At 62.1% G+C, this 57,671-nt stretch carries 48 protein-coding genes, 1 tRNA gene and 1 riboswitch (1 of these 50 running past the window's edge); of the genes, 24 read left to right on the forward strand and 25 right to left on the reverse strand.

All coding sequences use genetic code 11. The features are described 5' to 3' along the window. Positions 1–304: 304 nt before the first annotated feature. From NE547_RS10515 to NE547_RS10540, 7 genes are all read right to left on the reverse strand, one after another. The gene (locus tag NE547_RS10515) at positions 305–1,132 is read right to left on the reverse strand and encodes a response regulator (RefSeq protein WP_186909070.1); all 828 of its coding nucleotides are present in this window, start codon (positions 1,130–1,132) and stop codon (positions 305–307) included. 5 nt (positions 1,133–1,137) lie between these two features. Continuing rightward, on the reverse strand, positions 1,138–2,997 hold the full coding sequence (locus NE547_RS10520) for a sensor histidine kinase (protein ID WP_256175855.1): 1,860 nt from the start codon (positions 2,995–2,997) through the stop codon (positions 1,138–1,140). 152 nt (positions 2,998–3,149) lie between these two features. Further along, positions 3,150–3,434, reverse strand: a complete 285-nt coding sequence (locus NE547_RS18635) for an IS30 family transposase (RefSeq protein ID WP_370866843.1) — start codon at positions 3,432–3,434, stop codon at positions 3,150–3,152. 526 nt (positions 3,435–3,960) lie between these two features. Continuing rightward, positions 3,961–5,340, reverse strand: coding sequence for a radical SAM protein (locus NE547_RS10525; RefSeq protein WP_256175856.1), 1,380 nt, complete (start codon positions 5,338–5,340; stop codon positions 3,961–3,963). 196 nt (positions 5,341–5,536) lie between these two features. Then, positions 5,537–8,734 (reverse strand): M56 family metallopeptidase, encoded by a 3,198-nt coding sequence (locus tag NE547_RS10530; protein WP_256175857.1) that lies wholly within the window; start codon positions 8,732–8,734, stop codon positions 5,537–5,539. 2 nt (positions 8,735–8,736) lie between these two features. Next, entirely contained in the window at positions 8,737–9,111 is a 375-nt protein-coding gene (locus tag NE547_RS10535) for a BlaI/MecI/CopY family transcriptional regulator (protein WP_186907788.1), read from the reverse strand. 122 nt (positions 9,112–9,233) lie between these two features. After that, complete coding sequence (locus tag NE547_RS10540) at positions 9,234–9,737, reverse strand: SLOG family protein (protein WP_186907789.1); 504 nt, start codon at positions 9,735–9,737, stop codon at positions 9,234–9,236. A gap of 145 nt (positions 9,738–9,882) precedes the next feature. Continuing rightward, positions 9,883–10,017: riboswitch (FMN riboswitch) on the forward strand. Between the two features lie 87 nt (positions 10,018–10,104). Between NE547_RS10540 and NE547_RS10545 the strand changes: the two genes are divergently transcribed. The 5 genes from NE547_RS10545 (at position 10,105) to dinB (ending at position 14,370) form a co-directional block, all read left to right on the forward strand. After that, positions 10,105–10,731 (forward strand): ECF transporter S component, encoded by a 627-nt coding sequence (locus tag NE547_RS10545; protein WP_186907790.1) that lies wholly within the window; start codon positions 10,105–10,107, stop codon positions 10,729–10,731. Positions 10,732–10,750: 19 nt separating this feature from the next. Beyond that, positions 10,751–11,374 carry an ECF transporter S component gene (locus NE547_RS10550; RefSeq protein WP_186907791.1) on the forward strand — a complete coding sequence of 208 codons (624 nt, stop codon included), beginning with the start codon at positions 10,751–10,753 and terminating at the stop codon, positions 11,372–11,374. Positions 11,375–11,602: 228 nt separating this feature from the next. After that, positions 11,603–11,917, forward strand: coding sequence for a PadR family transcriptional regulator (locus tag NE547_RS10555; RefSeq protein WP_256175858.1), 315 nt, complete (start codon positions 11,603–11,605; stop codon positions 11,915–11,917). Further along, on the forward strand, positions 11,914–13,104 hold the full coding sequence (locus NE547_RS10560; protein ID WP_256175859.1) for a DUF2812 domain-containing protein: 1,191 nt from the start codon (positions 11,914–11,916) through the stop codon (positions 13,102–13,104). The genes NE547_RS10555 and NE547_RS10560 overlap by 4 nt, the downstream gene beginning before the upstream one ends. A gap of 27 nt (positions 13,105–13,131) precedes the next feature. Further along, positions 13,132–14,370 carry a DNA polymerase IV gene (gene dinB, locus NE547_RS10565; protein ID WP_256175860.1) on the forward strand — a complete coding sequence of 413 codons (1,239 nt, stop codon included), beginning with the start codon at positions 13,132–13,134 and terminating at the stop codon, positions 14,368–14,370. 310 nt (positions 14,371–14,680) lie between these two features. Here the strand turns inward: dinB and lgt are convergent, their stop codons facing one another. Genes lgt through yfmF form a run of 3 tightly spaced genes read right to left on the reverse strand, consistent with a single transcriptional unit; the run spans position 14,681 to position 18,292 of the window. Beyond that, complete coding sequence (lgt, locus tag NE547_RS10570) at positions 14,681–15,736, reverse strand: prolipoprotein diacylglyceryl transferase (RefSeq protein WP_186907795.1); 1,056 nt, start codon at positions 15,734–15,736, stop codon at positions 14,681–14,683. Further along, positions 15,733–17,010: an EF-P 5-aminopentanol modification-associated protein YfmH gene (yfmH, locus tag NE547_RS10575; protein WP_256175861.1), complete on the reverse strand. Its 1,278-nt coding sequence runs from the start codon at positions 17,008–17,010 to the stop codon at positions 15,733–15,735. The genes lgt and yfmH overlap by 4 nt, the downstream gene beginning before the upstream one ends. Positions 17,011–17,014: 4 nt before the next feature. Then, the gene (gene yfmF, locus NE547_RS10580; RefSeq protein WP_256175862.1) at positions 17,015–18,292 is read right to left on the reverse strand and encodes an EF-P 5-aminopentanol modification-associated protein YfmF; all 1,278 of its coding nucleotides are present in this window, start codon (positions 18,290–18,292) and stop codon (positions 17,015–17,017) included. A 161-nt stretch (positions 18,293–18,453) separates the two neighbouring features. On the opposite strand from yfmF, the gene NE547_RS10585 reads away from it, so the two are divergent. Beyond that, positions 18,454–19,230: a formate/nitrite transporter family protein gene (locus tag NE547_RS10585; RefSeq protein ID WP_186907798.1), complete on the forward strand. Its 777-nt coding sequence runs from the start codon at positions 18,454–18,456 to the stop codon at positions 19,228–19,230. 34 nt (positions 19,231–19,264) lie between these two features. Here NE547_RS10585 and NE547_RS18405 read toward each other — a convergent pair whose 3' ends face one another. Continuing rightward, positions 19,265–26,335, reverse strand: a complete 7,071-nt coding sequence (locus tag NE547_RS18405; protein WP_305148503.1) for a GH36-type glycosyl hydrolase domain-containing protein — start codon at positions 26,333–26,335, stop codon at positions 19,265–19,267. Positions 26,336–26,524: 189 nt separating this feature from the next. Between NE547_RS18405 and ylxM the strand changes: the two genes are divergently transcribed. The 12 genes from ylxM (at position 26,525) to NE547_RS10655 (ending at position 36,668) form a co-directional block, all read left to right on the forward strand. After that, the gene (gene ylxM / locus NE547_RS10600) at positions 26,525–26,893 is read left to right on the forward strand and encodes a YlxM family DNA-binding protein (protein ID WP_186907800.1); all 369 of its coding nucleotides are present in this window, start codon (positions 26,525–26,527) and stop codon (positions 26,891–26,893) included. A 3-nt stretch (positions 26,894–26,896) separates the two neighbouring features. Continuing rightward, a complete protein-coding gene (gene ffh / locus NE547_RS10605) occupies positions 26,897–28,249 on the forward strand; it encodes a signal recognition particle protein (protein WP_256175864.1) in 1,353 nt (450 codons plus the stop codon). Positions 28,250–28,315: 66 nt separating this feature from the next. Continuing rightward, positions 28,316–28,555 carry a 30S ribosomal protein S16 gene (gene rpsP / locus NE547_RS10610; protein ID WP_186907802.1) on the forward strand — a complete coding sequence of 80 codons (240 nt, stop codon included), beginning with the start codon at positions 28,316–28,318 and terminating at the stop codon, positions 28,553–28,555. Positions 28,556–28,572: 17 nt separating this feature from the next. Further along, on the forward strand, positions 28,573–28,803 hold the full coding sequence (locus tag NE547_RS10615; protein WP_256175866.1) for a KH domain-containing protein: 231 nt from the start codon (positions 28,573–28,575) through the stop codon (positions 28,801–28,803). Between the two features lie 185 nt (positions 28,804–28,988). Further along, positions 28,989–29,489, forward strand: coding sequence for a ribosome maturation factor RimM (rimM, locus tag NE547_RS10620; RefSeq protein WP_186907804.1), 501 nt, complete (start codon positions 28,989–28,991; stop codon positions 29,487–29,489). Then, a complete protein-coding gene (gene trmD, locus NE547_RS10625) occupies positions 29,482–30,234 on the forward strand; it encodes a tRNA (guanosine(37)-N1)-methyltransferase TrmD (RefSeq protein WP_186907805.1) in 753 nt (250 codons plus the stop codon). The genes rimM and trmD overlap by 8 nt, the downstream gene beginning before the upstream one ends. A gap of 126 nt (positions 30,235–30,360) precedes the next feature. Beyond that, positions 30,361–31,197 (forward strand): DegV family protein, encoded by an 837-nt coding sequence (locus NE547_RS10630; protein WP_256175869.1) that lies wholly within the window; start codon positions 30,361–30,363, stop codon positions 31,195–31,197. 234 nt (positions 31,198–31,431) lie between these two features. Continuing rightward, positions 31,432–31,956, forward strand: a complete 525-nt coding sequence (locus tag NE547_RS10635; RefSeq protein WP_186907807.1) for a GNAT family N-acetyltransferase — start codon at positions 31,432–31,434, stop codon at positions 31,954–31,956. Then, entirely contained in the window at positions 31,934–33,160 is a 1,227-nt protein-coding gene (locus tag NE547_RS10640; protein WP_186907808.1) for a WYL domain-containing protein, read from the forward strand. The genes NE547_RS10635 and NE547_RS10640 overlap by 23 nt, the downstream gene beginning before the upstream one ends. A gap of 17 nt (positions 33,161–33,177) precedes the next feature. Continuing rightward, complete coding sequence (locus NE547_RS10645; RefSeq protein WP_186907809.1) at positions 33,178–33,615, forward strand: DUF3788 domain-containing protein; 438 nt, start codon at positions 33,178–33,180, stop codon at positions 33,613–33,615. Positions 33,616–33,866: 251 nt separating this feature from the next. Then, a complete protein-coding gene (gene rsmA / locus NE547_RS10650; RefSeq protein ID WP_186907810.1) occupies positions 33,867–34,724 on the forward strand; it encodes a 16S rRNA (adenine(1518)-N(6)/adenine(1519)-N(6))-dimethyltransferase RsmA in 858 nt (285 codons plus the stop codon). Between the two features lie 174 nt (positions 34,725–34,898). Then, the gene (locus NE547_RS10655; protein WP_370866844.1) at positions 34,899–36,668 is read left to right on the forward strand and encodes a phosphoenolpyruvate carboxykinase (GTP); all 1,770 of its coding nucleotides are present in this window, start codon (positions 34,899–34,901) and stop codon (positions 36,666–36,668) included. Between the two features lie 63 nt (positions 36,669–36,731). On the opposite strand, the gene NE547_RS10660 is transcribed toward NE547_RS10655, so the two are convergent. Both NE547_RS10660 and NE547_RS10665 read right to left on the reverse strand, forming a co-directional pair. Then, entirely contained in the window at positions 36,732–37,367 is a 636-nt protein-coding gene (locus NE547_RS10660) for a TetR/AcrR family transcriptional regulator (RefSeq protein WP_256175872.1), read from the reverse strand. Positions 37,368–37,812: 445 nt separating this feature from the next. After that, positions 37,813–37,886 (reverse strand) — tRNA-Gly (locus NE547_RS10665). Positions 37,887–38,305: 419 nt separating this feature from the next. Here NE547_RS10665 and NE547_RS10670 point away from each other — a divergent pair. Further along, positions 38,306–38,983, forward strand: coding sequence for a TVP38/TMEM64 family protein (locus NE547_RS10670; protein WP_256175874.1), 678 nt, complete (start codon positions 38,306–38,308; stop codon positions 38,981–38,983). A 363-nt stretch (positions 38,984–39,346) separates the two neighbouring features. On the opposite strand, the gene tnpA is transcribed toward NE547_RS10670, so the two are convergent. After that, entirely contained in the window at positions 39,347–39,802 is a 456-nt protein-coding gene (tnpA, locus tag NE547_RS10675; RefSeq protein ID WP_256175875.1) for an IS200/IS605 family transposase, read from the reverse strand. Positions 39,803–40,039: 237 nt separating this feature from the next. On the opposite strand from tnpA, the gene NE547_RS10680 reads away from it, so the two are divergent. The 3 genes from NE547_RS10680 (at position 40,040) to NE547_RS10690 (ending at position 42,352) form a co-directional block, all read left to right on the forward strand. Further along, positions 40,040–40,696: a lysoplasmalogenase family protein gene (locus NE547_RS10680; RefSeq protein WP_256175877.1), complete on the forward strand. Its 657-nt coding sequence runs from the start codon at positions 40,040–40,042 to the stop codon at positions 40,694–40,696. Between the two features lie 4 nt (positions 40,697–40,700). Continuing rightward, entirely contained in the window at positions 40,701–41,375 is a 675-nt protein-coding gene (locus NE547_RS10685; RefSeq protein ID WP_186907816.1) for a TIGR01906 family membrane protein, read from the forward strand. A 140-nt stretch (positions 41,376–41,515) separates the two neighbouring features. Continuing rightward, a complete protein-coding gene (locus tag NE547_RS10690) occupies positions 41,516–42,352 on the forward strand; it encodes a hypothetical protein (RefSeq protein ID WP_256175879.1) in 837 nt (278 codons plus the stop codon). Between the two features lie 53 nt (positions 42,353–42,405). On the opposite strand, the gene NE547_RS10695 is transcribed toward NE547_RS10690, so the two are convergent. After that, positions 42,406–43,506: a DUF3048 domain-containing protein gene (locus NE547_RS10695; protein WP_186907863.1), complete on the reverse strand. Its 1,101-nt coding sequence runs from the start codon at positions 43,504–43,506 to the stop codon at positions 42,406–42,408. 177 nt (positions 43,507–43,683) lie between these two features. On the opposite strand from NE547_RS10695, the gene NE547_RS10700 reads away from it, so the two are divergent. After that, complete coding sequence (locus NE547_RS10700; RefSeq protein ID WP_186907864.1) at positions 43,684–44,217, forward strand: DUF4364 family protein; 534 nt, start codon at positions 43,684–43,686, stop codon at positions 44,215–44,217. Further along, positions 44,214–45,212, forward strand: coding sequence for an MBL fold metallo-hydrolase (locus NE547_RS10705; protein WP_186907865.1), 999 nt, complete (start codon positions 44,214–44,216; stop codon positions 45,210–45,212). Before NE547_RS10700 ends, NE547_RS10705 begins: the two co-directional genes overlap by 4 nt. A gap of 147 nt (positions 45,213–45,359) precedes the next feature. Here NE547_RS10705 and cls read toward each other — a convergent pair whose 3' ends face one another. The 10 genes from cls to gltB form a co-directional block, all read right to left on the reverse strand. Beyond that, entirely contained in the window at positions 45,360–46,898 is a 1,539-nt protein-coding gene (gene cls, locus NE547_RS10710; protein WP_369807610.1) for a cardiolipin synthase, read from the reverse strand. A gap of 18 nt (positions 46,899–46,916) precedes the next feature. After that, on the reverse strand, positions 46,917–50,390 hold the full coding sequence (locus tag NE547_RS10715) for a DNA polymerase III subunit alpha (RefSeq protein WP_256175884.1): 3,474 nt from the start codon (positions 50,388–50,390) through the stop codon (positions 46,917–46,919). Between the two features lie 57 nt (positions 50,391–50,447). Then, positions 50,448–50,714: a hypothetical protein gene (locus tag NE547_RS10720; RefSeq protein WP_186907867.1), complete on the reverse strand. Its 267-nt coding sequence runs from the start codon at positions 50,712–50,714 to the stop codon at positions 50,448–50,450. Between the two features lie 41 nt (positions 50,715–50,755). Then, the gene (whiA, locus tag NE547_RS10725) at positions 50,756–51,649 is read right to left on the reverse strand and encodes a DNA-binding protein WhiA (RefSeq protein ID WP_256175886.1); all 894 of its coding nucleotides are present in this window, start codon (positions 51,647–51,649) and stop codon (positions 50,756–50,758) included. A 57-nt stretch (positions 51,650–51,706) separates the two neighbouring features. Next, positions 51,707–52,729 (reverse strand): gluconeogenesis factor YvcK family protein, encoded by a 1,023-nt coding sequence (gene yvcK, locus NE547_RS10730; RefSeq protein WP_186907869.1) that lies wholly within the window; start codon positions 52,727–52,729, stop codon positions 51,707–51,709. 13 nt (positions 52,730–52,742) lie between these two features. Further along, on the reverse strand, positions 52,743–53,603 hold the full coding sequence (rapZ, locus tag NE547_RS10735) for an RNase adapter RapZ (RefSeq protein WP_186907870.1): 861 nt from the start codon (positions 53,601–53,603) through the stop codon (positions 52,743–52,745). A gap of 14 nt (positions 53,604–53,617) precedes the next feature. Further along, entirely contained in the window at positions 53,618–54,532 is a 915-nt protein-coding gene (gene murB, locus NE547_RS10740) for a UDP-N-acetylmuramate dehydrogenase (protein ID WP_256175889.1), read from the reverse strand. Between the two features lie 331 nt (positions 54,533–54,863). Next, positions 54,864–55,616 (reverse strand): glycoside hydrolase family 25 protein, encoded by a 753-nt coding sequence (locus NE547_RS10745; RefSeq protein ID WP_186907872.1) that lies wholly within the window; start codon positions 55,614–55,616, stop codon positions 54,864–54,866. 123 nt (positions 55,617–55,739) lie between these two features. Further along, the gene (locus NE547_RS10750) at positions 55,740–57,200 is read right to left on the reverse strand and encodes a glutamate synthase small subunit (RefSeq protein ID WP_256175891.1); all 1,461 of its coding nucleotides are present in this window, start codon (positions 57,198–57,200) and stop codon (positions 55,740–55,742) included. A gap of 5 nt (positions 57,201–57,205) precedes the next feature. Beyond that, a protein-coding gene (gene gltB, locus NE547_RS10755) for a glutamate synthase large subunit (RefSeq protein WP_256175893.1) crosses the window boundary here: on the reverse strand, positions 57,206–57,671 show its final stretch. The gene runs 4,079 nt beyond the window's last position; the window shows 466 of its 4,545 coding nt (coding positions 4,080–4,545); its start codon lies beyond the right edge, outside the window; its stop codon occupies positions 57,206–57,208.

The following is a 57,671-nucleotide window of genomic DNA, read 5'->3' on the forward strand; positions in this document are numbered from 1 at the left end:
AATTTTCTCGGACATGGTTTACAGACTCCTTTCAGAATGGTGTGTCGCAACTTCATTCTACCAGAGTTCTGCAAACCATGTCTCTTTTTATCCTCTTTTATATTTGCGCAACTTATTTTACCTTATCCTCATACGTGAGCAATGTTTACTACCTCCTGCAGAGGCCCCTTTCTAGTCCAGCTTTTTGTCCGCACCCCCTTATCCATGAAAAACGTAGACACTCACACTTTTGTGAGTGTCTACGTTCATTTTACAGATGCAGCCTGTTAAGAAAGCATCCGCACTTAGATAAAATTTTGACAGCTTAGCAACAAGGCTTCTGATTCTTTGAATTCGGTTCAATAGTTCCACTTGCGGCAAATCGAGAACGAAATTCGGAAGGGGTCATTCCATAGTACTTCTTAAATACGGATATAAAATGTTTTGCAGAAAGATACCCTACATCAGTCGCTATATCGCTTATGTTCCCTACGGGGTGGGTGCGCAGAAGAAGAGCGGCACGCTCTATTCGTAGCCGTAAGACATACTTTGAATAGGATTCTCCTTGTTCCGATTCAAAAATGCTGCTTAAATAGGTTGGATTAACATCCATCAGATCAGCGACCTCGCTGAGTGAGATTTGCTCACAGTAATGCCGCTCAATATAGTTCCTCACTCGTTGAATCAGAATATTGGGATTCCCAGCAACTACATCTGATTTAACTGCGGCCTGGGACTGTAACGTAATGTTTTTTGTTAAGTCCCCATTCATATCGCTGTTGTTGCGTTTAGATGCCAGACGGTCAAGAATGCTATGTAATTCTCCATCTCGTAGGGGCTTCAAGAGGTAATCAGCCACGCCAATACGGATAGCAGTACGAGCAAAGTTAAATTCATCATATCCGGTCAAAAGGATAATATCTGTGTTTGGAATATTGCTGCTGATGTGGGTCGCTAATTCCAGGCCTCCCATACGAGGCATTTTTATGTCTGTGATTACCAAGTCAAAATGTTGTTCATTTAGTAAAGCCGTCGCCTCTATACCATCCCGAGCGCAAGCAGCCGCAACCCATTGGTTGTGAATGTTATTCAAGTTCATCATTAGATATTCACGCATCAAGGATTCATCTTCAACAATTAGCGCAGTTAACATTGATATCACTCCCTTGGAAGAAGCAGCGTCACTGTAGTACCCCCGTCAGCCTCTGATTGAACATGAATACCATAAGCAGATCCGAACCTATGGCGTATTCGAGCTTGAATATTAACCAGTCCAATACCGCTGAGATCGGCACCTGATCTTTGACCCTCATCCTTCAGCCGTTGCTGAAGTTGAGATAAAACCTGAGGATCTATACCAGCTCCATTATCATAGACAGATATGATAAGCATATTGCCCTCATACCACATATCAATTTGAATGAATGCATTTTGAGAAAGTAACCCGTAGCCATGCGTTATGGCATTTTCAACAATTGGTTGTATGGTAAGCGCAGGAAGAGGATAATTTAAGTCCACACCATCAGCACGTATATCATAAAGGAGCGCATCATGACGCAGTTGCTGCAAATGTAAGTAACTTTCGGTTATTTTTAATTCCGCTTCAAGAGATATTTCCTTCCCAGCATTGACAACACCGCGTAAAAGTGTGGCAAGTTGATCTATTCCTTGTATTACATCAGATATTCGCCCGCACTTTGCCAGTATGCTGATTGTGCCAAGGGTATTAAAGAGAAAGTGCGGCTGGATTTGCCGCTGTAATGCCTCCAACTGCGCCTCTTTTTGCAGGTACTTCGCCTCATAGATTTCCTTGGTCAGTTGTTTTTCTTGGAGCATCATTTCCTGAATCTTGGTTAGCATGCGGTTAAATGTACCATTCAAATATGCAATTTCTTCCGTACATTTCACATTGGCGCGAACGTTTAAATCACCAGCTTCTACCTTTTCCATCACGTTTATTGTATCATAAAGGGGGCTTAAGGATCTGCTGATAAAAAAAACAGAAATCAACACGCCAATTCCGGCCATCACAACAGCAAAAATCATATTAAAAAGCAGGGTCTCTTGGGCTTCTTTTGTGATTTCGGCTTTTGCGTTTATTGCTACAATCTGCCATCCAACAGGAGCGACAGAGTGTGAATTGATGATATAGTCTGTCCCGCTAAACTTCCGTACGCAAAAATCATTTTCTTGTATAGCCCCATGAATCTGCTCTATGTTAATATCGGGAGAAAGTTTTGAATTGATATATACTATATTTCCATTAGAATCAATGATCATGAGGGCCCCGTACTCGTTTACAGTGACACGATCGCATATTGCTTTTATGCTATTATAATTTGCATCAATACGAATTACGCCCAAGGATTTTTTGTTATCCTGGAGGCTATAGATCTGATTTGCGACAGAAACAACTATCCGGGAAGATGTCGTATTACCTGGATCAGGAGTTACGGGCAGAAAAACATACTCGCTGGTTGATAAAGCATCATGATACCACTGTTCGTTGTAGTAAGCACCTGTAATACCGCTCCGTCCAGTTCTTGCACTTGAGTAAATAGAGTCTGCAAGAATATAAACTCTCATAATATCTTTTCTCGGCGAAATCATGACTTGTTGCAAGTAGTTTTCGATTTCCCTCCTCTTTTCCAACGCCTCTTGTTCAGAGGAGGGTGTACAATCTAACCATGCCATAACAGTGCTATTATAATAAGGGGTCAAACACAATTGCCCAAGTCCATCAAGGCAATTTTCTACATTCATGGACACTTGTTCAACAAGTTCCTGAACATTTGCGGCGGATTGCTCTGTGTAGTTTGAAGCAAAGCGAAGGTAATTTATAATGGAAAGGGCAGTAGCAGACATAAATACAAGCAAAGAAACGGCTAGTAACAGTCTCCTTCGCATATTATTGGCTGCAAAAATCTTCTTAGGTTGCCTTCTCTTGTATTGCTGATTCACACCCTTATCTTTCTTTGAACTATTTGGGATACAAAGGGGCAGAGTTCTTACCTTCATGGTTATTTCCCCCTTGGAAAATAATTGTACAAAGATATCATATAATAACTGCACAGAAAAATCAAATAATGCTGATACACTGCCAAAAGTGTCTTATGGCGAATTGTCAGGTCAAGTGCAACAGGGCCCCCAAAGGCTTCAAAGGGGGAGCGTCAGGCAAGGCATTTTCGCGTACGGAGGTTTAGCAAGGTAATAAAGCTGTCGATCTGCTTGTCTGAAGCCGGGCCCATATCGGATCCCTTGGGCAGGCATTTTCTGATGAGGCCGCTGGTCTTCTCGTTCGCGCCGCACTGCCAGGGGGCGTGCGGGTCCGCAAAATAAAAGGGAACCGTTCCGGCTGCTGCGGAGAGCTCCCGGTACAGCGCGAATTCAGACCCGCGGTCCGGCGTAATGCTTTTTATCCGATCCGGCGGCAGAAGGATGAGCAGAAGGATCATCGCGTCACGGCAGTGTCAAGGAATGCCGGACGGACAGAGCTCGATTCTTGCAGGAAAGTCGCCCTGCCCGTCCTGAGAAGCGTCATTTTCAAGTCCGCAGCGTGCGAAAATGTGCCACTGGCACATTTTGGAGCTGTTGACAAAGTCTGTTTTCAAAAATACGGCCTTGCAAAAAGTTTATCAAATAGCATATATTTTACAGTAAATAACAACAAACAAGCAAGAAAAACCTATTTGCTTTTTCGATAAGGGACTTTGTCAACAGCCCCATTTTTAGCGTAGGCCGGGGCGGCTGTGCCGCCCCGGGGGAACTCAGTGTCCCCGGAACGGATGGATTCTGATTTTGTTCCGTCGTCTGCCTATGCCCGTAGGCGCGTTTCAGAGCGCAACCGCCCGCAGGGCGGCTATTGGCGCGGAGATGACGACGGAATTCTGCGTTGTCCTCCTGCGGAGGAATTTTTCGATAAGCTGAATGCGGGAAGCCCCCGGACCGTTGGTCCGGGGGCTTCCCGCTTGTTCTGTTCCATTACTCGCCGCAGCCGCTGCAGCCGCAGCCGCAGGAAGAGCAGGAGGGGTGAGACTCCTCCCAAAGCTTCTCCGCCACGGGAGTCCAATTCTCGGCATAGGGGATGGTCTTGTCGGTCAGATGCTCCACCGTCTCGGGAGACTGGGGGTCGGTGGAATGGGCGCCGGTCTCGTTGATGATCTTGCGGATCTTCTCAGGGTTCTCCAGCATGGGGCAGGGGCGCAGCATGTTGTCGTTGAAGGGCTGGCCGTCATGATAGGCCATAAACAGCGGGGACTGCAGGCACTCCAGCAGGGACTTCTCCCGAATGTTGGAGTCGGAATAGTGGATGAAGACACAGGGGTCCACATCGCCGTTGGCGTTGATATGCAGATAGCGCCGGCCGCCGGCGATGCATCCGCCCACGTATTCCGCGTCGTTCTGGAAGTCCATGGCAAAGATGCCCTTCCTGGAGCGCATCTCCCGGATCCGGCGGTAGACCTCGGTCCGCTGCTCGGGCTTGGGCATCAGCTCGGGAGCGGCGTCGTTGCCCACGGGCATGTAGTGGAAGAACCAGATAAAGTACGCGCCCAGATCAATGATCTTGTTGTAGAACTCCTCGCTGGTGATGTCCTTATAGTTGACGCTGGTATAGCAGGTGGAGATGCCGAAGGGCAGGCGATGGCTCTTCAGCAGGGCCATCGCGTTCGTGACCTTCTGATACACGCCCTCGCCGCGGCGGCTGTCGTTGGCCTCTTCGAAGCCCTCCAGGCTGATGGCGGGGACGAAGTTCTTCACCCGCAGCATATCCTGGCAGAACTCCTCGTCGATGAGGGTGGCGTTGGTGAAGGACAGGAACGCGGCGTCGCTGTGCTTCTCACACAGCGCGATGATGTCCTTCTTGCGCACCAGGGGCTCGCCGCCGGTGTAAATGTACAGATAGATGCCAAGCTCCTTGCCCTGGGTGATGATGGAGTCGATCTCGTCAAAGGTCAAATTGAGCTTATTGCCGTACTCCGCCGCCCAGCAGCCGGTGCAGTGCAGGTTGCAGGCAGAGGTGGGGTCCAGCAGGATGGCCCAGGGAATATTGCAGTTGTATTTCTTGCGCAGCTCCTCCTGCTTGGGCCAGCCCACCAGGTTGGCGTTGATAAAGAAGTTGGTGAAGATCGTCTTCAGCACGTCGGGATCGGTCTGGGTCCAGACCTTCTCGATAAGCTGATACCAGCAGGACTCGGGATCGCTGATGACCTTGTCGAACATCGCGCGCTGGGGCGCCAGGGTGTCTCCGGCAAACTTATTGACCAGATCCATCACCTTGTTCATGTTGTTCATGGGATCCTTGTCCAGATAATCGAACACCTTGGTCAGACCGTAACGCTTGATACTATCAGGAATCTTCATAACGTTTTCTTCCCCTTTCATGGCATAACAATACCATCCGTTCGTCGATACTATAACGCCGATTTCAGAAAAGGGAAATAGACAAAACGCGAATCCTGTCCAAACTCCAGACAGAAACGGCAGTTTGTTTAAAAGCAGTTCCGGTTCCGGCAAGCCCTTTTTCTATTTTGACCACTATACCACATAATATTCATAGTCATATTCCATCTTCACTCCGCAGCACGGCCTCCCCCTGCTGGTTCAGGCCCACAACGACGCCGTCCACCGTGTAAATTTGAAAGACCGCGCCCAGATAATCCGCCCGGCCGGACAGAAATTCGGCATAGGAAATCTGTGCGCCGCCGACAGACCCGTCCGCCCCGATCACGCCCACCGCCGCGTCCGGAGCGACGCTCATCCGGGTGTCGTCCTGTTCCGGGTCTGTGAATTCAAACCAGCTCTTCTGCTCCACCAGATTCAGCGTCACCCCGCCCTCGTCCGCGCCGGCAAGAACTCCGTAGCCCGCCAGGCGGGGCCAGGTCACGCCGTCCTGCTTTGCAAAGCTGTCCAGCAGCGCCGGAATACCCTCTTCCAGCGCCCGGTAGCGCTCCTGATCCCGCTCCGGGTCAAACTGCACGTCGGTAGCGGGATAGGCATACAGGGTGATCCCGTCCTGTTCCGCCAGGAAGTACATGGGCACGGGCGCAGTATCCTCATCATAGTCTGCGCTCTCCATCCAGGCGAGCGTGAGCAGCACGCCGCCCCATTTGCCCGCGTCCTTCATCCGGAAGACGGGCAGGCCCAGGAACTCCTGCACCTCTACCCGGTCCGCCCACTCCGGCGGCTGATCCAGCGTAAAGCCGTAGAGCGCGCTTGTGTAGCGCAGCTTGATTCCGGAAGAGGCCGCCGGCTCCGCATCGCGGGAGAAGATCAGCGCGCTGCCCGGCAGATTCTCCAGCGCGTCATAGAGCAACTCAAACCACGCCTTGTCCTCGGCGCTGCCCTCCATGAGATTACGGGGCATGGTCTGATAGAAGGAGAGGTAGACGTGGCAGCCATCCCGGCCTCCAAGGTAGTGTACGCGGGCGGGGTATTCCTCCAGCGGCGCCTCCTCCACCAAAAGTCCGGCGACGGTACCCTGATCCATGCCCAGCGCCGCGCTGTAAAAAAGGACCGCCCCCGTGTCGGGGTCCTCCCCCACCGCGCCATAGACTCCCCAGCATTCCGGCAGCCGGATCGAAAAGCCGCAGCCGCTGTTGGTATAGACTGCGTTCTGTGCGCCAGCTAGGGCAAACGCGTCGGCGGTGATGGCTTCCGCCTCATCGTGCAGGCGCACATAGTCCGGGTCCAGGCCGGAGCGCTCCTCCGGCAGCGGGTCCACATGGAGATAGACCAGCCGGCCGCCCGCCTCCCCCAGCACTGTGATCCGGGGGCCGCCGGTTTCATACATCCCGTCCAGATCCTTGTCACCGTACAGTTCGTCAAATCCCGCCCGGGTGACCACGCACAGATTTGCCAGCACGCCCGCGGTCGGGTCGTCTGCCCGGCGGGCGGAGCTCTGGTAAATCGTCATCAGGTCGGCCCCGTCGTCCTCCGCCACCTCCACCCTGCCCGCCCAGCCGTCCGGAAAGCGGACGGTAAAGCCGTAGGTGCTGTTGGTGTAGACTGCGCCCCGCCGCACGGCGGCGCCGGTGTAGGTAAACGCATCGGCCGTCAGGGCGCGGGCCTGTGCGTCCATAGCTTCATACTCGGACTTGACGGACTCATGATTCAGGTCCACATTCCCATCGGAAGCAAAGCTAAGGAAAAAGATCCTTCCGCCGCCCTCCCCCAGAATGAGCATCTGCCCGGGCCAGCCGTTCATGATCTCCTCATCACTCATCCCCGGATAGCGGGCGCGGAATTCCTGCGCATCGTCGATCAGCAGGGAAAAGAATTCGCCGGAATGGAAGCCATGATGCCGCTGGCAGAACGTAAGCATGCCTTCAGACTCCGTCACGGTATAGTTCCCCGCCCAGTCCTCGGGAAGCTGAAGCGTAAAGCCGTAGGTGTCGTTCACGTAGAGGCTGGAGGCCCCCCGGACAATACTCAGGAGATCGACACGGCCCTCCCGTACGCCGTTCCGTGCTTCCGGGTCGGGCAGATAGGCTTCCAGGGTCAGCTCGGTGATGTCCGCCCACTGTTCGGGCGCGATGTCCAGGGTATAGCGCTTCCCCGCCTGCCATGGCTCGCCTTCGAAATAATGCAGGCTCAGGCCGCCCAGCTGTTCCGTCTCCGCCCGGCCCGCGATATGGATGTTCCACTGCTCCGCCTTGGCGTAACCCTTTGGAATGGTAAAGCTCATCGTTCCGTTTTCAAAGGCGATGCTGTCCTCCAATGCCTGCACGGCTTCAAACGCGTTCAGCGGCGCCGCGCTCTCGCAGGCCACCAGCGAGCCCGCCGGCAGGGCGAGCGCCAGGACGACGCACACCGCTGCCGCGCTGTTTTTCTTTTTCTGGAACAAGTTGGCCAGCCGCCCCTTGAGCAGTTTCTTGCCACCGCCGAAATAGGTGGACAGGGCCGGAGCCCGGCACCCGGCGGCGGTATGGAGCAATATCTCGCCATAGCGGCGGCGGAAGCCGGCGTCTTTGGCGCGTACCACCTCATCGTCGCAGCACAGCTCCAAATTGCGGGACGCCTCCCGCACCATCCACCACACCAGGGGATTGAACCAGTGCACGGCGTTGGTCAGCAGCAGCAGGGCCTTATACGCCACGTCCCGCCGGCGCAGATGCACCAGCTCGTGCCGCAGTACCACGTCCAGCTGCTCCGGCTCCATCTCCCGGCCGGGCAGCAGGATCACCGGCCGCACCAGGCCCAGCATCATGGGGGTGGGCAGCCCGGTCGCCCGGCGCAGAGCCGCCCGGCCCGTTACGCCCAGCTCCGCCCGCAGGGACTCCAGCAGGGACTCCGCCGCTCCGCCGGCCTCCAGCGACCGGCGGAGCAGGCTGCGGCGGGCAACCGCATAGGAGACGGCCTGCCAGAGCAGGAACCCCGCCGTGCCCGCCGCCCAGACCCAGGCGCCGAGCGCTGTCAGGGAGACCTGCCGGACCGTGCTCCTCTCCTGCGGGACGGGCTCCGGAGCCGCCGGGTTACCGGCGCTCCCGCCCGCCCCGGGTCCCGTCATATGGGTGTCCGCCGTCACGGCGGAGGCGGGCAGGCTCACCGGATACACGGGCGTCTCCACCGTCACGGCGGGCTGGGGCAGCGGGAACTGGAAGGGCAAAAGCAGCCGCAGGGCCAGCAGCAGCCAGAGGAAGTAGCAGGTTTTGGCCGCGTAACGGTGATGGATACGGCCAGAGAGCAGCAGCAGGGGCAGCAATACGGCCGAACCGGTCAGGGACAGGACGGCCACCCGCAGAAACAGAGCCTCCATGCTCATTCCTCCTTCAAATGATCCAGATAGTCCTTCAGCTCCTCCACATCTCCGGGCGATAAGGCCCCGCCGTCATAAAGCGCGGCGGCAAAGCGCTTGAGGGAGCCGGCGTACAGCTTGGACAGCACACTCATGCCCTCCCGCCGCTCATACTCCCTCCGGGAGACCAGCGGGCGGTAAGAATTGACCTTTCCCGTCTTTTCACAGGCCAGAAAGCCCTTCTCCTCCAGCCGCTTGAGGTAGCTGTGCAGAGCGCTGGCGGTGAGGGGGCGCTCCAGCCCCTCCAGAATGGCAGGGGCGCTCACCCCTCCCCCGGCGTTCCACACCACCAGCATAATGTCCAGTTCCGACTCCGGCAGACGGCGGTTCTCCTTCATCCCAGGCACGCTCCTTTTGCATTTGCAGAAGTTATAGTTCTATTCTACAATTGCAGAAGTTCCTTGTCAAGTCCTGTTTCCGCTTTTGCAAAAACAGGGCGGGCGCACCGCGCGCGCCCGCCCTAGCCCCCGATCTCCAGCGTAACGATCTCCAGCCCCTGCTTCATGGCATAAGACAGGGTATACATGGTGCCGCCCAGCATGCCGTCGTAGACGGCGATGAGCAGCGCGGAGTGATCCACCATGTACCGGTTGCGGCGGAGCATGCAGCCCCGGTCATACTGCCGCTGGACCATGGTTTCTCCGTCGCAGCGCTCCACCAGGGAGAAATACCGCTGCCGGTCCCGCTCCCCCCAGCGGGCGGCCTGCTCCTCGCAGGGGATCACCGCCTCCACGCTTACGCCGCCGCGCCGCGCCCGCAGGGCCAGGGCGGCCTCGCAGAAATAAAAATCCGCCCCCTGGGCCATACCGCACAGAAAATGGCGCATCCCCTTGTGATAGGCCGCCTCCAGCGCCTTGTCCAGCCGCTCTTTCAGCGCGATACAGCGCGGGTCCGCCTCGTTGTTCCGCCAGGGCAGCTTTTCCGGGCGGTGCCCGGTAAAACAGCAGGTACGCGCTCTGTCCATTCCCTGCTCCTCCATCCGCTTTTGTTGGTTTCATTTTATTATATCCCGGCCGCGAAGTCAACATTTTATCGAACATTTGTTTTTTCTCTTTTGGGGGTTGCATTTTGGCCAGAAGGCGTTATAATAAAAGCGGAACAACTGAATCGAATGTCTTCAGGGCAGGGTGAAAATCCCGATCGGCGGTACAGTCCGCGAGCCGGAAACGGCAGACCCGGTGTGACTCCGGGACCGACAGTGACGCGCATACGCAGGCGCGAAGTCTGGATGAAAGAAGATGTGTTGAAATTACGCACCTCCTAGTTTCGATTTTAACACCTGAAGGTCAGGAAGCTTTCAGGAGTTACCATCGAAAAAAGGAGTGTTTTTTATGTCCGATCCCAACACCACGACCGCCGGCAGCATCCGCACCGGCCGGCGCACCCGCGTGCGCGCCCTCACTGTCACCGCCATGCTCTCCGCCATCGCTTTCGTACTGATGTTCCTGGACTTCGCGGTGCCCTTTATGCCGTCCTTCGTTAAGATGGATGTGTCCGAGCTGCCCGCCCTTCTGGCCGCCTTTGCTCTTGGGCCGGTCTACGGCGTGGTGGTCTGTCTGGTCAAGAACCTGCTTCATCTGCTCATCACCACCACCGGCGGCGCCGGAGAACTGTGCAATTTCCTGCTGGGCGCCTGCTTTATCCTCCCGGCCGGCCTGGTCTATCAAAAGCTGAAATCCCGAAAGGGCGCCCTGCTGGGGGCCATCGTAGGGGCCGTCGTCATGGGGCTTTTGTCCATTCCTCTGAATTACTACATCACTTACCCCATCTACACCAACTTCATGCCCATCGACGCCATTCTGGAGCTGTACCGGGCCATCCGGCCCTCCGCCAACGGCCTGCTGGAGTGTCTGGTCACCTTCAACGCCCCCTTCACCCTGCTCAAGGGCCTTTTGGATGTGGCCCTCTGCCTGCTGATCTATAAGCCCCTCTCTCCCCTGCTGCACGGGAAAGTCTGATCCGAAGGAGGCCGCATTTATGAAGGAGCGCTCTGCACGCATCAAAAAGCTGGCCGTCATGGCCATGCTGGTGGCCCTGTCCATCGTTCTGGTCTGGCTGATCCACTTCCCCATTTTTGCCGTGGTCCCGTTCCTGGAGTATGATCCCGCCGATATCCCCATCCTCATCGGTACCTTTGCCTACGGCCCTCTGGCCGGTATCGCCCTTACCGTAGTGGCCAGCCTGATCCAGGGCTTCACCGTCAGCGCTCAGAGCGGCGTGATGGGGATCGCCATGCATATCTTTGCCACCTCCACGCTGGTGCTGGCGGCCGGGTGCATCTATAAATTCCGTCACACGCGCCGGGGCGCGGTGCTGGCCCTGGCGTGCGGCACCTTGGCCATGACCGGCGCCATGCTGGTGTTCAACCACTTCCTCACCCCCTTGTTCATCACCCCGGACCTCGCGGACTCCGCCGCCGTAGCCGCCAACCGCGCCTATGTGGACACCCTGCTCTTCCCCGCCATCGCCCCCTTCAACCTCATCAAGGCGGGCGCCAACTCCATCGTGACCTTCCTGGTGTACAAGGTGGTCTCCCGCTACATCATCCACGGCGAGGCCCAGATCTGGGCCGGCAAGAAGCATCTGAGCAGCGAAACCTGAATCAGAGGCATTCCGGCCGTCAGCGGCCCCCGCCGCTTTTTGGAACGCTGCCCTTCCGCTTGATTGACACGCTTGAGCGCCCCCGGCCGCCGGTCGGGGGCGCTTTGTCGGTTTCCGGCTCTGCTCCGGCGCCGGAGCAGAGCCGGCCGGAAGTTCCCCTTGACAAGACCGCGTCCCGCCATTACAATATCGTTAAGCGATATCGTATTTCGATATTGGAGGGGCCTCATGGGGAAAAAAGCGCTGGAAAACCTGACGGAGAGTATGTTCTACGCGCTCATGTCCTTTCTGCGCCAGGCGCGGTGCGGCACAGAGATCGCGGAATGGGTGCGCCTGCGCACCCGGGACCGGGTGCGCCTGGGCCCGGGGACCCTATACACCATTCTGGCAAAATTCGAGGAGGAGGGCTTTCTCCAGGAAACCGCGGTGGAGGGCCGCAAACGCACCTATCAGCTGACGGAGGCAGGCCGGCGGCGCTATGAGGAGGAGTTGGCGCGGCTGCGCGCCTGCATCGCAGACGCAGAAGAGGAGGGCGCTCTATGAAGGACACGGTACGCAGACTGCCGCTGATCGACTATGCCGATCTGGATCGGTTTGAAGACTGGCTGGAGGACATGGCCCTGCGGGGGCTGTTCTACGACCATGCCGGGCCGGTATGCATCACCTTCCGCCGCGGTGCGCCCGCCCCGGTCCGCTACCGGATGGAACCGGCCGGAAGCTTCCATACCGCGGAGAGCCAGATCTATCTGCGCCAGCAGGGCTGGGCCTGTCTGGGCCGGGCGGAGAAGTGGTTCGTCCTTTATGCCGCCGCCGACCCGGACGCGCCGGAGCTGCACACCGACCCGGTGGTACGCAGCTATGGCCTGGATCAGGCCGCCCGCTCCATGCTCCGGTACTGCGCCATGCTGCTGGCCGTTACCCTGCTTTTTCTGGCCGCGGTAGTCCTGCCGTACTGCTTTTTTGATTGGCCCGTACTCAGCTTGATCGAAAGCCCCCTGGCCGGGAATCTGCTGCCCGTGGTCATGGAGCTTCTCTCCCTGAGCCTCACCGTCCGGGCCTTTGCCGGATTCTTCCGCTTCAAGCGGCGGCTTCGGCAGGGCGCCGCCCTCCGCCGTAAGGGAAGCTGGCGGCGGGGGGCGCGGATCACGGCCGTCACGCTGCTCTGCTCCCTGGTGCTGCTGGCGCTGTCCTTTGCCAGCCTGTGGGCCTACGCCGCGCTGCGCTGGGAGGGCGGGATCGCCGGACAGGAGCGGCCCTTTCCCCTGCTTTCGCTTCCGGCCCTGGAGGGAAACGACGCCCTGGAGCCGGTCGTTATCGCGCTCCAGGATGGGACAGACTACAATAACTACATCCGTTTCTCCTGGTCTTTGCTGGCTCCGGAACAATATGAGGTATACCAGCGCATGTCGGAGCCCGACGGGTCGCACGCCTGTGGACTGGATCTGCGCTGGTACCGCCTCTCCTTCCCCTGCCTGACCGCTCCCCTGCTGGACGAGCTGGTCTGCCGCTATACGCAGCACAACTATTTTCCGGAGGAATATCGCGTCACCCAGCTGGAACTGCCCGGCTTTGACCGGGCGGTACTGGCCGTGGACAACGATTTCCCCGGCCAGCGTCTCTTCCTGGCCCGGGATGGCAGGGTGGTCTATCTGAACTACGACGGGGAGCGGGATCTGCTTGCTCAGCTTGAGGAAATAGAACAATTGTTTGACTTTTCGCTCGATCCATAGTAGGATAGTGGTATCGGGGGTGATAGCGTGGAACGTACCATTTTACACTGCGATCTGAACAGCTTTTACGCCTCGGTGGAGCTGCTGGAGCATCCGGAGCTGCGGGCGGCCCCGGTCGCGGTATGCGGGGACCCGGAATCCCGCCACGGGATCATTCTGGCCAAGAACGAACGCGCCAAGGCGTTCGGCGTGAAGACCGCCGAGACCATCTGGCAGGCCCGCAGGAAATGCCCGGACCTGGCGCTGCTGCGCGCCCATCATTGGAAGTACCGGGACTATTCCAAACAGGTCAACGCCATCTATGAGCGCTATACCGATCTGGTGGAGCCCTTCTCCATCGACGAGAGCTGGCTGGACGTGACCGGCTCTCTGCATCTGTTCGGCGGGGACGGCCGGGCCCTGGCCGACGAGATCCGGCGTGCGGTTCGGGAGGAGCTGGAGCTGACCGTATCGGTGGGGGTGTCGTTCAACAAGGTCTTTGCCAAAATGGGCAGCGATTACAAAAAGCCGGACGCCACCACCGTCGTCACGCGGGAAAATTTCAGGGACCTGCTGTGGCCTCTGCCGGTGAGCGATCTGCTCTTTGTGGGTCAGTCCGCCCGGCGGACGCTGGAAGGGTACGGCGTGCGTACCATCGGGGATCTGGCCCGGTTCGACCGGGAGGCCCTTGGGGACCTTCTGGGCAAGCAGGGATATACCCTTCACGATTACGCCACCGGCGCCGAGCGCGCCCCGGTGATCCCCGCGCGGGACCTGCCGGGGCCCAAGTCCGTGGGCAACGGGCTCACCTTTTCCCGTAATCTGGTGGGCTGGGCGCAGCTGCACTCCGGTGTGGCGGAGCTCTCCGATGAGGTGGCCGCCCGGCTGCGGAGCTGCGGCCTGAAATGCACCACCGTACAGATCGTCATCCGGGATCCCAATTTCAAGGACATCTGCCGGCAGAAGCGGCTGGAGGCCCCGACCTACGTATCCCGGGATATCGCACAGGCGTGTATGGAACTGATGCATGCGGCCTGGAGCCCCAGGGCGCCTGTCCGCGCCCTGACGGTCACGGCCCAGAACCTGGTGGAGGAGGGGCTGGCCGCCGAGCAGCTCAATCTGTTCGCCGCCGGGGCCGCGCCCCGCCGGGACAAGCTGGAGCGTCTGGAGCGGGCCATGGACGGTATCCGCGGAAAGTTCGGCCGGAGCGCCATTTCCCTGGCCTCCAACGTAAAGCCAACGGAACCGGTACAGCAGGAGGACCGGCGCCTTCCGCCGGTGGACTGACCGGCAGGGGGACTCTTGGGGGGATTGTGCGGGGGCCCGGCGTTCCAAATGGAACGCCGGGCCCCCGCAGCTTGTCCCCCAAACCTCCCGCAGGAGCGCCCCGCAGCGCTCTCCCGCAAGGGGTGTGCCGCGTCCGTAAAGCGGCACAGCCGCGAACGGCCGCGCAACGATCGCCATCGCCGCGCAAGGGCCGCCCCGGCCTACGCGAAACAGGCGCCGCCTCCGGAAGGGAGTCTTCCCACGAAATGTTTGCCGATCCTTTCGCACGAAATCGAGGTAAAAAGTTCGCCCGTCTCCCAGCCCCCTTGGCTCACTTTTTCAGAATCTGATCCAGGTCCTCCCGCGCTTCCAGGGCAGCCAGCAGCTCGCCGGTCTCCTCCGCCGCTCCGGCGGGCAGCGCGTAGGTCTCCACATAGGCGCCCTCCCGCTCCAGGCGCTTTTTCTGCCGCTCCAGCCACTTGCGCGCGTCGGGGCCCTCAGGATAGACCAGGGCCACCCGCCGGGCGTTTTTCCGCACCTGGTTGACCCACAGCGCCTCCGGATCGTGAGGCCGCCTGAGCAGGTTGACGGCCAGCAGCACGATGGCCACGGCGGCGGTGGCGAACCCGAATACCTGGGACACCCGAACGGTCGTGTTGAAAAAGTACAGGCTGTCGGTACGCAGGCCTTCGATGCATCCGCGGCCCACACCGTACCAGGCAAAATAGCTCAAAAACATCTGACCGTCGAACTTGCGCCATTTTTGGGCGATCACCGCCAGCAGGATCAGTCCCAGCAGGTTCCACAGGGACTCGTAGAGAAAGGTTGGGTGGACCTCGGCATACTGCAAAGCGCCGCCCACGTACTCATAGATCCCCATACGCCACGGCAAATCGGTAGGCCCGCCGTAAGCCTCAATGTTCACGAAATTGCCCCAGCGGCCCACCAGCTGGCCGATGAGCAGGCCGAACACGCCCAGATCCGCAAAGGCTAAAAACTTGATCTTTCGCACCTTACAGAAGACCAGAAGGGTGAGTACCGCGGCGATCACGCCGCCGTAGATGGCAAGGCCGCCATCCCAGATGCGCACCATCGCCCCGAAGTCCAGGGAGCCGTCCTCCCGCCGGAAAAGATCCAGGTAGAAGATGATGTAGTACAGCCGCGCCCCGATGATGGCCAGGGGCACGGCAAAAAAGAGCATGTCGATGATATCGTCCTGCCGGATGCCGAACTGGCCGGCCTTCCGACTGCAATAGAACACGGCCAGCAGGAAGCCTGCGGCAATGATGATCCCGTACCAGTACACCGGCCAGCTGCCCACGTGGAAGGCCACACGGTTGAGCTGGAATTCCAGTCCCAGTCCCGGGAAGGAGACGGTTCCCATCATGCCTGCCCTCCCGGCCGGACCACGGCCAGCGCCCAGCGCTCCGGTTCCGCCAGGCGGCGCAGGCATTCTTCCACGTGCTCCCGCCCGATGTCCGCGTAGAGCTCGGGAAAACGCAGATACTCAAACCCCGCAAAATGCGCCTGGGCCTGCTCGATGCAGATCGTTTCAAAGGAGTTGAGCGCCCGTACCCGCGCGCCGTAGCCGGAGCGTTTCAGCCGCTGGAAGAAGGCTTCCTCCAGACCGCGCTCCGCCAGGCGCCGCGCCTCGGCCAGCACCGCGCCGCGCACCGCCTCCGGCTCCCGGCTCTCCCCCCCTGCGGCCAGAAGCGCGCAGCCCGGATACTGCTTGAACCCGTAGCCGAAGTTCTTGTTGATGAGCCCCTTCCGGTACAGGTCGGCATACAGGGGACTGGAGGTGCCCAGCAGCGCCTCGCAGGCCAGCTCGCTCACCAGCTGACGGCGCAGGCGCTCCTCGCCCGCAGGGGCGGTATCGGCCTTGCAGCCCAGCTGGAAAATCGGCGTGGAGACCGCCATGCGCAGCTGTTTGCCGGGGGCGGCGGCTTTGCCGCGCTCCTCTGTGCCGTAGTCCCGCTCGATCCGTCCGCCGCTCTCCCGGGGCAGGATCTCCCGGGCAGTCTCGATCACCCGCTTGGCGTCCACGTTCCCGGCCACGGTGAGCACCATATTGGAGGGCGTATAAAAGGCCTTGTGGCAGGCGTAGAGGGTATCCGCCGTGATATGGGAGATGGACTCCCGGGTCCCGGCGATGGGCACCCGGATGGGGTGATGGTCAAACAGGCACTCCATCAGGGCGTAGAAGACCTGATTGTCCGGGTCGTCCTCCACCATACGGATCTCCTGGCCGATGATCCCCTGCTCCTTGTCCACGCTCTCCCGGGTAAACCAGGGGATGGAGACAAAGGAGAGCAGGATCTTCAGATTTTCATAGAACTTCTCCGTGCTCTCGAAGTAGTAGCCGGTCATGGCGCTGCTGGTAAAGGCGTTGGGGGACGCCCCATTGGCGGCCAGATCCTGAAGGGCGTTGCCGTCCTCGGTATCGAACATCTTGTGCTCCAAAAAGTGGGCTACTCCGGCGGGCGTGTCCTGCCATACGCCGTCCAGGCGGAACTTCATGTCCATGCCGCCGTAATTGGCGGCAAAAAAGGCGTAGCTTTTCTGGAACTCCGGCTTTTGGTCCACATAGATGTGCAGTCCGTTCTCCAGCCGGGCATGCAGCATCGTTTCCCCGATGCGGGGGTATTCCTTGCTTACCATGGGCTCACTCCTTGCCTTTCAGGAAATAGACGGTATCCAGCTTCAGCTTTTGGGCGGCGGAGACCACCTGCTCCCGGGTGACCTGCTCCACGCGCCGGGCCAACTCCTCCGGGGCTTCGGTCAGACCCGCCGCGGACTGGCCCAGCCAGTAATCCTCCAGCCGCCCCTGCGCATCCAGCGTGGTGGTCAGACTGCTCACCACCGAACGGCGGGCCCACTCCAGCTCTTCCTCCCCAAACGCTCCCGTCCTGCACTGGTCCAGCTGGGCCAGGATCTCCGTCTTGGCCTGCTCCACCCGGTCGAACTCCACGCCGGAGGAGACCAGCATCACGTCCTTGTACTTCATCAGGCCGGAGCTGGCGTAGTAGCACAGCGAGAGACGCTCCCGCACGTTCAGGAAGAGTTTGGAGGTCGTGGTGCCGCCATAGATGGCGTTGACCAGGGTGAGGGCGGGATAATCGGCGTCCCAGGCGTCGATGCCGGTACGCAGGCCCAGGGACAGCTTGCCCTGGGTCACGTCCATAGCCTCCTCCACCAGGCGGGGCACGTCCGGGGCCTGCCGCCGCGCCGGGCGGCCGGGGGCAGTGCGCGCCGCGCCCTGGGGCAGCTCCGCCAGGATCGCGGACAGAGCCTGGCGCACCCGCTCCGGCGCGGCCGAGCCGCAATAATACAGCTCCACCGGAGCAAGGCGCAGCATCTCCTGATAGCGCGTCCACAGCGCCGCGCAGTCAATGGCGGCGGCGGTGGCCTCGCTGCCCAGTTTGTCTACCCCGAAGCGCTCCCCGGCGCACATCTCCTCGACCACCCGCAGCTGGGCATACTGCCGCTTGTCGTTGATCTGGGCCCGGATACGGTCGATCAGGTTGGTCTTCTCCTGGCTGGTATAGTCGGGGCAGAAGGCCCCGGCGCTGGTATAGGGGTGAAACACCACCTCGCCCAGCAGGGCCGCGGCCCGTTCCAGAAGGGGCGCGCCGTCCAGCGTGTAGGCGTCGTCCAGGAAACTCCCCAGAAAGCCCACGCACTGGGTCTCTCCCTTCTTGCGCACCATGGGTTCCAGCGAACCGCCATACAGCTCGTCCAGGGCGGCGGAGAGAGCCTCCAGATCCGGATGCTCCCGGGTGCCCCGCCGCAGCACCATGGGGACCAGGGCGTTGAGAGAGGCGGTCTCCTCCTGCAGCGGCAGCAAAAACTGCAGTCCCAGCACGCTGGACTTAAACTTTTTTGTATGCACCGCCGTCAAATGGACGCCGGGCAGAAGTTCGCTTCGGGTGACTTCGATCACGCTCTGTCATTCCTTTCCGTGGAAAATTGCAGTATGGGTATTATACAACGTTTTGACCGATTTGACACCCCTTCGCGGAAAAAAGATTGGCTGTGCGCGCAGTTGCCGTTCCCGCCGCTTTCCGCTACAATAGAGACACGAATGATAAGGAGGCCGATCGCATGACACGTTCCGCTGTGGAAGCCATGGCCCTGGCCGGGGCCGACAAGGTCCGCCTGTCCCGGGAGCAGCCCCTGCGCTATCTGACCCGCGCCGCCGTGGCGGGGGCCTTCATCTTTGTGGGGGCCCTGCTGTCCAGCCTGTGCGCCGCCTGGTTCTACGACGCCAGCCTGCCCCTGGCCAAGCTGCTGGCCGCCCTGACCTTTTCCGCCGCTTTGATCCTGATCGTGCTGCTGGGCGGCGAGCTTTTTACCGGCTGCAATCTGGTCATGGGGGTCTCCCTTTACGAGGGCTCGGCCACCCCCGGTACCGCTCTGCGGGTCTGGATCATGGCCTATGTGGGCAACTTGATCGGCATCCTGGCGCTCTGTCTGCTGCTGGCAGGCTCCGGGGCCAGCAGCGATCTGCTTTCGGCCTACCTGTCCCTCTGCGTCCCCGCCAAGCTCGCCGCTCCCTGGTATATGCTGCTGCTCCGGGGCGTGCTGTGCAATTTTCTGGTGTGCGTGGGGGTATTTGCCGGCTTCCGGCTTCAGAGCGAGTGCGGCAAGGTGATCGCCATCACCCTTGCCATCACGACCTTCGTGCTCGCCGGACTGGAGCACTCCATCGCCAACATGGCCTATTTTGTCCTGTACGCCCTTCTGGTGCCTGGCGGCGCTTCCTTCGCCCTGCTTTGGAACCTTTTGTGGGTAACGCTGGGCAATCTTCTGGGGGGCGCGGTGCTGCTGGGCCTGCCTCTGTGGTACGCGGCGGACGCGCCGCAGCAGCGCGCGCCCTGACCGCGCGGCCTGTGTGGACACGGCGCGGCTGCGGTCAGAGCGTGACCTCCAGGCGCCGCTCCCCCTCCAATTTCTCCAGATCGATCCCCTCCGGGACGCTTTTCCCGTCCAGGAGGGTCTTTTTTTCGCTTCCCCGGCGCACGGTGATCTGGAGAACGGCCCGCTGCGTCCGCCAAGTGGCCGTAAAGCCCGGCCAGTCCGGCGGGAGCTGCGGTTCCAGGAAGAGCCGGCCCGCCCGCAGACGGAAGCCCAGCATCTCTTCCATGGCCGTCCGATAGAACCACCCCGCCGCGCCGGTGTACCAGCTCCAGCCGCCCCGGCCCAGATGGTCGGGGGCGGCGTAGACGTCGGCGCAGAGCACATAGGGCTCGCAGCGGTAGACGCTGCCGTCGTGGTGCTCCGGCAGCAGCGCGGCCAGGATGTCCCGTCCCTCCCCCGCCCGCCCAGTCCGAAGACAGGCCAGCGCCAGCCACACCGCCGCATGGGTATATTGTCCGCCGTTCTCCCGCACACCGGGAACATACCCCCGGATATACCCCGGGTCCGCCCCCCCGCCGTCGAACGGCGGATCAAACAGCTTCACCACGCCCGCCCCGCGGTCAAATAGCCGCTCCAGCGCGGATGTGAGCGCCGCAGCGGTCTTTTCCCGATCCGCCGTGGGCGCCAGCGCGGCCCAGCTCTGGGCAATGGAGTCCAGCTGGCACACCTCGTCCCCGCGGCTTCCCAGGGGTCTTCCGTCGTCGTAATACCCCCGCAGGAACCACGCCCCGTCCCAGGCCCGGTCGGCCGCGGCGGCAAAGCGCCCGGCCCAGTCCCGGCAGCGCTCCTCCCGCTGCGCGTCTCCCATCCGGCCGCAGACGGGAGCGAAGCGTGAGAGCACGTGGGCGGCAAACCAGGCCAGCCAAACGCTCTCGCCCCGTCCCTGCTCCCCCACCCGGTCCATGCCGTCGTTCCAGTCGCCCGTGCCCATGCGGGGCAGGCCGTGCTCCCCCGCGCCCCGGCGGAGCACCTGCTCCACGGCCCGGCAGGCGTGGTCGTAGACGCCGCCCGTTTCCCGGGAACGCTCCGGCTGCTCATAGCGCTCCCGCTCCTCCGGACGCAGGGGCGGGGACTCCAGGTAGGGGACCGGTTCCTCCAAAATGCCCCAGTCCCCCCGCTGCTCCAGGTACTCGCACAGCACATACGGCAGCCACAAGAGGTCGTCGCTGATACGGGTGCGCACGCCTTTGTCCCCCGTGCCGCCGGTCTCGTGCCACCAGTGCATCACATCTCCCTCCCGGTACTGATGGGCGCAGGCGCGCAGCAGCTGCTCTCTGGCATACGCGCCGCCGGTGAGCAGTGTGGCGCATACGTCCTGGAGCTGGTCCCGGAACCCGTAGGCCCCGCCGTTCTGATAGCGGGAGGTCCGGCCCAGCAGGCGGCAGGCGATCACCTGGTACAGGCACCAGCCGTTCAGGTAACGGTCCAGCGCCGGGTCGGGCGTGCGCACTTTCAGCGCGGAGACCGTGCGGTTCCAGTGCATCACCGTGCGTCCCAGCCACTTCTGGGCCTGACCGGGGTCCTCCTCCCGCTCCTCCAGATCCGCGCCGGTGGAGAGCGCCAGCACGCCCTCCAGCGTGTAACGTGTCTCTTCTTTGCCGTTTAACCGGTGCCCCAGCTGGCAGGGCGCCCCCTCCAGCTCCAGCAGCAGCACCCGGACCGGCCGGTCCGCCGGGACGAAGGCGGTCGTCCTCACCCGGCGCTCTCCCCAGGTCTTCTCCCAGCGGGCGAAGCCGGGAGCGTAGGTCACGGTACAGGGCAGCCCGTCCCCGTCGGCAAACAGGGAGCGCTCCTCCCCCTCCGCCCGCAGGACGAACCGTTCCGTCCCTCCCACGGCGAGCGGATCGTTGTTCCAGGGCGTGAGCGGGCACTCCCGGGCGTTGCCCCGCCATAGGTGTCCGCAGCCGGTCTCGTCCACCATCCAGCCGAAATCGCCGTTGGTGAGCATCTGGCTCCACCCCACCGGCGGCAGCCGGTTTCCACAGTGGAACTGAAAGCTGCCGTCCGCTCCGGCCTCCCACAGGGGCAGACCCTTTTCAAGGGCAAAGGATCGTTCCGGTTCCGCATCGGGCGGCACATAGGGCGGCCATGCCGCGCCCAAGCGCACCGCGGCCGCCTCCAGCACCGGCGGCGCGGCGGCCAGCAGATGGACGCCTCCCTTGGCGCCCGCCATATGGTCCCATCCGATGGCCCGCAGCCCTTCCGCCAGCCTGCTATGGGCGGGACGCCGGTAATCTCCCCCCTCGTCCAGCAGGATCGCCAGATCAAAGGCGTAACCGCTGCGGGAGAGGAGCTTGTGCACCCCCAGCCAGGGCAGGGCCGTCTCCGCCTCCTCCGCGCCGGCCAGAGTCAGGGCCGCGATGGGAAGATCGCCCGAAATGCCGTAGGGCCACAAAAGGCTCTGTTCTGCCGGGCTCCGGGCCCCAGGATAGACCAGGGCGGCCAACAGCTCAAACGCCTGTAACGTAGTTTCACCTGTCAGCTTGCAGGCAGTCATGAGCCGTTCCAGCTGTACGTTCCCCAAGCGCGCCCGCGGGCTCTGCAGACGGCGTGCGGCCTCTACCGCCTCCTCTCCGCTCTGCCCGGCCGCCAGGGTCAGCCGCAGGCGAAAGGTCCCGCCCGGCTCCAGCGTCACAGGGACGCGCAGCAGCAGGCAGGGATCCAGCACCGCTCCGGCGGAGCTGTGGGCCGGTCCCTGCAAGGCCTGCTCCAGCGCCCGCAGCCCGCCCCGGCCCAGGGCCTGCTCCCGGCTGGTGTCGAAAAAGGCGTCCGGGGCGTCCCACAGGACCGCCAGCGCCGCTCTCCCCTCCCCGCTGCGCCGTGGACGGCGGGTAAAGACGACTCCGTCTCCGGTATGGGCGCTCTCCAAAAAGAGCTTGGAGAACGCCGGGTGGGCCGCATAATCCGCCTGCTTTGCCAGTACCGGCTCCAGATAGCACACCACCTCTCCGCTCAGGCGGCCTTTTCCCTTCCAGCGGAGCACCAGCTCCCGCCGCTCTCCGTTCTCCCGCTCCGGTACCTGCAGGCTGTGGGTGAAGGAGATACCTCCCGCCGCTCCGGTCCAGCCGGCCCCGCCGTCGAACCGGCAGCGCTCCGGCGTCAGGGCGGTCAGCCCGCCCGGAGCGCTGAACCAAACGGACACGCCCCCGTCCCGGAGCAGGGCGGTCTCCCCCATCCGGGTCCAGCTGCGCCCCAGACTATCGCACAAGACCACATAGGCCCCGTTGGACACCAGATGACAGGCCGGACGCGCCTGCGCCGCCGCCGGGTATTCCCGCACCAGTCCGGCCTGCGGCGGACGCCCCGGCTGCTCCGGCGCCCGGAACTCCCTCTGGCGGAGCACGGCGGCTCCCACGGGCACCTTTTCCTGCAGCAGTTCCCGGTAAGCCCCCATGGCCCGGTCCCGCAAAAAGCGCTTTTGCATCACATTTTCGTTCAAGGCATTGTCGATGGCCACCAGGCTCATGCCCAGATGGTGGGCCATAAAGGTCTGCACCGGCTCGAAGGGGGCCTTGCCGGTACGCCGGGCAGGGGTGAAGTCCAGCGCCTCGTACATGCCGTATTTCCCCTCCGCCCCCAGCGCGCGCAGGCGGCGCAGGTTGTCCGCCGCCCGGCGCGGCGAGAGCAGCAGCGCCAGGAAGGAGGCGTACGGAGCCACCACCAGTTCCTCATCCAGTCCCCGCTTCAGGCCCAGCCGCTGGACCCCATGGGCCTTGTATTGGTAGCTCAAGCCGGGGTCGAAGGCATAAAAGCAGGATTCGGAGATCCCCCACGGCGTCCCCGTGCGCCGCCCCCGCTTGCGCTGCTCATAGAGGCAAAAGGCCAGCGACTCGTAGACCAGGCTGTTGGGTTCCACCGGCAGGAGCAGGTTGGGCATAAAATACTCGAACATGGTGCCCGTCCAGGAGACCATGCCCTTATAATCGTCATCCCCCGTCAGCATCCGGCTCAGCCGCCGCCAGTGGCGCGGACTCACCTCTCCCCGGGCCACTGCCAGGTAGCTGGTCTGCCTGGCCTCGCTGGCCATCAGGTCATACCAGCCCTGGGTGTAGGCCTGCTTTTCGCAGTCGTAGCCGATATAGAACAGCCGCCGCTGTCCGTCGTAAAGCCGGGAGAAGTCCATGCCGTCGGACAGCGCCTCCGCCCGCCGGGCCAACGCATCCTCCCCCCATTCGTACAGTCCTTCCCGCAGGGCGATCAGGCAGGCGCACAGGTTGCCCGCGTCCACGGTGGATACATAGCGGGGCGTGAGGGGCGCGGCGGAAGCCGTGTCATACCAGTTGTAGAGATGTCCGTTCCACTTGGGCAGCGTCTCCAGCGTATCCAGCAGATGCCCGATGAGGGAGAGCGCCTTCTTCCGGGAGCACAGATCCAGGTCCGCCGCCGCCAGGCAGCACAGCAGGGCCATGCCGGCGTTGGTGGGCGAGGTACGCCGGGCGGGCCCCAGGTCGGGTCCCTCCTGCACGTTGTCGGGCGGCAGCCAGTGATCCTCGGGGCGAAGCCAGTCTGCAAAATACTGCCAGATCAGCGCCCCCTGGTGGAGCAGGAAGGGCCGGTCGGTCTGGGGCGCGGCCCGTTGGGCCGGTATGGGGCGGCTCATGGCCCAGGCGGCGCAGGGAGCGAGCGCCCACAAAAGCCCCGCCGCCGCGCCCGCCGGGATGCGGGCGAACAGGATGGCCAGACCGCCCGCCGCCACGGCGCTCCACCCCTTGCGGTAATTGGCCCACAGGCCGTCCCCCGCGCGCCGTTCCGCGTCCGCCGCCGTTACCCAGGCCAGCAGCCCCCGGTGCGTGACCAGCTGCCGCCATAGGGCGGTTGCGATGGCGCTGGCGCAGGTCCAGGCGTGGAGGGGAAGAAACAAAAGCTGCAGCAGCGTCTGGAGGATCACGCCGCCAAAGCCCGCCACGATCGAGGCATGGTAGCGCTCCCGCAGGCCCCGGCCCCCCCGCCAGAAGAGCTCCGCTCCCGACAGGAGAAGATTGGACGCGGCCGCAGCCGCGGCTACCCCCGCCGCCAGGTTAAAGTCCAGGCGGCCCACGCACATGCCCAGCAGCAGGGAAAGCAGGGTGCTCACCGGGGAAAGGGAACGGCGCAGATTGTCAAAAATCTTCCACCGGGCCATGCGGGTGATGGGGTTGGGTTCCAGTCCTCCCGCCTGATTGCGCACCCGGCGGCCCAGCCAGGGCAGCAGCTGCCAGTCTCCCCGCACCCAACGGTGGAGGCGGGCATAATAAGAGGTCACCTTATAGGGATAGCTGTCGGTGAGTTCCACATCCCCGATCAGTCCCGCGCGGAGATAGGAGCCCTCCAGCAGATCGTGGGAGAGGACCCGGTTTTCCGGGAAACGGCCTTCCAGGCAGGTAAAAAAGGCATCCACATCGAATATGCCCTTTCCGGTATAGGTGCCCTGGTCGAACAGGTCGTGGTACACGTCGCTGGCGGTGGAGCCATAGGGGTCCACCCCTCCCTGTCCGGCAAAAATGCGGGCAAACTGGCTCTTGTTGGCCGCCCCCAGCTCCACCCCCACCCTGGGCTGGAGCACCCCGTAACCGGAGACCACCACACGGCGGCGGCGGTCCACTACCGCCCGGTTCAGCGGGTGGAGCATGGCTCCGGTCAGCTCCCGGGCCGAGCCCACGTTGAGGGCGGTATCCGAATCCAGGGTAAGCACGAAGCGGGTGCCGTTCAGCGCGCCGCGTTCTCCGGAGAGCACCTGCAGCCCGGTCCTGCGCCCCTTCAGCAGGCGGCACAGCTCCAGCAGGGCCCCCCGCTTGCGTTCCCAGCCCTGGTAGCGCTCGTCGGTCTTCTGGAACACGGGTTCCCGGAAAAAGAGGTAAAACCCTCCGCCATAGGTCTCGTTGAGCGCATCGATGGCCCGGCGGGCCGCGTCCACCCATTGTCCGGCCCGGCTTCCCATGGGGGCGTCCTGGTCGGGCAGGTCGGCCAGCAGGCCGAACCGCAGCTGCGCCCCTCCGTCCCGGTTGGCCAGCCGGTAGCGCTCCAGCAGGGCGGCGTACTCCGGCCCGGAGTTCTCCCCGCTCAGAAGCCCCGCGATCACGCAGAGGGTACGCCCCTCCCGCGGCACGCCCTGCTCCAGGGCCATGCGGAACACCGGACGGGGCCGCACCAGGCGCACCGCCAAAAAGTCCAGCACATTTTTCACCAGATCGGACACGGGCAGCAGGAGCAGCAGCGCCACCCAGCCGCTGTGCAGCAGAAAGCCCAGCAGCAGCGACAGGCACAGGCTACACAGTACCACCGCAGCCACATACCAGCCCCCCTGCGCCGCCGGACGCTCCTCCCCCAAGGGACGGCGGAACAGCCAATACCCCACGTGGCGCTCCAGTCCCGCCCCCGCCCGGCACAGCTCCAGCAGCCGGCGGGCGGTCTCCGCCTCGGAGCGGCCCGTTTTTCGGGCCAGGGCGCACAAACGGTCCCGGTAGCGGGCGCGGGTGGCGTCGTCCATGGCGGCATAGGCGCCCGCAGGGTCCTGCCGCAGGGCCTGTTCGGCCTGGCTGTGCCGTTCCAGCACCGGGGCCAGATCGGCGCCGCCCAGCGTGCGCAGCGTGGTGAACAGGCGCTCCAGCTCTCCCGCCAGGGCCTCGTCCCGCCCCGGCAGACTCCGGCACAGCCGTGCCAGGCGGAGGATCAGCGCCCCTTTGAGCGCCGGAATGAAATGGGCCAGCTCCAATTCAGACAGCGGAGCGCCCCGCTGCACGCCGCCCAGAAAGGCGTCCAGTTCGGCGGTCCCCACCGTCCCGGTCTCCGCCAGCGTGCGGGCCAGCACGCCGATGAAGAGCTCCGCCCCGTCCCGGCGCAGGCGCCGGGGACACCGGGAAAGGGCCCGGCATGCGTCCTTCCCCTCCCGCTGGGCCAGGTAGGCGTTATCCAGCAGCCATTCCGCCGCAGGGCGCGCCTCCTGCCCCCGCTCCTCCGCCAAACGGCGCCGGGCGGCCTCGATCTCCTTCAGCGCCCGGCGCATCTGCCGGGCCAGCGTCCGCCCGCCGCTGCGCTCCGCCGGCTTTCGCGCCGCCGCCGTTTCCCGTCCCAGCCGTTCCAGTTCCATAAGCTTCCTCCCCGTCTGTGCACATCTGCCAGAGAGGATTCCCCGGCAGCGGGAAAACTATGTGCGCTTCCGCCTGCTTCCAAAGCGCGATTTTCCCTTGACAAAAGGCAGGAAATGTAGTATCATCATTTTGTTGTAAAGCTTTGCAACTTTACAAGCTTTACATTTATCCGAGAGGAGGCGGCAGCGTTGAAGAACCAGGCCTATCGCATGGCTTTGCTTTACGACTTCTACGGCGACATGCTCACCGACCGGCAGAAGGAGTTTTACGACCTCTACTACAACGAGGACCTGTCTCTGGCCGAGATCGCGGAAAACTACGGCATCACCCGTCAGGGCGTGCGGGACGTGATCGTCCGGGCGGAAGCCGTCCTGACCGAGCTGGAAGACAAGACCGGCATCATCCGCCGCTTTCACAAAATGCAGGAGCAGTTCGCCCAGATCGCCGATGCGCTGGACGGCATCTGCCAGCTCAACGAAGACCGCTACCAGGACGACGCGCTGGAGGGGCTGTGCGCCCAGATCCGGTCCGTGCTGTCCGATTTGAAACAGGAGTAGGCAATGGCATTTGAAGGACTGACCGAAAAGCTCTCCGCCGCCTTCAAAAAGCTCCGCGGCAAGGGCCGCCTGAGCGAGGCCGACGTGAAGGAGTCCATGAAGGAAATCCGCATGGCCCTGCTGGAGGCCGACGTGAACTTCAAGGTGGTCAAGCAGTTCGTCGCCGCCGTCACCGAGCGCGCCGTGGGCACCGACGTGCTGGAGAGCCTGACCCCCGCGCAGATGATCGTCAAGATCGTCAACGAGGAGCTCACCGCCCTCATGGGCGGCGAGAGCACCAAGCTGACCATTTCCTCCAGGCCGCCCACGGTGGTGATGCTGGTCGGCCTCAACGGCGCGGGCAAGACCACCAACGGCGCCAAGCTGGCGGGTTTCCTGAAAAAGCAGCAGGGCAAACGCCCGCTCCTGGTCGCCTGCGATACCTTCCGTCCCGCCGCCATCACACAGCTGGAGGTGGTGGGCGCTCAGGTGGACGTACCGGTGTTCCAGATGGGCCAGACCGATCCCATCGCGATCGCCCAAGCGGGCATCGAGCACGCCAAAAAGCACGGCAACGACATCGTTTTCATCGATACCGCCGGCCGGCTGCACGTGGATGAGGAGCTGATGGATCAGCTGCGCGCCATGAAGGCCGCCGTCGAACCCACCGAGATCCTTTTGATCGTAGACGCCATGATCGGTCAGGACGCGGTAAACGCCGCCAAGACGTTCGACGAGGCACTGGACCTCACCGGAGTGATGCTCACCAAGCTGGACGGCGACGCCCGGGGCGGCGCGGCCCTCTCCATCCGGGCCGTTACCGGCAAGCCCATCAAATTTGTGGGCGTGGGCGAAAAGCTCGACCAGGTGGAGGTCTTTCATCCGGACCGTATGGCCTCCCGCATCCTGGGGATGGGGGACATGCTCTCTCTGATCGAAAAGGCCCAGCAGAATTTCGACGCCAAAAAGGCCGCCGAACTGGAGCAGAAGCTGCGGAAAAACAAATTCACACTGGCCGACTTTTACGACCAGCTGGTGCAGCTCAAGGGCATGGGCTCGCTGACCGACATCGCCGGGATGCTCCCCGGCATGAACGCAAAAGCCCTGGAGGGGGCTACGGTAGACGAGGGCGCCCTGTCCCGTACCGAGGCGATCATCCTCTCCATGACGCCTGCCGAACGGGAGGATCCCTCCCTGCTCAACAACAGCCGGAAAAAGCGCATCGCCGCCGGCTCCGGTACCCAGGTGGTGGACATCAACCGGCTGCTGAAGCAGTTCGATCTGATGCAGCAGATGAGCCGCCAGTTCTCCGGCAAGCAGATGAAGCGCATGGGCCGGATGGGCAAATTCGGCAAGATGCCCGGCATGCCGTTTTAAGTTGGTAAGCGCGCCGCCGGCGCGTTTCCAGATAAAGTTTCAAAATCATATGGAGGTGAAGATACAATGGTCAAAATCAGACTGCGCCGGATGGGCGCTAAGAAGGCTCCCTTCTACCGCATCGTGGTGGCCGATTCCCGTTATCCCCGCGACGGTCGTTTCATCGAGGAGATCGGCACGTATGATCCCCTGAAGACGCCCGCCGTGATCAACGTGGACGCCGAGCGCGCCCAGGCTTGGATCAAGACCGGCGCCCAGCCCACCGAGACCGTGAAGGCCCTGCTGAAAAAAGCCGGCGCCATCTAAGGAAGGGCGGAGGCACCATGAAAGAACTGCTCACTTACATCGCCCGGAATCTGGTGGATCACCCGGATGCGGTGCATGTCACCGAACATGCGGGCGATGGCGAGACGGTCCTGGAGCTGCGGGTAGACCCCGAGGACATGGGGAAGGTGATCGGCCGTCAGGGCCGCATCGCCAAGGAGATCCGCACGCTGATCCGCTCGGTGGCTCAGCGCCAGGGCACCAGGGTCTCTGTGGAGATCGTCGATTGACTCCGGGGGAACCACGTTCCTCATAGCGCGGAAACAGCCGGCCGACCAAATGGTCGGCCGGCTGTTTCCGTTCTGACTCAGAGGGCGGATCGGTTCTGCCCAACCTGTGCCGCTTCGCTCCCGAGCCGTCCCCTCCGCTTTCCGCGTGAGAAGGGGACGATCTGTTTCAAAGCAGGTGAATACCAATGAAAAACCGATTTTTGGAGGCCGGCCAAATCGTCAATACCCACGGCATCCAGGGGGAAGTGAAGATCGTTCCCTGGTGCGACTCGCCGGAATTTCTCTGCCGGTTCGACACCCTTTACCTGGGGGAACGGCCCGTCAAGGTCCGCTCCGCCCGTATCCACAAGGGCAACGTACTGGCCCTGCTGGAGGGGGTGGACGACGTAAACGCCGCCATGGCCCTCAAGGGCCGCACTGTGTGCATCGACCGCACCGGCGTAGTCCTGCCCGAAGGGCGGCATTTTATCGCCGACCTGATCGGGCTCCGGGTGCTGGATGCGGACAGCGGCGCGGAGCTGGGCGCTGTGATTGATGTGCTCACTCCCCCGGCGCACGAGGTCTATGTCGTCCGGGGGGAACACGACTATATGATCCCCGCGGTGGACGAGTTCCTGGTGGAGACCAACGTGGAGGAGGGCTATCTCAAGGTGCGGCTGATCGAGGGGATGCAGACAGATGTATGAGATCGATATTATGACCCTGTTCGATCTGACCGTGGGCGACATGATGAACGAGTCCGTCCTGGGCCGCGCCCAGGAGCGGGACCTTCTCCGCATCGAAGCCCATCAGATCCGGGACTATACCTTAAACAAACAAAAGCAGGTAGACGATTACCCCTACGGCGGCGGACGGGGCGCGGTGATGCAGGCCGATCCCCTCTATCAGTGCTGGAGGCACATCGTGGACGCCTACGGCCCGGGCCGCACCATCTACCTCTCCCCCGCCGGGAAAACCTTCTGCGAAGCCGACGCCCGGCGCCTGCGGGATGGCTACAGCCACCTGATCCTGGTCTGCGGTCACTATGAGGGCATCGACGAGCGCTTTATCGAGGAGTGCGTGGACGAGGAGATTTCCATCGGAGATTTTGTGCTCACCGGCGGCGAGCTGCCCGCCATGGTGGTGGCCGACGCGGTGGCCCGGCTGGTGCCCGGAGTGCTGTCCGATCCGGAGTGCTTTGAAAACGAGAGCCACTGGAACGGCCTTCTGGAATATCCGCAATACTCCCGTCCCGAGGAATGGCACGGCCGCAGGGTGCCCGCCGTCCTCCGCTCCGGCGACCACAAGAAGGTCGCCCGCTGGCGGCGCAAGCAGGCCCTTCTCCGCACCCGCCTGCGCCGCCCGGACCTGTACGCCCAGCTGGATCTATCCTCCCGGGAGGATCAAGCGCTCCTGCGGGAGCTGGAGGAGGAAACCGGCCCCTCGCTCTGAGGCGGAGCCCATGCGCGCCGGTTTCCGAATTGTTTACAGGTTTCCCCTTTACTTTTGCAGCGGCAGGTGCTACAATGGCAGTAACGTTCAATCTAATATCCAACACCATATAAAGGAATCTTTTCTATGAGTTTTAAGATCATTGTTGACAGCTGCTGCGACCTGACGCCCGCCCAGCTCCGGGAGGAATGCTTTCTCAGCGTGCCCCTGCGCATCCAGGTCGGCAGCCACACGGTGGTGGACGACGCCTCCTTCGACCAGGCCGACCTGCTGTGGCGGATGAAAGAGTGCCAGAGCGCCCCCAGGACCGCCTGTCCCTCCCCCGCCCAGTACCTGGACGCTTTTGACTGCGGCGCGGACGATGTGTATGTCGTCACTTTGTCCGCTCTGCTCTCCGGCTCCCACAACGCCGCGGCCCAGGCGCGGCTGCTGTGGCTGGAGGAGCACCCCAACGCCCGTGTGCACATCTTCAATTCCTGCTCCGCTTCTGCGGGAGAGGTGCTGGTCGCCTTGAAGATTCAGGAACTTGCCTGCTCGGGTATGGATTTCACAACCGTGGTAAGCCATGTATCCCGGTATATCAACGAGATGGAGACCTATTTCGTGCTGGAGACCCTGGACAACCTGAAAAAGAACGGCCGCCTGACCAAGACCCAGGCGCTGGTCACCAGCACCCTGAAAATCAAGCTACTGATGGGCGCGACCCCGGAAGGCGAGATCTGCAAGCGGGGACAGGCGCTGTCCGTCAAGCAGGCCCTGTCCAAGATGGTCTCCCTGATGGCGGCCGATCCCAAGCATGCGGGCCGCCGGCTGGCGATCACCCACTGCAACTGTCTGGAGCGCGCCTTCTATTTGAAGGAGCTGGCCCTCAAGCAGTGCAGGTTTGAACAGGTCGTTATCAGCGATACCGGCGGCATCGCCACGGTCTATGCCAACGACGGCGGCGTGGTGGCAGCCTACTGACGGGCGCGCACCTGCGCCTGGACCGCCCTGAGCCGTCCGAATACAGGTACGAAATCCATTCCACCCCGCCCGGAGGAAGCGTCCTCCGGGCGGTTGCTTTTTTCCTTTTTCTGTGCTATAGTCAGAGCACTTCAAAAGGAGCAAAACGATCCACCGGGTGAAAAAACGCTATTTGCGTTTTTTCAAGTGCGTCGACTATATAGTGGCAAAAATCAGTTCTGGGAGGCAGCCTTTATGGACTATACCATCCGCCCCGTCGAACCGGGAGATGCGCCGGGGATCGCCGCCCTGCGGCGGATGCCCGGCGTGTTTGAAAACACCCTGGGCCTCCCCTCCTGCCGCACCGCGGACAGCGCGGCCTTTCTCGCCTCGCTTGGCCCCAACGACCACAACTTTGTGGCCGCCGCAGAGGACGGCACGATCATCGCAGCCGCCGGACTCCAGGTCTGTTCCAATCCCCGGATGCGCCACGTGGGCAGCATCGGGCTGTTCGTGCATACGGACTACCAAAACCAGGGGGTAGGCACCGCCCTGATGAAGGCTATACTGGACTTGGCCGACAACTGGCTCATGCTGGTGCGTGTGGAGCTGGAGGTCTTTGCCGACAACGAGCGGGCCATCCGCCTCTATGAGAAGTTCGGCTTTGAGAAGGAGGGCCTGCTGCGCATGACCACCGTGCGCTGCGGACAATATGCCGACGAATACAAAATGGCCCGTCTGCGGCCTGCGGTTGGCTATGCCGTCAAGCCGTCTGTTTGAGATCGTCTACCTGCTGCTCCAGCGGCGGCGGATGACGGCGGCGGAGCTGGCGGAGCGGTTTGAGGTATCCGTACGTACCGTTTACCGGGATATAGACGCCCTGTCGGCGGCGGGGGTGCCGGTATATGCCATTCCCGGCAAGGGCGGCGGAGTGGCCCTGATGGAACACTGCGTACTGGACCGGGCCGCTTTTTCCGAGGGTGAGCAGCGCCAGCTGCTCACCGCCCTGCAGAGCCTCCCGGGCGATGCGCGGCTGGGCGCGGAAGAGGTACTGGCCAAACTTTCCGGCCTCTTCCGCCGCAGCGAACCCGACTGGCTTCAGGTGGATATGTCCCGCTGGGGCTCCGCCGGTGCGGACAACGCCAAGTTTGACGCCGTTAAATCGGCCATCCTGTCCCACCGGGTGCTCCGCTTCCCCTATGCCGGCTCCGATGGTCAGACGAACTGGCGGCGGGTCTGTCCCGCCCGTCTGGTCTTCAAGGGACGCGCCTGGTATCTCCAGGGCCTCTGCCTGGATCGGAAGGATTGGCGCACCTTCAAGCTCACGCGCATACTTGCTCTGGAGCTGCTGGAGGAGACCTTCGCTCCCCTTCCCCCGCCCCCGTCCATCGAACCGGAAGGCCCCTACAGCGGAAGCGTTCTCCCGGTGCGTCTGCGCTTCTCCCCTGCCATGGCCTGGAGAGTCTATGATGAATTCGACGCCAACTGCGTGGTTCGGGAACCGGACGGCGCCCTCTCCGTATCGGCAGCGCTTCCGGAGGACGCCTGGCTGTACGGCTATCTGCTCTCCTTCGGCGCGGACCTGAAGGTGCTGGAACCGGAGCGCCTGTGCCGCCGCCTGGGACAGCTGGCCAAGGAAATCTGGCAAAACAGTGAAAAAGCTGACACAGGGTGTCAGGATTGCTGTGATATACTGGCGGCATCTAATCGACAGGAGGAATCATTTATGAACCAGCAATTTTGTCAATCCTGCGGCATGCCCCTGAGCGATGCACTCCTCGGCACCGAGGCCGACGGCGCTCCCAGCCCCCATTACTGCAAGTACTGCTACCAGAACGGCGCGTTCACCTGCGCGATGACCATGGAGGAGATGATCGAGTTCTGCACTCCCATGATGGTCCAGGCCAATCCCGTCCTGACCCCGGAACAGGCCAAAACACAGATGCGCCAGTTCTTCCCCTCCCTGCTGCGCTGGAAGAAATAGGCCGAAGGAGAATTCCAATGGACTGGAACACCATCTACCCCGGGCCGGAACCGCCCACGGAGGCAGAGCTGGCCGCCTATGTGGAGACCCCGCTCTGGACGGAGCTAGTCCACTATCTCAGCCAGGCTTATCACACTGACCCGGTCTGCACATACAGCACATGCAGCATGGGCCGCGGCTGGAACGTCAAGTACAGAGCCGGCGGCGCGGCCCTATGTACCCTCTACCCCGGCGCGGGCGCCTTCGTCTGCCTGATCGTGGCAGGCTGCAGGCTGGCAAGCGCCGTCGAGCAGCGCTTGCCAACGCTCTCCCCTGGCACACAGCGGCTGTGGAAGGAGACAAGACCCATGTCCAACGGCGTGCGCTGGCTTTCCCTGGAGGTGGGGTCCTCAGAAGTGCTGGAGGATGTGAAAGCCCTGTTGGCGCTCAAGCGCAAACCGAACCGGACGCGGTGAGGCGCTTGGTCTGGGGAAAGGCTGCGCCGTCTTCCACAACCTAATTCCAAATGGCGGCCGCCTGCGCGGCGTCTGAAGGCGGATAGGGTCTGACCTTTGCTTCCATAGCGCTGCTCCCCTTCCTGCTTCCGTCGTCTTACCCCATCACCCCCGCACGCCGATCGCAAGTCTTTGCCTTGACGGCGTACCGCTCTTCGGGTATACTGGAACCCGGACGTGCGCCGTCCATTTTCTGTGCGGAGGAACGGTCTGTGGATCTTTGCAACGGTAACGATATCAAGGCCCTGCTGGCCCGGCACGGGTTTCGCTTTTCCAAAAGCATGGGGCAGAATTTTCTGATCGAGGGCTGGGTGCCCCGGGACATTGCGGAGGCCTCCGGCGCGGACAGCGGCTGCGGCGTGCTGGAGATCGGGCCCGGGATCGGTCCTCTGACCGTCCAGCTGGCCCGTCGGGCCGGGCAGGTGGCGGCGGTGGAGCTGGACCGGGCGCTGCTGCCCATCCTGTCGGAGACCCTGGCGCCCTGCCGCAATGTGACGGTGATTCCCGGAGACATTATGAAGCTGGATCTGGCCGCGCTGGTAAACGAGCGTCTCTCCGGCCTCACCCCCATCGCCTGCGCCAACCTGCCCTACAATATCACAACGCCCGTGCTGACCCGTCTCATCGAATCCGGGCTGTTTGCCTCCATCACCGTAATGATCCAGCGGGAGGTGGCCCTGCGCATCTGCGCCGCGCCGGGCACCGCGGATTACGGGGCCTTCTCCGTATTCTGCCAGTATCACACGCAGCCGGAACTGCTTTTCGATGTGGGTCCGGAGTGTTTTCTTCCCGCCCCCAAGGTGACCTCCGCCGTCCTGCGCCTGATCCCCCGGCGGGAGCCCCCCCAGACGCTGGTGGATGAAGCCCTCTTTTTCCGTGTTGTGCGCGCCTCCTTCGCCCAGCGGCGTAAGACACTGCTCAATGGCCTGTCTTCCGCTTTCGGCGCTCAGGTCGGGAAACAGGCGCTGCGGCAGGCCATCGAGGCCGCCGGACTGCCCCCCGACGTGCGGGGCGAGCGGCTGGGGATTGCGGAATTTGCCGCCGTAGCGGCGGCCATCCAGACAACTTGAACGGAGCGGCACGCCCGGCAGCGAACCTGCCGGGCGTGTTGCGTTTTGGTTTTTTTCGCACAAATCACCGCTTTTTTGCAAAACGAGGCGAAAGGACTTGCAAATTTTATAAGATTCTTCTACAATAGAGCTACCAGTATCCCGGAAACTGAAACACAAAGGAGGACCCACCCCATGGCATTGACGGAAAACCGCGCTGTATTGGATTGGATCGACGAGATGGCGGCGATGACGCAGCCTGACGCCATCGTCTGGATCGACGGGAGCGAGGCGCAGCTGGAGGCACTGCGCAGCCAGGCCTGCGCCACCGGCGAGCTGGAGAAGCTCAACCAGGAAAAGCTGCCCGGCTGCTATCTGCACCGTACGGCGGTCAACGATGTGGCCCGTGTGGAGGACCGTACCTTCATCTGCTGCGAGAAGCAGGAGGACGCCGGCCCCACCAACAACTGGATGGCCCCGGCGGAGATGTACGCCAGGCTGAAACCGCTTTATACCGGCGCGATGAAGGGCCGCACCATGTATGTGATCCCCTACTCCATGGGCGTGGTGGGCTCTCCCTTCGCCAAATACGGCGTCGAGCTGACCGACTCCATCTACGTGGTGCTCAATATGGCCATCATGACACGGGTAGGGCAGTCCGTGCTGGACGCTCTGGGCGATTCCCCCGACTATGTGAAGGGCCTTCACGCCAAGGCGGAGCTCGACCCGGAGCGGCGCTACATCGTCCATTTCCCCCAGGACAACACCATCATGAGCGTCAACTCCGGCTACGGCGGCAATGTGCTGCTGGGCAAAAAGTGTTTCGCCCTGCGCATCGCCTCCTGTCTGGGCCGCGACGAGGGCTGGATGGCCGAGCATATGCTCATTTTGGGCATCCAGAACCCTGCCGGCGAGGTGCGTTATCTGGCCGCCGCCTTCCCCTCCGCCTGCGGCAAGACGAATCTGGCCATGCTCATCCCACCGGCACACTATCAGGAGAAGGGCTGGAAGGTCTGGTGCGTGGGCGACGATATCGCCTGGCTGCGTGTAGGCGAGGACGGCAGGCTTTGGGCCATGAACCCGGAGTACGGCTTCTTCGGCGTGGCCCCGGGCACCAATGCCAAATCCAACCCCAACGCCCTGGCCACCACCAGACGGGGCACCATCTTCACCAATGTGGTCCACAACCTGGACGACGATACCGTCTGGTGGGAGGGCCTGGATAAAAACCCGCCGGAGCACGCCGTGGACTGGAAGGGCAACCCCTGGAATGGAACGGTCTCCGCCGAGAAGGGCGCCCACCCCAACTCCCGCTTCACCGCCCCCGCTAAAAACTGTCCCTGCATCTCTCCGGAGTTTGAAAGCCCCCGGGGCGTCCCCATCTCCGCCATCGTGTTCGGCGGCCGCCGCGCCCGGACCGCGCCGCTGGTCTATCAGTCCCGCGATTGGGAGCACGGTGTGTTCGTGGGCTCCATCATGGCCTCTGAGACCACAGCAGCCGCTACCGGCGCGGTGGGCGTGGTGCGCCGGGACCCCATGGCCATGCTTCCCTTCTGCGGCTACCACATGGCCGACTACTGGCAGCACTGGCTGGACATGGGCAAGGTCCTGGGCGACAAGGCCCCCAAGATTTTCAATGTGAACTGGTTCCGCACCGACGACGAGGGGCGCTTCCTCTGGCCCGGTTTCGGCGACAATCTGCGGGTGCTGGAGTGGATCATGAAGCGCTGCTTCCATGAAGCCGACGCGGTGGAGACCCCCATCGGCTATGAGCCCAAGGCCGAGGATATCGACCTGGAGGGTTCCGGTGTGGACCGCGCCACACTGGAGGGCCTGCTCAAGCTGGACACGGCGATGTGGCTGGACGAGGTGAATGGCATCCGTGCATTCTACGACAAATTCGGGGCGAAACTGCCGGAAACGCTTTCTCAGGAGCTCTCTGCTCTGGAGGCGCGCCTGCATTAAATCCGAAACGACGCAAAACGGGCTCCCCGGCTTTTGCCGGGGAGCCCGTTTTGCAGGAACGCCTTATTGGTCCGCTCTGGTGATGGAGTGGAGCAGCATGCGCGCGCCGTGGTGCAGGAAATCCTCCCGGCTCAGTCCGGTCCGTTCCCGAATGTATGCCTCCCGGCTGTCGGCGGTCCGTACCATGCCCGCCAGGGCGGCCCAGAAGAGCAGCACCATCTCAATGGGCGGGACCTGGGTATGCACGAGCCCCGCTTCTGCCCCACGCACCAGGAAATCCGCCAGTTCGGCGTCAATCTCACTGCTCACCCGCAGGATGTCGGATACGCTTTTCTGGACAGTCTCCCCCGCCTGGGCCAGGGGGATCGCACCGGTAGCCGCATCATAGGCCGTAGGATTATCGTCATAGAAGCGCACGATGGTCCGGCAGACCGCATCATAGGCCTGCAGCCACTCGTGATTGCTCTCCAGGGCCTCATGGATCTTTTTCTTCAAGAGCACCATACCGCTGAGGAGGATGGCGTTGACGATCTCCTCCTTACTCTGGAAGTAGACATACAATGTGGCCTTGCTGTATTCCGCTACCCGCGCGATATCGTCCATGGTCGTCTTCTCAATGCCCTTCTCTGCAAACAGCCGCTCGGCGGCAGCCAATATGGAACCACGATGAAACTCCGTCAGCGCCTGCTTCTTGCTCATCTCTTGCTCCACCTTTCGTATTTATCATACCTCTTGGTTTAACAAATGATACCATGATTTTTGCTTTTTTGCAAGCATTTTCCCACCGCGGCCCGGGATCGGGAAGAATGTTCCGGGCCGTCGGTCCCCACTTTGCCGCGGGAGCGCAATGCGTTCCCGTGCGGCGCTTCCGCCCGCTTTGCGCCCAAATGGGCCACGCCGATGTGAGTACCACGTTAAAAATTTATACCCACCTGGATTCAGTGCACAAAAGGAAGAGTGTGGAGAAGCTTGACGCATACCTCTCCATTGGGGCAAGCTCGGACAAGCAGGCATAGGATTGACTTGCATCTGACTTGCATGGCATCCTGTTTTCGGTCTTTTTTCGCCTTATTTTCTCCTAACATTTGGAGGTGTTCGTGCAAAAGAAAATCCCTAGAACCGTTGAGGCTCTAGGGATTCCGGTTGGAGCAGGTAAAGGGAATCGAACCCTCATATTCAGCTTGGGAAGCTGACGTTCTGCCACTGAACTATACCTGCGCTTTGCCGACTGAAAGATTATAGCATAAACTGTGTCATTTGGCAAGCGGGTTTTTCGGCGTTTTCGCCCCCCAAATCATTGTGGAATTATACAGATTCTTTCCGCAATTTTTATATAATTCTTACAATTGACAACTTGCTTTTTGCTCCATCCGGCGCTATAATAGAATCATCCAATCAGAAAGGAGAGATGTGCAATGGTGATTTCGACCCGGATTGTCGATGTGGATGATTTGATCTTCGGCCGCGACGAGCGTGTGATCCCCAGCGAGCGGTAAGCGGCGGCATTCAGAAGAGCCACACCTTAGGGTGTGGATTTTTTGTTTTTCTTCGGAATTCTTAATGATTTTTCTATGGAAGTCCGCAGGAAATCGTGGTAGCCTAAAGGAAATGATAAAAAGCGACGAGGCGATGGATGGATGAAACGAAACAAATGGCTGCTGACTTTGCTGCTGGCGATCGCTCTTCTGGGCGGGGGAGCGCTGCTGCTGTGGCGAACGGGCTTTTTTTCCTCCATTGGCTCTTTGGACGATATGCGGGATTATATCGACCGCTTTGCCCCCTATTCTCATCTGCTCTTTTTTGTCGTGCAGCTTCTCTCGGTCATCCTTGCCCCGATCCCAAGCAATATCACCGCTCTGGCCGGAGCGGTGCTCTTCGGGATGTGGCCTGCGTTCCTGCTGACGGTAGCCGCGATCACCATTGGATCCGTATTGGTGTTCTGGCTGGCCCGGGCTCTGGGGCAGAACTTCGCCGAACGTCTGGTCAGCCGAACGGTGGCGGACAGGTATCTGGAGGTCATCCGCCGGAAGCGGGACGTTTTCCTGGCCCTGGTCTTTCTGTTCCCCTTCTTTCCCGACGATTTGATCTGCATTCTGGCGGGGCTTACCGACATCCCCTTCCTCCGCTTCCTGACCATCGTTCTGCTGACCCGGCCCTGGGGACTGCTGGTGGCCTGCGCGCTCGGAGGCTCGGTCATCGCCATCCCTCCCTGGGGCATGGCGATGCTGGCGCTGGCCGGGATCGCCCTGTTCCTGATCTGCCTGAAATACGGCGACCAGTGGGAGCAGGCCCTCTTCGAGCGCTTCAAAAAGTAAGCGAGGCTGTTGAAAAAGTGGCAAAGCCACTTTTTCGAAAAGACCATACGAAATTGTTGCCTCGATTTCTCGTAGAATTGTCGGCAAGAATTTCGTGAGAAGGGTCATTTCCGCGGCGCATCCCCCACAGGCCCCTCCCTTGCCCCCTGGGGGACCATTCACCCTGTGTCCCCGGAACGGGCGGATTCTGATTTGATTCCGTCGTCTGCGGGCGGCGGAAGGCTGCGAAGCGGAAGGCGATACATTTTCGACAAGTCAAGACCACCCCTGAAAGGGGTGGCTTGAAATAGCCCCGTAGGGGCATAGTGAGGCCAGCGCCTAAAAGACGCTGGCTTTCACTACGTTCAAGCCATTGTGGACTGATTACCTCGCGTTACCCTTAAAAGGGTTTTCGTACTCTTTCGTGCTAACTTTGTCCTCTATCTGATCCTGTTTCTCTTGCTCTTGAATATACTTCCTCAGGGCCTTCTCCTGTAAGCCTACCGTGCTGACGTAATACCCGGTGGCCCAGAAGTGTCGGTTGCCGTACTTGTACTTGAGATTTGCGTGACGCTCGAATATCATCATCGCACTTTTTCCCTTCAGATATCCCATGAAGCTTGACACCGAATACTTGGGCGGTATCGACAACAATAGATGGATGTGACCCGGCATTACTTTTCCCTCCAGGATCGCTACCCCTTTCCACTTGCATAAATCCCGGATGATATCTCGGATATCCTCCCGCATCCCCCAATAATCTATCTTCCTTCTATACTTCGGCGTGAACACGATGTGATACTTGCACACCCATTTACTATGTGCTAAACTGTCCTCCATAGAGCTTCACCGTCTTTCTTGGTTTTTTGATGGCCTGAACATCCATCAGTTTACCGTCGGTGCGGCTCTATTTAAATTCTCAACCTCACCCGCAAAGCGGGTGGCTATTGGTTCCGCTTGGCGCGGAACTCGCTTAAGCGAGCTGGAGCGGCGGCCCGCTTTGCGGGCTGCCGCTTCTTGCAATACCAGCTGCGGGAGGGTATAATGCTGTCCAGTAGATTTTGAGGAGGCAGACCGATGGGACGCAGATATCTCGTATTCCTCTGTGCACAGGCCGGCCTCTACTCCGCCTTTCTCACCCTCGACCTGCTGCAGGTCGGAAGCGGCTGGAGCACCGCCCTCAAGTATGGCTCGATCCTTCTGTGCTTCCTCCTGTCCTGCGGCGGCAGTCAGGACCCCGACCGCCGCCTAGTACGCGCCGCGCTTGGCGTCACCCTGTTGGCCGATCTGTTCCTGCTGGTGCTGGGACGCTGGTATCTGGCCGGCGTAGGCGCCTTCTGCGTGGTGCAGGCCCTCTATTTTGTCCGGCTCCGCCGCCTGCGGGGCGGGCGGGTATGGCCCCGTCTGCTGCTGCGGCTGGCCCTGAGCGGGGCAGTGCTGCTGGTGGCGGGGCGCTTCAGTGCCCTGGAGCCTTTGACCGCATTGAGCGTCTTTTATTTCACACAGCTGGCCGCCAATGCGCTTGAGAGTCTGTTTCTGGGGCGGCGGTATGCGGCGTTTTCCGCTGGACTCGTCCTCTTCGTCTGCTGTGATCTCTGCGTGGGGCTGCAAAACCTCTCCGCCTTTCTTCCCGTGTCCGGGCACGGCGGGCTGTTCGCCTTCGCCCGGGTCGGGATGTGGCTGTTCTACCTGCCCTCCCAGGTACTGATTACCCTCTCTGCCGGAAAGAAGTGATTGGATGCATTCCTCCAAACTGGCCTCGCTTTCCTGTTCCGTGGCGCTGGCTTTGCTGGCCGTCAGCTTTTCCATTGCCGTCCCCATCTTGTTTCGTCCCTTCTACTATGTGCAGATCGGCGCGCTGGACCTGCCGGAGCAGACCGGGTGGTCCCAGGAGACCATCCGTGAGGCCTATGACGAGGTACTGGATTTCTGCGTGCTGGGCAGGCCCTTCGGCACCGGGCAGCTGCTCTGGTCGGAATCCGGCAAGAGCCATTTTGAGGATGTGCGCGTGCTCTTCACGGCCGATTTCTGGGTGCTTGGGATCAGCGCCGGGACCGCCTTGATCCTGGTTCTGCTGTGCCGTACCGGCAGGCTCGCCTTCCACCGTTTCCGGGGCCGTGGGCCAGGCTTCTGGGCCGGGGCGCTGGCTGCGGCGCTGGTGACGGCCGTGGCCGGTCTGGCCGCGCTGGATTTCGACCGGGCCTTTACCCTGTTCCACGCCATCTTTTTCCCCGGAAAGGACAACTGGCTCTTTGACTGGCGCACCGACCAGATCATTCTGGTCATGCCGGAGGCTTTCTTCCGCAACTGCGCCATCCTCATCGCCGCGGTGCTGCTGCTCTGCTGCCTGGCGCTGATCCTGTCCGACCGGCCGGGACGGCGCAAGGCGCCGCGTCCCTTTTCCGCCCGCTGACCAACACCCTTCCGGAGCCCAGGCCATAAAATGGCCTGGGCTCCTTTCTCACCCACGCCCCGCCTGCACCATTCCGGCGCTCACTCATAGAATGGAACGGAAGGAACTGTCCTTTTAATACTCTTTTGGGAGGTATTGCAATGCCTGATAAGGTCATGCCCGGCCCTGTGCAGGATACCGCCTGTATCCGTGAGGCCGTGTGCATACACACAAAAAAAATCTATGATTCCTGCAAAGATAAGGACTGTATCGAAGACCTGCGCTTCTACCCCACCCAGAGCTCCCAGTGCGCCATCGACCGGGCCATCAGCATCAAGGCCGGCAAGGCCGAGCTGCTGTACGTGTACATCGACGTAGAGCCCATCGGCTTCAACCGCGGCTTTTACACGGTGGACGTGCGCTATTTCTACCGCGTCACCGCCGACGCCTTCGTAGGCGCGGCCCGCCCGGTCGAAGTCTGCGGCCTATGCGTCTTTGACAAACGCGTCATCCTCTTCGGCAGCGAGGGCACCGCCAAAGTCTTTTCCTCTGAGGCCGCCTTTGAAGCCCTGGACGAGCAGAACATCCGCAAAACCAACCTGCCGACCGCCGTGGTGGAGGCGGTGGACCCCATCGTCCTCAACATGAAATTGGTGGAGGTCTGCGAGTGCCGTCCCTGCTGCGACTGCGAACTCACCGAGATTCCCCCCTGCATCTGCGCCTGCTTCGGCAGCGACCTGTGCTTCGGCGGCGAGGGCAAGCGCATTTACGTCACCCTGGGCCAGTTCTCCATTATCCGTCTGGAGCGGGACTCCCAGCTGCTTATGCCTGCCTACGACTACTGCATGCCCGAAAAGGAGTGCGCCTGCGGGAACTGCGACGACGACCCCTGCGAGATCTTCCGTCACGTCAAATTCCCTGTGGACGAATTCTTCCCCCCCAACAGCATCGCCCCCTGCGGCGAGGGCTACCGTGACTTCAAGGGCTGCTGCAGCTGACCGCCCCCTGAAACAAACACCCCCGGCATCTTCCGATGCCGGGGGTGTTTTGGTTATGTAAAGCTCACGGCGCTGTCCAGGGGGACGATGTTCACATAGGTATTCCCCACGCCGAAGGTGAGCGGCTCGCCTTCAGCATCGAAATAGCGCAGCTGCCCATCCGGAAAATCCTTGGTCCATGTGATGGGAATATACTGTCCGCCGCAGGCAAACCATCCTGCGCCGCCGCTGGACAGATCCACGGTGATGTGGGCGTATTTGTCGCCGGTATTTTTACAGGCCGTCTTGATAACGATCACATTGGTCACCGCCACCGTTTCGCCGGTGTTTCCGTCCACATAGGGCTTGCCGTATTCCTCCACCTGGTAACGGCCGGTGTCCGCATCGTACGTGAACAGCCCCGTCTTGTAGTTGGAATAGGGCACGGTGATCTGTTGTGCCGCCGCACCGCCCGCCGGCGTACCGTCCTGAACAAAAGACATCTCATAGACATAGCCGTCTTCATGCTCCTGCCGCAGACCGGTATAGCCGGCAAAACGCTCGCAAACGGCGTCTCCGCTGGTAACCACGGTATGCTCCAGACTGTAGCTCTTGCGCCGCTCGGAATCCCGCCACATCAGGTTTCCATTGTCGCTGTTGCTCATATAGGGTCCCCGTACGCCGTCCAGCGCGTCCACGCCCCACTGGCGGATCTTGGCGTAGGCGTCCTCGCTGCCGCCGGCATGGAGGTAGACGGCGTCATGCCCCAGCGCCAGCTCCAGATAATAAGGCCGGGCAGAACGAATGGAACCGATCTTCCCCACGCCCTCCACACTCTGATAGACCCCCAGCATCCGGGTGATGCCGCCTTCCGCCAGCACCTCATAGAGGATGTCGGCCTCGGACTGTCCCTGCTGCGGCAGGGCCTCCTTCAAATTGTTGAGCATGATCGCCACCGGGCGCCGGTTGACCCAGTCCTCCCCGATGGGCTCCCCGGTCAGTGGGTTCCACGGTCCGTCGTAAGGCTCCGGCGTGGGTGCGGGAGCGGGCTGCGATGTAACCGCCGCTTCCGGCGTGGGTGCGGACGTGGGGGTCGCCTCCGGATCACCGGGCCCGCCGCAGGCGGAGAGGAGCAGGAAAAGCGCCAGGAGCAGGGGCAGCCGTTTCTTTCCCATGGTGGGGTTCCTCCGTTCTGTTTCACGTTTCTGTTTCCCCTGTATGATACCCCCATATCTGACCCCCTGTCAAGCGGCTGAAACTTTCCCTTGTGGCAGCGGCCTTTTTTCGGTATAATGGAATTGCCCTTGTCAACGAAGGGTATCCCATCTGTTTGGGGGAAAGGAGCATACACGATGGCCCGCTATGGCTTTATCCATGACAAGCTGGATATCAAATTTCTCATTCTCTACCTGATGGCCCGGGTGGTGGCCCCCATTGACTTTCCCACGCTCACCGATCTGACCATGTGCGACGGGGGCGTCGATTATTTCGAATTTGCCGAGGCGGTAAACGAGCTGGTGGAGACCGGCCATTTGGTTTTGGAAGACGACCGCTACGCCATCACGGAGAAAGGGCGCCGGGACGGCGCCGCCTGTGAGAGCAGCCTGCCCTACTCGGTCAAGCGCAAGGCCGGGCTCCAGGTATCCAAGCTCAACGGCGCGCTGCGGCGCAATGCCCAGGTACGCTCGCAGGTCCTGGAGCGGGCGGAGGGCGGCTTTACCGTGGAGCTGGCCCTGGACGACGACGGCGGGAATCTGTTTTCCCTGTCCCTGTTCTGCGCCTCCCGGGACCAGGGGGAGCGCCTGTGCTCCGGTTTTCAGGCCAAGCCCGAGCGGGTCTACAACGAAGTCCTTTCCGCCCTGCTGGATGAGGAGGAAACCGAATGAGCCGCTCTCCCTTTCCCGAAGAACTGCTGCCCGGCCTCTTCCGGATCCCTGTGCCCCTGCCCGGCAACCCGCTGAAAGAGCTCAACGCCTATCTGCTCCGCGGCGCACAGCGCAGCGTTCTGGTGGATACCGGCTTTCGTCAGAGCGCCTGCCGGGAGGCCCTGTTTGCCGGGCTGGAGGCCCTGGGCTGCCTGGACAAGCCCATCGACGTGGTGCTCACCCATCTGCATTCCGATCATTCCGGTCTTGCCCCGGAGGTGGCGGGTACGGCGGGGACCATCTACGTCAGCCGCGTGGACCGTCCCTCCCTGGACGATCCGGAGGCCCGCCGGGTCTTCTGGGGTATGGCGGAGCGGCGCTTTCTGGAGGAGGGCTTTCCGCTTTTGTCCCTGCGCCATCTGAACGACACCAACCCCGCCCGCTCCATGGCTCCGCCCACCGGCGGTCACTATGAAAGCCTGGAGGACGGCCAGCTTCTGGAGCTGGGCCCCTGGCGGCTGCGGTGCCTGCTGATGCCGGGACACACGCCGGGGCAGATGTGCTTCTTCCTGGAGGAACACAATGCCATTCTCCTTGGGGATCACGTGCTCTTCGATATTACCCCCAATATCACCGCCTGGCCTGCCATGCCGGACGCCCTGGGTTCCTACCTGGTCAGTCTGGAGCGGGTGCGCGCCTACGGCGGCGCCCTCCCTCTGCCCGGCCACCGGGGCCGCGGGGACCTGACCGCCCGGGTGGGACAGCTGACGGCGCACCACCAGTGCCGGCTGGAGGAGGCCTTCGCCGCCGTGCGGGACCACCCCGGAGCGGGGGCCTATACGCTGGCAGGCTATATGAGCTGGAAGATCCGCGCCGCTTCCTGGGCGGAGTTTCCGGAGACTCAGAAGTGGTTCGCCGTGGGAGAATGCATGTCCCATCTGGATCATCTGGCCGCCCTGGGGCGGATCGAGCGGCGCACCGCAGACGGGCGTGCGGCCTACTTTGCGCGCTCCTGACCGCCCCTCAAAGCCGCCCCCCGATATACAAGCGGCCTAATTTGATTCCGCCGCCTGCGGGCGGCGGAACTCTGCGAGGCGGGCAATGACGATACTCTTTCCGCACACTGAGCCGCCCCCGCCGGTTTTCCGGCGGGGGCGGCTCGTTCACACCAGCGGCGCCACCACCCGCAGGATGGAGCGCAGAAATTTCCGGGGCCAGGAGTGGCCGCGGCACTGTTCCAGGGTGACCGCCTGGCTCCGGGCCTGGGTCGCCAGGAAATCCGCCTTGATCTCCAATACCGTAGGGTCATTGCAAAGCCAAACTCCATCCTCAAAATGCAGGAACATGCTGCGGTAGTCCAGGTTGATGGATCCTACCGTGCCGTAACGATCGTCCACTGCAAAATTTTTCGCGTGGACAAAGCCGGGCGTGTATTCAAAAATCTGTACGCCCGCCTCCAGCAAGGGCTGGTAGTGGGCGCGGGTCAGCTCAAAGACCAGGCGCTTGTCCGGGACGTGGGGCGTGATGATGCGCACGTCCACCCCGGCCTTGGCCGCGTTGCACAGGGCGGTATTCACACTGTCGCTGACGATCAGGTAAGGCGTCATGATATAAACATAATTCTGCGCCTTGTTGATGAGGTTCAGGTATACCGTCTCCCCCACCGCCTCGTTATCCAGCGGGTTGTCCGTATAGGGCTGCACGAAATGGTTCCCGCCCGGCTCTGCCCCGGCAGGCGGCGCAGGCGCCCGGAAGCGGTCATAGTCCTCCTCTACCTCCCGGATGTATTCCCACATCGTCAGGAACATCACCGTCATGCTCCAAGCCGCCGCCCCCTTGACCTGGATCGCGCTGTCCTTCCAGTGCCCATAGCGCGGCTTGGCATTGATATACTCGTCGGCCAGGTTAATGCCGCCGGTAAAGGCGGTGTGCCCGTCGATGATGCAGAATTTCCGATGGTCCCGGTTGTTCATGCGGATGGAGAGCACCGGTTTGAAGCGGTTGAACGAGCAGCAGGGGATGCCGGTCTCGGCCTCCAGCTTCCGGTCATACCGCATCGGCAGCGTGGGCAGGCACCCCACATCGTCGTAGATGATGCGCACATCCACGCCCGCAGCGTGCTTTTCCTTGAGGATCTCCAGCACAGAGTCCCAGAAGATACCGGGAGCGATGATAAAGTATTCAAGGAAAATATAGCGCTTTGCATGGCGCAGCTCCTCCAGCATCACCGGAAACGCGTCGTCCCCCAGCGGAAAATAGCGGGTATCGGTATTGGTATAGGCGGGACAGTGGGCATACCGCTCCAGGTAACGGGACTGGATCACCGCATCCATTCCAAAGCCCGAAAGGGATTCCGCCTTACAGTCCTGCTCCAGCACCTCGATCATCTTGCGGTCCATTCCCTGCATTTTCCGCCGCATCCGCGCGGAAAGACGGTTGCCGCCGCACAGCAGGTACACCAGCCAGCCGAAGACCGGAAAAATGAGGATCGGGATGATCCAGGCGATCTTATACCCCGGGTCCGTCTGCCGGGAGACGATGATCAGTACCGCCAGGATGGACAGGATCACACAGTTCCAATAAAAATAAACGAAAAAGGCGGAAAAAAACACCATGGACACCAGCAGCAATGCCGCCTGGAAAACGATCAGGGCCGCAATCAGCACCGTCCGGTTGAAGATCAGCGAGGTGAGCTTTTTAATATTCACAGGTAGGCCTCCTCACTTCACGACGACATTTTCCGCCCCCAGCAGTTCCTCCAGCTCCCGTACCAGGGCCGGATGGACCACCACCGGAGTGGGGCTCGTCCACTGGTTTTCCGCCTCGAACTTTGCCTTGAACAGCTCCTCTCCCGGGAACATGGTCAAAATCAGCTGGATCTTTTTCCAGCGGGGGTCGTCCATACTGGGCACACGGATGTAAAGCTTTTTTGCTTTTCCACTCTCTTCGGAAGCGGCGGGTGCGGCTGTGCCCGCCTGCTCCAGAGGGCGCACCCGGTCGCACATGAGCTGGGGCGCCTTCTCGTCCCGGACGGAGATGCGCCCCTCCGCCAGGATGGGCATATTCTCTTTCAGATAAGGCCCGCACTCCGCCAGCACCCGTGCAAAAACCAGCATCTCCAGCGAGCCGGTGTCGTCCTCCAGCGTTACGTAGGCCATGAGCGTATTGTTCCGGGTGGTCTTGGTCTTGGAGGCCGTCACAACTCCGGCCAGCGTGAGGCGCTGGCCGTCCCGGTAGGCGCTGGGCCCGCTCTCCTGCTCAAAGTCGGAGAGCACGCCGCCGATGGGCGCCGCCTGGAAGCGCTTGGCCAGGTCCCGGTATTCGTCCATGGGATGGCCGGTGAGATAAAGGCCGGTGGTCTCCTTTTCCATACGCATCAGCTGACTGCGGCTGTACTCCGGGAGATTCTTCAGGTGCATCGCCGGGGCGGACTCCGTCACGTCCCCTCCCCCGCCGAACAGGTCAAACTGGCCTTCCAGGTTCTTGCGGCGGGTCTGGGCGATCTGGTCCACCACCGACTCGCACACGTCCAGCAGCTGGGAACGATAGACGCCCATGCTGTCAAACGCCCCGCATTTGATGAGGTTCTCCAGCACCCGCTTGTTCAGGTCCGCGTCAAACAGGCGCTGGCAGAAGTCCGGAAAACTGGAAAAGGCTCCCGCCTGTTCCCGCTCCGCCAGCACGGCGTTGATGAATCCCCGCCCTACGCCCTTGACCGCCACCAGTCCGAAGCGGATGTGGTCGCCGGACACGGTGAAATCCGCCCCGGACTCGTTGATATCCGGCGGCAGCAGGGGGATGCCGCATTCCTTGCATTCCGCGATATACTCGGCCACCTTCTCGCTGGAATCCAGTACGGAGGTCAGCAGGGCGGCCATGTACTCCTTGGTGTAGTGATACTTGAACCAGGCCGTCTGATAGGCCACGATGGCGTAACTCACCGCGTGGGCCTTGTTGAAGGCGTACTCGGCAAAGGCTTCGATCTCATCGTAAATATCCTGCGCCGTCTGCTCCGGGACGCCCCGGTTCACACAGCCGGTGATGCCCCGGTCCGAATCGCCGTAGACGAACGATTTCCGCTCCTGTTCGATCTGGGCCCGCTTTTTCTTTGAAATCGCCCGGCGCACCATATCCGCCTGTCCCAGAGTATACCCCGCCAGCTTGCGGAATATCTCGATGACCTGCTCCTGATAAACGATACAGCCGTAGGTCACCGACAAAATAGGCTCCAGAAGCGGGGTCTTGTACTTGACCTTGTCCGGATTGTGCTTGCAGGCGATGAAGCGCGGGATGGAATCCATAGGGCCGGGGCGGTAGAGGGCGATGATGGCGGTGATGTCCTCAATGTTCTGGGGCTTGAGGCCCACGCATACGCCGGTCATCCCCGCCGATTCCATCTGGAACACGCCGGAGGTCCGCCCGTCGGAAAGCATCCGGAACACCTCCGGATCGGAGTCCGGGATATCCGCCAGCGTAAAGCCCGGCTGCTTTGCCGCTACCAGCTTCACGGTGTCATCCAGAATGGTCAGGTTGCGCAGGCCCAGAAAATCCATTTTGAGCAGGCCCAGCTCCTCAAGGGTCGTCATCACATACTGCGTGACCACGGATTCGTCGTTTTTCGCCAGAGGCACATAATCCACCACCGGCCTGCGGGTGATGACCACCCCGGCGGCGTGGGTGGAGGCGTGGCGGGGCATGCCCTCGATGGCCCGCGCCGTGTCGATGAGAGTGCGGATGCGCTCGTCCCCCTCATAGGAGTCCTTGAGCTGTTTGGAGAGCTTGAGGGCGTCGTCCAGAGTGATGTGGAGGGTGGACGGCACCTGCTTGGCCACCGCGTCCACATCGGCATAGGGGATGTTCAGGGCCCGGCCCACGTCCCGGATGGCCCCGCGGGCGGCCATGGTGCCGAAGGTGACGATCTGGGCCACGTGGTCGGCGCCGTACTTGTCCTGGACATATTCAATGACCTCCTGGCGGCGGCGGATGCAGAAGTCGATGTCGATATCAGGCATCGTGACCCGCTCCGGGTTCAGAAAGCGCTCGAAATAGAGGCTGTATTTCATGGGGTCCACATCGGTGATCTTCATACAGTAGGCCACCATGCTCCCCGCCGCCGAGCCACGGCCCGGCCCCACCGGAATGCCCCGCCCCTTGGCGTAGCCGATGAAGTCGGAGACAATGAGGAAGTAGTCCACAAAGCCCATCTGCCGGATGACGCCCATCTCGTAGGTCAGCCGCTCCCGATAGGCCGCCGGGGCGTCGGGGTAGCGGCGGGCAAACCCCTCTTCACAGAGCTTTTGGAAGTAGGCGTCCCCGTCGTCATAGCCTTCGGGCAGCTTGAATTCCGGCAGATGGTGTACGCCGAACCGGAACTCCAGATTGCAGGCGTCGGCGATCTTCTGCGTGTTCTCCACCGCCTGGGGATAGTCGGGAAAGAGGGCCGCCATCTCCTCGGCGGACTTCACATAAAGTTCCTGGGTCTCCATCTTCAGGCGATTGGGGTCGTCCACCGTTTTGCCCATCTGGATGCACATCAGGGTGTCCTGCATCTGGGCGTCTTCCCGGCGGAGGTAGTGGGCGTCGTTGGTCACCACCAGGGGAATGCCGGTCTCCTGATGGATGCGCAGCAGTCCCTGATTGATCTCCGGGTCCCGGGGCAAGGCGTGGTCCTGAAGCTCCAGATAGTAGCCGTCCGCCCCAAAGAGCTCCCGCATCTCCAGCGCGGCGGCCTTGGCGGCCTCGTAATTGCCCGCCAGGATCAGGCGGGGCACCTCCCCCGACTGACAGGCGGACAGGGCGATCAGGCCTTCCGCGTGTTCCCGCAGCAGCTGCTTGTCGATGCGCGGCTTGATGTAGAAGCCCTCGGTAAAGGCCGCCGAGTCCAGAAAACAGAGGTTGCGGTAGCCTACTTCGTTTTTGCACAGGAGGATCAAATGGCGGGCCTCCGCGTCGTACTCGTGGACGCGGTCGGTGCGGCTCCGCGGGGCTACGTAGACCTCGCAGCCGATGATGGGCTTGACCCCCGCCGCCTTGCAGGCCTTATAAAAGTCCACCACGCCGTACATGACCCCGTGGTCGGTGATGGCCACGGCGCTCTGTCCCAGCTCCTTGACGCGCTTGACCAGCTCCGTGATGCGGCAGGCGCCGTCCAGCAGAGAAAATTCCGTATGGACATGCAGGTGGACGAAGGACATGCGATTCAGCTCCTTTTTGTTCTCTCCGGTGAGCGGCAGGGCGGACGCTGCGCCGCCCTACCGCCATTCCATGCGTTTCTTGCACTTGGGACAGGCAAACCCGCCCTCCGAAGTGCGCTCCATGGCCTGTTTGAAGACGCTCTCACCGCAGGACGGGCAGCGCAGGCCCCGCTCGGCGGCCACTGCGCTCACGCACAGCACGGCTCCGCCCAGGATGACGGGCACGCCGTTGTGCAGGAGGTATCCGGCCAGAAGGCCCGCAAAAAAGACCGCCACGCAGCACAGCAGCTGCTTTTTCCAAATGGAATTCAGTTTCCGTTCCATCCTTCCGCTCCCTCTCCCGCTTCCCATCGCCCGCAAGGGCCTCACCGTTTCGCCAGTCCCAACAGCTTTCGCAGCCGGTGATTGAGGGCCGACTTGCTCACCGGCGGGTCGCACAGGGTGCAGAGCTGGGACAGTGTCATTTCCGGATGCGCCATGCGCAGATCCACCGCTTCCTTGAGCTTGTCCGGCAGTTCCGCCAGCATGCCCCGCTGTTCCAGCGTATAGATGGCCTCGATCTGTTCCTGGGCGGCGTCCACCGCCTTGTCCAGGTTGTGGGCGTCACAGTTGACCCGGCGATTGACGCTCCCCCGCAAGTCTTTCTCCGCCTTGGCGTTCATGATCTCCATCGCGGCCAGCGGCGCGCCGATGGCCGTCAAAAAATCCTCAATCGCCTCGCTCTGCTTGAAATAGGTCAGGCTGTTCCCCTTGCGCAGGGTCTCCTTGGGGGAAAACCCCGCCTCCAGCAGCAGCGCGCGCAGCTCTCCGCTGACGCTCAGGTGCGCAGTGGCAAGCTCCAGATGGTAGCGCTTGGCCGGGTCAGTGACCGAGCCGCCCGCCAGAAAGGCCCCCCGGAAAAAGGCCGTACGGCAGTGTTCCTCCTCCAGCACGGCAAAATTGATGTGGTGGGCCAAGCTCTCCGCCGGGTTCTGGCCAAAGGCGGAAAAGAGGGCGCACAGCTTGTCCGGCGCGGTGATCTGAAAGGTCCGCTTGCCCGCCCCTTCCTCCGGCATGCGGTCAAAGGCGAGGCGAAAGGCTTTCTGAAACAGAGCGGGCAGACGCTGGGCAAACTCCGCCGACTCCGTGACGATCCGCACCTGCCGGGGGGTAAACTGGTTGCAATAGAGCAGCACCCCGTAGGTCTCCGCCTGAGCGCAGCAGCGGCGGGAGAGGGACGAGCGGCACAGTTCCGCTTTCACCTGTGAAGAAAAGGACATGGGCTACCTCCCCCCCGCCCCGGCAAACCGATGAGAAGAACGCTGGTCCAGGCGGGTTTAAAAAATTTTCGTGTCCGCCCGTTCGCTGTAGAGTTCCATCACCGCCTGGGCCAGACGCCGGACGGAGTGGCGGGCGTAATCCTGGGTCTCGGAGGCCAGGGGCCGCTCCACCACCTCCACGCCCAGCGCTTCGATCGCGTCCCGGTCCACAACGATGGGAGCGGCGTCCTCTTCCCGGTAGCGCTCCAGCAGGCCCTGGCGCACGGGGGCGCAGTTGCACAGGCACAGGTCCACCAGCGCCGGGGCGGAATGGCGCAGCAGGGCCTTCACATGGTCGCAGGCCGTCATGCCCTCGGTCTCCCCATCCTGGGTCATGATATTGCAGATGTAGATCTTCAGCGCGTCGGAGGCGCACACCGCATCGGAAATGCCGTCCACCAGCAGGTTTGGGATGACGCTGGTATACAGGCTTCCCGGCCCCAGCAGGATCAGGTCGGCCTGACGGATCGCACGCACCGCCTCCGGCAGCGCCTTGGGATGCTCGGGCAGCAGGCGCACACTCTCAATGCGGCAGTCCTGAGCCTTTTTGAAGGCACAGATCTTGGACTCCCCCAGCACCGTGGCGCCGTTTTCAAAGGTGGCCTCCAGCGCCACGTCGGCATTGGTCACCGGCAGCACCCGGCCGGAGATGGCCAGCACCTGGCTCATGCGGGCCACCGCCTGGTCGAAGGAATCGGAAATGCCGTTGAGGGCCGCCAGGATCAGATTCCCGAAGGACTGGCCCGTCAGGTTGCCGGAGCCCGCCGGGAAGCGGTAGGTCAACAGCTGCTGCATGACCGGCTCCACATTGGCCAGGGCCTCCATACAGTGGCGGATGTCCCCCGGCGGGGGCATGCCAAGGTCCTGGCGCAGCCTGCCGGATCCGCCTCCGTCATCCGCCACGGTGACGATAGCGGTCAGGTTCTTGGTGTGGTTTTTCAGGCCCCGCAGCATGGTGGAAAGGCCGGTGCCGCCGCCGATGGCGACCACACGGGGCCCCCGCTGCTCCCACCCGGCCTGGGCGCATTCGTCATGTTCCATCGCTGCGCCCTCCTTATGCACGGGTCATGTCCCGGTGGTTTTCCGTGGCTGGATAGCCCTTCCGGCGGATAAACTCCGCCAGGGCGCGGGTAATGGCGACGCTGCGGTGCTGTCCGCCGGTGCAGCCCACACCGATGACCAGCACCGTCTTTCCCTCCTCCACATACTGCGGCAGCAAAAAGCCCATCAGATGCTCCATATGGGTCATAAAGTCGCGGGTCTGCTGGTAGCCGAAGACGAAGCTGTACACCCCGTCGTCCAGGCCGGTCTGATGGCGCAGCTCGGCAATATAGTAGGGGTTGGGCAAAAAGCGCACGTCGAACACCAGGTCGGCCTCGATGGGGATGCCGTATTTAAAGCCGAAGGAGATGACGTTGACGCTCATCGCGGGCGTATCCGCCCCGCCGCCGAAGATCCGCAGCACCTCTCCCCGCAGCTTGGCGTTGGTCAGGGCCGAAGTGTCGATGATGTACTCCGCGCGCTGCCGGACGGGTGCAAGCACCGTGCGCTCCTGGCGCACCGCCTCATCCAGGGAACGGGACGCGCCCGCCAGCGGGTGGATGCGCCGGGTCTCCTTATAGCGCTTGATGATGGTCTCCACGCCGGCCTCCACGAAGAGGATCTTATAATCGCAGCCCATCCGATGCAGCGCCGACAGCGCCTCGAAGAGGCCCTCGAAGGTCTGTCCGCCCCGGATATCGGTGACCAGGGCCACCCGCTCATACCGCCCGGGAGAGGCCATGCACAGCTCCGCAAATTTCGGGATCAGCGGGGCGGGCAGATTGTCCACCACATAAAATCCGATGTCCTCCAAAAAGGAGGCCACCTTACTTTTTCCCGCCCCGGACAGGCCGGAGATCAGTATCAATTCCATATTGGTCACAGTCCTCAAAATCCCAAAAATTTCACTTCCGGCTCCAGCGCTACGCCGGTGCGCGCCAGAACCGTCTCCTGGACACGCGCGATGAGCCGCCGCACGTCGTCCGCCGTGGCTCCGCCCCGGTTGACAAGAAAGCCCGCGTGCTTCTCCGACACCTGGGCGCCGCCCACCCGCGTGCCCTTGAGCCCGCATTCCTCGATAAGCGCGGCGGCAAAGCGCCCCTCCGGCCGCTTGAAGGTGCTCCCGGCGCTGGGCCACTCCAGTGGCTGTTTCTCCCGCCGTTTGGCGGCCAGCTCGTCCATGCGGGCCTGGATGGCCTCCGCATCTCCCGGCTGGAGCTCCAGCTCCGCCTCCAGGACAAGCCAGTCCGGGTGGTCGGAGAACAGGCTGTGCCGGTAGGTCAGGGCGCACTCGGCGGCGGGCAGGGTGCGCTCCTCCCCCGCCCCGTCCAGATAGGTGACTGCGGTGAGCACCTGAACCATCTCCCCGCCATAGGCCCCGGCGTTCATCACCACTGCGCCCCCCAGAGTGCCGGGGATGCCGTGGGCGAACTCCAGGCCGGTCAGCCCCCGGCCCAGGGCCGCCCTGGCCAGCCGGGCCAGGGAGATGCCGCTCTCCGCCCGCAGGCGGCGGTTGGCCTCCCATACCCGATCCAGGCCGCTCACCTTGAGCACGAAGCCCTCGTAGCCGGCGTCCGACACCAGCAGATTGCTGCCATTTCCCAGGAAAAAGGGGGCGATCCCCTCCTCTGCGGCCGCCCGCACGGCGGCGGCGGCCTCTTTCCGGCTCCCGGGCAGCGCCATCAGACGGGCCGGCCCCCCCACCCGGAAGGTGGTGTGCCCCCGCATGGGCTCCTCCTCCCGCAGCTCCAGGCCGGGCAGCGTACGTTTCAATTCGGTCGCAAGGGCAGAAAAGCGATCCATACCCCACCTCCGTCAGGATCATTGATCAAGGCAACGCCGTACCACCGGCGGACAAGGCAGACGGGCTGACGCCCGGCTGCAAGGATGACGAAGCCGGATGTTCTCGCAGCCCCGAACAACCGCGTTGTCTCCCGTTTGCCGACGGTATCATTTTCCAAATGCCGTTTGCAGGAAACTTTGCGCCAAAAAGGTGAAAAACGCCGGAATCCTTTGTGTATCTCGCGTATTGCCAACACATTTACGGCGCAAAATTGCCGCAAAGCGCCGCAGGCATACTTGTGCTGCGCCGCCTTGCATTATTATATCAGATTTCGCGTTGGAATAGAAGAGCTCACGCCGGATTTCCAAAGCGCTGGAACTCCGCCGCGCCGCCCCGGAAGACGTTCAGGTCGATCTTGTCCTGGCTTCCGTAATAACCCGGGAGACGGGCGGTGTGCGAATACTGCCAGAAGGTCCAGCCCGGCACCAGCGGGAAGACCACCGGGCTGGAGCACCAGATGGGATAGGCCCCATAGTCTCCTCCCGCCAGATAGCGATAATAGGAGCGATAGGTCACATAGAGGATGGGCTTGACGCCGTAATACTCCTCCAAACGCGCCAGCAGCGGGTCCAGAATGGCGCGTACCGCCGCGCGCTCCGGCGGATCGGTCAGATAGGCGCCATAAAACTCGATATCCACCACTGGAGGCAGCATTCCCTCGGTCCGGGGCACCACGCTGATAAAATGATCCGCCTGGGCGTCTCCGGAGCTGTCGTAGCTGAGAAAGTGGTAAGCCCCCGCCCGGATGCCCGCCGCGAACGCGCCCGCCCAGTTGGCGGAAAATTGCCGGTCTTGCAGGGCGCTTCCTTCGGTGGCCTTGAGGAAGGCGAAGTCCACCCCCTGCTCCGCCAGGACGGGCCAGTCCACCACTCCCTGGTAGGAGGAGACATCCACGCCGAAAACCTCCCACTGCTCCGGGTCCGCCTCCTGGGCGAAGAGCAGCAGCCCCCGCCAGCGCAGCAGGCCCAAAAGCGCCAGCACGGCGGCGCAAAGAACCAGGAGGACCAGGGCGAGCCGTCCCAGTCCCCGTAAAACTTTTTTCAATCGTATCACCATAGAATATGATACCCGGATATCCGGGAAATGGCAACAAAAAAATCGTGGGCGCGCCGCAATGCGGCGCGCCCCGGCGTGTCGAACCGATTCGGCGCGCGCTTTGGCATGCGTTTATGGCAGATTGGTATAGCCCATCAGGTACTCGTCCACCGCCCGGGCCGCGCCGCGGCCCTCCCGGATGGCCCACACCACCAGGGACTGGCCCCGGCGCATATCGCCGGCGGCGAAGATTTTGCCCGCGCCGGCAGCATAACCGTCCGCCTGCGTTTTCACACAGGCGCGTGGGGTCAGCTCCAGGCCAAAGGCGTCGCTGACATACTTCTGCGCCCCCAGAAAGCCCGCGGCGATGAGCAGCAGCTCGCACTCCAGCACCGCTTCGCTCCCCGGCAGGGGCTTGCAATCGCTTCCCAGCCGGACGGTCTTGACGGCTTTCAGGTTTCCCTGTTCGTCCGGAAGCAATTCCGTAACGGTGGTCTGGTAGCGGCGCGGGTCCCGGCCAAAGACGGCGACGGCCTCCTCCTGACCGTAATCTGTCTTGCAGACGCGGGGCCACTCGGGCCAGGGATTGTTCCCGCCGCGCCGGTCGGGGGCCTTGGGCATCATCTCCAGCTGGACCACGCTCTTACAGCCGTGGCGGATACAGGTGCCCACGCAGTCATTGCCCGTATCGCCGCCGCCCACGACCACCACGTGTTTCCCCCGGGCGGAGGGGTACGCTCCGTCGGTCAGGCCGGAATTCAGCAGGCTGCGGGTGGTCTCCTTGAGGAAGTCCACCGCGAAGCAGACCCCACGGGTCTCCCGTCCGGCTACGTTCAGATCCCGGGGATCCGAGGCGCCGCAGCAGAGCACCACTGCGTCAAACTCCTGCAAAAGCTCCTTGGCCTTCCGGTCCCTCCCCACGTCCACGCCGCAGCGGAACGTCACGCCCTGCTCCCGCATCAGTGCGATCCGGCGCAGGACGACGGATTTCTCCAGCTTCATGTTGGGGATGCCGTACATCAGCAGGCCGCCGGGGCGGTCCTCCCGCTCAAAGACGGTGACGCTGTGGCCCCGCAGGCTCAGTTGGTCGGCGCAGGCCAGGCCGGAGGGGCCGGAGCCCACCACGGCCACCCGCTTTCCCGTGCGGGCGCCGCAGGGCCGGGGCCGGACCAGCCCCCGCTCCCAGGCGTCCTCGATGATCCCCAGCTCGTTTTCCTTGACGGTGACCGGCTGCCCATGCAATCCGCAGGTGCAGGCCGCCTCGCACAGGGCGGGGCAGACCCGTCCGGTAAATTCCGGAAAATTGTTGGTTTTTAAAAGCCGCTCCAGGGCGTGGCCGAAGTTGCCGGTATAGACCAGATCGTTCCATTCCGGCACCAGGTTGTGCAGCGGGCAGCCGGAGACCATGCCGCCCAGCACCGCGCCCGACTGGCAGAACGGCACGCCGCACTCCATGCAGCGCCCCCCCTGCCGCCGCCGCTCCTCCCGGTCCAGCCGGGGGTGAAACTCCTGATAATGCCGGATGCGCGCCTGGGGGTCCTCCGCCGGGTTGGCCTGGCGCTGGTATTCCAAAAATCCGGTAGGCTTTCCCATCTGCCTTACTCCCCTTTCTTGCCGGTGTTGACGTAAAAAGCCTCCACCTCCGCCTGCCGGCGGGTCATGCCCTTCTCCTCATACTGGGCGATGGTGCGCAGCATGCGGTCGTAATCGTGCGGCAGGATCTTCTTGAACCGCGGCAGACAGCCCTCAAAATCCGCCAGGATCTCCCGGCCGCGCGGAGAGCCGGTGGCGTCCACGTGGGCCTGGATGAGCGCCTTCAGTTCCGCGATATCGTGCTTCTCGGTGACCAGTTCCATCGAGACCAGTTCCTTGTTCAGACGCAGGTACAGATCCCGGTCCTCATCCAGGACAAAGGCCACCCCGCCGCTCATGCCCGCGGCGAAGTTGCGCCCGGTGCGGCCCAGAACCACCACCCGGCCGCCGGTCATGTACTCGCAGCCGTGGTCACCCACGCCTTCCACCACGGCGGTAGCACCGGAATTGCGCACGCAGAAGCGCTCTCCG

It is taken from the genome of Flavonifractor sp. DFI.6.63 (assembly GCF_024462255.1).
Taxonomy (GTDB): Bacteria; Bacillota; Clostridia; order Oscillospirales; family Oscillospiraceae; genus Lawsonibacter_A; species Lawsonibacter_A hominis.

Bases quoted from the DNA above. Each gene is read 5' to 3' on its own strand.
- NE547_RS10530 (WP_256175857.1), bottom strand. From the start codon at position 8,734: ATGGAGGCTCTGTTTCTGCGGGTGGCCGTCCTGTCCCTGACCGGTTCG.
- NE547_RS10585 (WP_186907798.1), top strand. From the start codon at position 18,454: ATGACACGTTCCGCTGTGGAAGCCATGGCCCTGGCCGGGGCCGACAAG.
- NE547_RS10640 (WP_186907808.1), top strand. From the start codon at position 31,934: ATGCCGTCAAGCCGTCTGTTTGAGATCGTCTACCTGCTGCTCCAGCGG.
- yvcK (WP_186907869.1), bottom strand. From the start codon at position 52,729: ATGGAACATGACGAATGCGCCCAGGCCGGGTGGGAGCAGCGGGGGCCC.
- NE547_RS10615 (WP_256175866.1), top strand. From the start codon at position 28,573: ATGAAAGAACTGCTCACTTACATCGCCCGGAATCTGGTGGATCACCCG.
- tnpA (WP_256175875.1), bottom strand. From the start codon at position 39,802: ATGGAGGACAGTTTAGCACATAGTAAATGGGTGTGCAAGTATCACATC.
- NE547_RS10680 (WP_256175877.1), top strand. From the start codon at position 40,040: ATGGGACGCAGATATCTCGTATTCCTCTGTGCACAGGCCGGCCTCTAC.
- NE547_RS10660 (WP_256175872.1), bottom strand. From the start codon at position 37,367: ATGAGCAAGAAGCAGGCGCTGACGGAGTTTCATCGTGGTTCCATATTG.
- rpsP (WP_186907802.1), top strand. From the start codon at position 28,316: ATGGTCAAAATCAGACTGCGCCGGATGGGCGCTAAGAAGGCTCCCTTC.
- NE547_RS10520 (WP_256175855.1), bottom strand. From the start codon at position 2,997: ATGAAGGTAAGAACTCTGCCCCTTTGTATCCCAAATAGTTCAAAGAAA.
- rimM (WP_186907804.1), top strand. From the start codon at position 28,989: ATGAAAAACCGATTTTTGGAGGCCGGCCAAATCGTCAATACCCACGGC.
- NE547_RS10535 (WP_186907788.1), bottom strand. From the start codon at position 9,111: ATGAAGGAGAACCGCCGTCTGCCGGAGTCGGAACTGGACATTATGCTG.
- NE547_RS10670 (WP_256175874.1), top strand. From the start codon at position 38,306: ATGAAACGAAACAAATGGCTGCTGACTTTGCTGCTGGCGATCGCTCTT.
- yfmH (WP_256175861.1), bottom strand. From the start codon at position 17,010: ATGGTAAGCAAGGAATACCCCCGCATCGGGGAAACGATGCTGCATGCC.
- rapZ (WP_186907870.1), bottom strand. From the start codon at position 53,603: ATGGAATTGATACTGATCTCCGGCCTGTCCGGGGCGGGAAAAAGTAAG.
- NE547_RS10540 (WP_186907789.1), bottom strand. From the start codon at position 9,737: ATGGACAGAGCGCGTACCTGCTGTTTTACCGGGCACCGCCCGGAAAAG.
- NE547_RS18405 (WP_305148503.1), bottom strand. From the start codon at position 26,335: ATGGAACTGGAACGGCTGGGACGGGAAACGGCGGCGGCGCGAAAGCCG.
- NE547_RS10645 (WP_186907809.1), top strand. From the start codon at position 33,178: ATGGACTGGAACACCATCTACCCCGGGCCGGAACCGCCCACGGAGGCA.
- NE547_RS10705 (WP_186907865.1), top strand. From the start codon at position 44,214: ATGAGCCGCTCTCCCTTTCCCGAAGAACTGCTGCCCGGCCTCTTCCGG.
- NE547_RS10720 (WP_186907867.1), bottom strand. From the start codon at position 50,714: ATGGAACGGAAACTGAATTCCATTTGGAAAAAGCAGCTGCTGTGCTGC.
- NE547_RS10555 (WP_256175858.1), top strand. From the start codon at position 11,603: ATGGGGAAAAAAGCGCTGGAAAACCTGACGGAGAGTATGTTCTACGCG.
- NE547_RS10635 (WP_186907807.1), top strand. From the start codon at position 31,432: ATGGACTATACCATCCGCCCCGTCGAACCGGGAGATGCGCCGGGGATC.
- NE547_RS10560 (WP_256175859.1), top strand. From the start codon at position 11,914: ATGAAGGACACGGTACGCAGACTGCCGCTGATCGACTATGCCGATCTG.
- NE547_RS10545 (WP_186907790.1), top strand. From the start codon at position 10,105: ATGTCCGATCCCAACACCACGACCGCCGGCAGCATCCGCACCGGCCGG.
- trmD (WP_186907805.1), top strand. From the start codon at position 29,482: ATGTATGAGATCGATATTATGACCCTGTTCGATCTGACCGTGGGCGAC.
- lgt (WP_186907795.1), bottom strand. From the start codon at position 15,736: ATGATGGGAACCGTCTCCTTCCCGGGACTGGGACTGGAATTCCAGCTC.
- NE547_RS18635 (WP_370866843.1), bottom strand. From the start codon at position 3,434: ATGATCCTTCTGCTCATCCTTCTGCCGCCGGATCGGATAAAAAGCATT.
- NE547_RS10525 (WP_256175856.1), bottom strand. From the start codon at position 5,340: ATGAAGATTCCTGATAGTATCAAGCGTTACGGTCTGACCAAGGTGTTC.
- ffh (WP_256175864.1), top strand. From the start codon at position 26,897: ATGGCATTTGAAGGACTGACCGAAAAGCTCTCCGCCGCCTTCAAAAAG.
- NE547_RS10715 (WP_256175884.1), bottom strand. From the start codon at position 50,390: ATGTCCTTCGTCCACCTGCATGTCCATACGGAATTTTCTCTGCTGGAC.
- murB (WP_256175889.1), bottom strand. From the start codon at position 54,532: ATGGATCGCTTTTCTGCCCTTGCGACCGAATTGAAACGTACGCTGCCC.
- NE547_RS10630 (WP_256175869.1), top strand. From the start codon at position 30,361: ATGAGTTTTAAGATCATTGTTGACAGCTGCTGCGACCTGACGCCCGCC.
- NE547_RS10690 (WP_256175879.1), top strand. From the start codon at position 41,516: ATGCCTGATAAGGTCATGCCCGGCCCTGTGCAGGATACCGCCTGTATC.
- whiA (WP_256175886.1), bottom strand. From the start codon at position 51,649: ATGTCCTTTTCTTCACAGGTGAAAGCGGAACTGTGCCGCTCGTCCCTC.
- NE547_RS10515 (WP_186909070.1), bottom strand. From the start codon at position 1,132: ATGTTAACTGCGCTAATTGTTGAAGATGAATCCTTGATGCGTGAATAT.
- NE547_RS10685 (WP_186907816.1), top strand. From the start codon at position 40,701: ATGCATTCCTCCAAACTGGCCTCGCTTTCCTGTTCCGTGGCGCTGGCT.
- NE547_RS10700 (WP_186907864.1), top strand. From the start codon at position 43,684: ATGGCCCGCTATGGCTTTATCCATGACAAGCTGGATATCAAATTTCTC.
- NE547_RS10655 (WP_370866844.1), top strand. From the start codon at position 34,899: ATGGCATTGACGGAAAACCGCGCTGTATTGGATTGGATCGACGAGATG.
- NE547_RS10550 (WP_186907791.1), top strand. From the start codon at position 10,751: ATGAAGGAGCGCTCTGCACGCATCAAAAAGCTGGCCGTCATGGCCATG.
- NE547_RS10695 (WP_186907863.1), bottom strand. From the start codon at position 43,506: ATGGGAAAGAAACGGCTGCCCCTGCTCCTGGCGCTTTTCCTGCTCCTC.
- NE547_RS10750 (WP_256175891.1), bottom strand. From the start codon at position 57,200: ATGGGAAAGCCTACCGGATTTTTGGAATACCAGCGCCAGGCCAACCCG.